This is a genomic window from Syntrophotaleaceae bacterium (genome assembly GCA_041390365.1).
In the GTDB taxonomy this organism is placed as follows: Bacteria; Desulfobacterota; Desulfuromonadia; order Desulfuromonadales; family Syntrophotaleaceae; genus JAWKQB01.
In genome coordinates this window covers 345,602-402,602 of the sequence record JAWKQB010000002.1, presented here as the reverse complement: position 1 = coordinate 402,602, position 57,001 = coordinate 345,602, and the positions used below count along the sequence as shown (strand labels likewise).

Annotated in this window: 55 protein-coding genes (2 of these 55 cut by a window edge); 27 read left to right on the top strand and 28 right to left on the bottom strand. The window is 57.5% G+C overall.

Features of this window, described 5'->3' with window-relative positions; translation table 11 throughout:
- Window positions 1-1,346 carry the 3' portion of an endopeptidase La gene (gene lon / locus R2940_09175; protein MEZ4599949.1) on the top strand. It extends 1,099 nt beyond the left edge of the window, so only the last 1,346 of its 2,445 coding nucleotides appear in the window; its start codon lies off the left edge, out of view; the stop codon is at window positions 1,344-1,346.
- Window positions 1,347-1,379: 33 nt separating this feature from the next.
- Window positions 1,380-1,625: a hypothetical protein gene (locus tag R2940_09170; protein ID MEZ4599948.1), complete on the top strand. Its 246-nt coding sequence runs from the start codon at window positions 1,380-1,382 to the stop codon at window positions 1,623-1,625.
- Between the two features lie 7 nt (window positions 1,626-1,632).
- Here R2940_09170 and R2940_09165 read toward each other — a convergent pair whose 3' ends face one another.
- The gene (locus R2940_09165; GenBank protein MEZ4599947.1) at window positions 1,633-1,899 is read right to left on the bottom strand and encodes a hypothetical protein; all 267 of its coding nucleotides are present in this window, start codon (window positions 1,897-1,899) and stop codon (window positions 1,633-1,635) included.
- Between R2940_09165 and trpS the strand changes: the two genes are divergently transcribed.
- Complete coding sequence (trpS, locus tag R2940_09160; protein MEZ4599946.1) at window positions 1,880-2,845, top strand: tryptophan--tRNA ligase; 966 nt, start codon at window positions 1,880-1,882, stop codon at window positions 2,843-2,845. The two genes, R2940_09165 and trpS, sit on opposite strands and share 20 nt — an antisense overlap.
- Before the next feature lie 90 nt (window positions 2,846-2,935).
- A complete protein-coding gene (locus R2940_09155) occupies window positions 2,936-3,112 on the top strand; it encodes a hypothetical protein (GenBank protein MEZ4599945.1) in 177 nt (58 codons plus the stop codon).
- On the opposite strand, the gene R2940_09150 is transcribed toward R2940_09155, so the two are convergent.
- On the bottom strand, window positions 3,113-3,295 hold the full coding sequence (locus R2940_09150) for a DUF4177 domain-containing protein (protein ID MEZ4599944.1): 183 nt from the start codon (window positions 3,293-3,295) through the stop codon (window positions 3,113-3,115). It abuts the gene before it with no gap.
- Between the two features lie 90 nt (window positions 3,296-3,385).
- Window positions 3,386-4,792 (bottom strand): asparagine--tRNA ligase, encoded by a 1,407-nt coding sequence (gene asnS, locus R2940_09145; GenBank protein ID MEZ4599943.1) that lies wholly within the window; start codon window positions 4,790-4,792, stop codon window positions 3,386-3,388.
- A gap of 200 nt (window positions 4,793-4,992) precedes the next feature.
- Here asnS and R2940_09140 point away from each other — a divergent pair, with 200 nt between their 5' ends.
- Complete coding sequence (locus R2940_09140; protein ID MEZ4599942.1) at window positions 4,993-5,382, top strand: helix-turn-helix transcriptional regulator; 390 nt, start codon at window positions 4,993-4,995, stop codon at window positions 5,380-5,382.
- Window positions 5,383-5,457: 75 nt separating this feature from the next.
- Here the strand turns inward: R2940_09140 and R2940_09135 are convergent, their stop codons facing one another.
- The 4 genes from R2940_09135 to R2940_09120 form a co-directional block, all read right to left on the bottom strand.
- Window positions 5,458-7,044, bottom strand: a complete 1,587-nt coding sequence (locus R2940_09135; GenBank protein MEZ4599941.1) for a peptide chain release factor 3 — start codon at window positions 7,042-7,044, stop codon at window positions 5,458-5,460.
- Between the two features lie 251 nt (window positions 7,045-7,295).
- The gene (locus R2940_09130; GenBank protein ID MEZ4599940.1) at window positions 7,296-7,679 is read right to left on the bottom strand and encodes a hypothetical protein; all 384 of its coding nucleotides are present in this window, start codon (window positions 7,677-7,679) and stop codon (window positions 7,296-7,298) included.
- Window positions 7,676-8,995, bottom strand: coding sequence for a diguanylate cyclase (locus tag R2940_09125; protein MEZ4599939.1), 1,320 nt, complete (start codon window positions 8,993-8,995; stop codon window positions 7,676-7,678). Before R2940_09125 ends, R2940_09130 begins: the two co-directional genes overlap by 4 nt.
- 249 nt (window positions 8,996-9,244) lie before the next feature.
- Window positions 9,245-10,447, bottom strand: coding sequence for a glycoside hydrolase 100 family protein (locus R2940_09120; GenBank protein MEZ4599938.1), 1,203 nt, complete (start codon window positions 10,445-10,447; stop codon window positions 9,245-9,247).
- A gap of 232 nt (window positions 10,448-10,679) precedes the next feature.
- Here R2940_09120 and R2940_09115 point away from each other — a divergent pair, with 232 nt between their 5' ends.
- The 6 genes from R2940_09115 (at window position 10,680) to R2940_09090 (ending at window position 18,443) form a co-directional block, all read left to right on the top strand.
- Window positions 10,680-11,096, top strand: a complete 417-nt coding sequence (locus tag R2940_09115; GenBank protein ID MEZ4599937.1) for a DUF4019 domain-containing protein — start codon at window positions 10,680-10,682, stop codon at window positions 11,094-11,096.
- Between the two features lie 38 nt (window positions 11,097-11,134).
- Window positions 11,135-11,518, top strand: a complete 384-nt coding sequence (locus tag R2940_09110; protein ID MEZ4599936.1) for a cytochrome c — start codon at window positions 11,135-11,137, stop codon at window positions 11,516-11,518.
- 125 nt (window positions 11,519-11,643) lie between these two features.
- The gene (locus tag R2940_09105) at window positions 11,644-13,143 is read left to right on the top strand and encodes a NapC/NirT family cytochrome c (protein ID MEZ4599935.1); all 1,500 of its coding nucleotides are present in this window, start codon (window positions 11,644-11,646) and stop codon (window positions 13,141-13,143) included.
- A gap of 84 nt (window positions 13,144-13,227) precedes the next feature.
- On the top strand, window positions 13,228-14,010 hold the full coding sequence (locus R2940_09100; GenBank protein ID MEZ4599934.1) for a cytochrome c3 family protein: 783 nt from the start codon (window positions 13,228-13,230) through the stop codon (window positions 14,008-14,010).
- Between the two features lie 14 nt (window positions 14,011-14,024).
- Complete coding sequence (locus R2940_09095) at window positions 14,025-16,025, top strand: hypothetical protein (protein ID MEZ4599933.1); 2,001 nt, start codon at window positions 14,025-14,027, stop codon at window positions 16,023-16,025.
- 174 nt (window positions 16,026-16,199) lie between these two features.
- Window positions 16,200-18,443, top strand: coding sequence for a hypothetical protein (locus R2940_09090; protein MEZ4599932.1), 2,244 nt, complete (start codon window positions 16,200-16,202; stop codon window positions 18,441-18,443).
- A 32-nt stretch (window positions 18,444-18,475) separates the two neighbouring features.
- On the opposite strand, the gene R2940_09085 is transcribed toward R2940_09090, so the two are convergent.
- Window positions 18,476-19,057, bottom strand: coding sequence for a DUF2179 domain-containing protein (locus R2940_09085; GenBank protein ID MEZ4599931.1), 582 nt, complete (start codon window positions 19,055-19,057; stop codon window positions 18,476-18,478).
- 249 nt (window positions 19,058-19,306) lie between these two features.
- Here R2940_09085 and R2940_09080 point away from each other — a divergent pair, with 249 nt between their 5' ends.
- Entirely contained in the window at window positions 19,307-20,707 is a 1,401-nt protein-coding gene (locus R2940_09080; GenBank protein MEZ4599930.1) for a selenium-binding protein SBP56-related protein, read from the top strand.
- Window positions 20,673-21,329 (top strand): hypothetical protein, encoded by a 657-nt coding sequence (locus R2940_09075; GenBank protein ID MEZ4599929.1) that lies wholly within the window; start codon window positions 20,673-20,675, stop codon window positions 21,327-21,329. The genes R2940_09080 and R2940_09075 overlap by 35 nt, the downstream gene beginning before the upstream one ends.
- A 5-nt stretch (window positions 21,330-21,334) precedes the next feature.
- Here the strand turns inward: R2940_09075 and glgX are convergent, their stop codons facing one another.
- The 4 genes from glgX to R2940_09055 are packed head-to-tail and all read right to left on the bottom strand — an operon-like array spanning window position 21,335 to window position 24,210.
- Window positions 21,335-23,473 (bottom strand): glycogen debranching protein GlgX, encoded by a 2,139-nt coding sequence (gene glgX, locus R2940_09070; GenBank protein MEZ4599928.1) that lies wholly within the window; start codon window positions 23,471-23,473, stop codon window positions 21,335-21,337.
- Window positions 23,470-23,853 carry a DUF488 family protein gene (locus R2940_09065; GenBank protein ID MEZ4599927.1) on the bottom strand — a complete coding sequence of 128 codons (384 nt, stop codon included), beginning with the start codon at window positions 23,851-23,853 and terminating at the stop codon, window positions 23,470-23,472. The genes glgX and R2940_09065 overlap by 4 nt, the downstream gene beginning before the upstream one ends.
- Window positions 23,854-23,880: 27 nt before the next feature.
- On the bottom strand, window positions 23,881-24,009 hold the full coding sequence (locus tag R2940_09060; protein ID MEZ4599926.1) for a DUF3096 domain-containing protein: 129 nt from the start codon (window positions 24,007-24,009) through the stop codon (window positions 23,881-23,883).
- 30 nt (window positions 24,010-24,039) lie between these two features.
- Complete coding sequence (locus tag R2940_09055) at window positions 24,040-24,210, bottom strand: hypothetical protein (protein ID MEZ4599925.1); 171 nt, start codon at window positions 24,208-24,210, stop codon at window positions 24,040-24,042.
- 140 nt (window positions 24,211-24,350) lie between these two features.
- On the opposite strand from R2940_09055, the gene R2940_09050 reads away from it, so the two are divergent.
- On the top strand, window positions 24,351-24,641 hold the full coding sequence (locus R2940_09050) for a hypothetical protein (protein ID MEZ4599924.1): 291 nt from the start codon (window positions 24,351-24,353) through the stop codon (window positions 24,639-24,641).
- Between the two features lie 291 nt (window positions 24,642-24,932).
- Window positions 24,933-25,787 (top strand): mechanosensitive ion channel family protein, encoded by an 855-nt coding sequence (locus R2940_09045; GenBank protein ID MEZ4599923.1) that lies wholly within the window; start codon window positions 24,933-24,935, stop codon window positions 25,785-25,787.
- 74 nt (window positions 25,788-25,861) lie between these two features.
- Here the strand turns inward: R2940_09045 and R2940_09040 are convergent, their stop codons facing one another.
- Window positions 25,862-26,788 (bottom strand): mechanosensitive ion channel family protein, encoded by a 927-nt coding sequence (locus R2940_09040; protein MEZ4599922.1) that lies wholly within the window; start codon window positions 26,786-26,788, stop codon window positions 25,862-25,864.
- 259 nt (window positions 26,789-27,047) lie between these two features.
- Here R2940_09040 and R2940_09035 point away from each other — a divergent pair, with 259 nt between their 5' ends.
- The 4 genes from R2940_09035 (at window position 27,048) to R2940_09020 (ending at window position 30,308) form a co-directional block, all read left to right on the top strand.
- Window positions 27,048-27,776, top strand: coding sequence for an ABC transporter substrate-binding protein (locus R2940_09035; GenBank protein ID MEZ4599921.1), 729 nt, complete (start codon window positions 27,048-27,050; stop codon window positions 27,774-27,776).
- Between the two features lie 165 nt (window positions 27,777-27,941).
- Window positions 27,942-28,985: a hypothetical protein gene (locus tag R2940_09030; protein ID MEZ4599920.1), complete on the top strand. Its 1,044-nt coding sequence runs from the start codon at window positions 27,942-27,944 to the stop codon at window positions 28,983-28,985.
- Entirely contained in the window at window positions 28,975-29,652 is a 678-nt protein-coding gene (locus R2940_09025; GenBank protein ID MEZ4599919.1) for a methyltransferase domain-containing protein, read from the top strand. The genes R2940_09030 and R2940_09025 overlap by 11 nt, the downstream gene beginning before the upstream one ends.
- Window positions 29,653-29,678: 26 nt before the next feature.
- A complete protein-coding gene (locus tag R2940_09020; GenBank protein MEZ4599918.1) occupies window positions 29,679-30,308 on the top strand; it encodes a hypothetical protein in 630 nt (209 codons plus the stop codon).
- A 63-nt stretch (window positions 30,309-30,371) separates the two neighbouring features.
- Here the strand turns inward: R2940_09020 and R2940_09015 are convergent, their stop codons facing one another.
- Complete coding sequence (locus tag R2940_09015) at window positions 30,372-31,427, bottom strand: DUF2235 domain-containing protein (protein ID MEZ4599917.1); 1,056 nt, start codon at window positions 31,425-31,427, stop codon at window positions 30,372-30,374.
- Between the two features lie 288 nt (window positions 31,428-31,715).
- Between R2940_09015 and R2940_09010 the strand changes: the two genes are divergently transcribed.
- The gene (locus R2940_09010; GenBank protein MEZ4599916.1) at window positions 31,716-32,213 is read left to right on the top strand and encodes a DUF1847 domain-containing protein; all 498 of its coding nucleotides are present in this window, start codon (window positions 31,716-31,718) and stop codon (window positions 32,211-32,213) included.
- A 52-nt stretch (window positions 32,214-32,265) separates the two neighbouring features.
- Entirely contained in the window at window positions 32,266-32,667 is a 402-nt protein-coding gene (locus R2940_09005) for a hypothetical protein (GenBank protein MEZ4599915.1), read from the top strand.
- Window positions 32,668-32,769: 102 nt separating this feature from the next.
- On the opposite strand, the gene R2940_09000 is transcribed toward R2940_09005, so the two are convergent.
- Window positions 32,770-33,564 (bottom strand): AsmA family protein, encoded by a 795-nt coding sequence (locus tag R2940_09000; GenBank protein MEZ4599914.1) that lies wholly within the window; start codon window positions 33,562-33,564, stop codon window positions 32,770-32,772.
- 181 nt (window positions 33,565-33,745) lie between these two features.
- Between R2940_09000 and R2940_08995 the strand changes: the two genes are divergently transcribed.
- From R2940_08995 to malQ, 5 genes are all read left to right on the top strand, one after another.
- Window positions 33,746-33,859, top strand: coding sequence for a desulfoferrodoxin FeS4 iron-binding domain-containing protein (locus tag R2940_08995; GenBank protein ID MEZ4599913.1), 114 nt, complete (start codon window positions 33,746-33,748; stop codon window positions 33,857-33,859).
- A 220-nt stretch (window positions 33,860-34,079) separates the two neighbouring features.
- Window positions 34,080-34,727 carry an HAD family phosphatase gene (locus R2940_08990; protein ID MEZ4599912.1) on the top strand — a complete coding sequence of 216 codons (648 nt, stop codon included), beginning with the start codon at window positions 34,080-34,082 and terminating at the stop codon, window positions 34,725-34,727.
- A 105-nt stretch (window positions 34,728-34,832) separates the two neighbouring features.
- Complete coding sequence (locus R2940_08985) at window positions 34,833-35,837, top strand: GGDEF domain-containing protein (GenBank protein MEZ4599911.1); 1,005 nt, start codon at window positions 34,833-34,835, stop codon at window positions 35,835-35,837.
- Window positions 35,838-35,895: 58 nt separating this feature from the next.
- Window positions 35,896-37,473 (top strand): NAD(P)H-hydrate dehydratase, encoded by a 1,578-nt coding sequence (locus R2940_08980; GenBank protein ID MEZ4599910.1) that lies wholly within the window; start codon window positions 35,896-35,898, stop codon window positions 37,471-37,473.
- Between the two features lie 203 nt (window positions 37,474-37,676).
- The gene (malQ, locus tag R2940_08975; GenBank protein MEZ4599909.1) at window positions 37,677-39,173 is read left to right on the top strand and encodes a 4-alpha-glucanotransferase; all 1,497 of its coding nucleotides are present in this window, start codon (window positions 37,677-37,679) and stop codon (window positions 39,171-39,173) included.
- Between the two features lie 12 nt (window positions 39,174-39,185).
- On the opposite strand, the gene uvrC is transcribed toward malQ, so the two are convergent.
- The 5 genes from uvrC to R2940_08950 all read right to left on the bottom strand — a co-directional run bounded on the left by uvrC (window position 39,186) and on the right by R2940_08950 (window position 46,514).
- Complete coding sequence (uvrC, locus tag R2940_08970) at window positions 39,186-41,024, bottom strand: excinuclease ABC subunit UvrC (protein ID MEZ4599908.1); 1,839 nt, start codon at window positions 41,022-41,024, stop codon at window positions 39,186-39,188.
- Between the two features lie 147 nt (window positions 41,025-41,171).
- Complete coding sequence (locus tag R2940_08965) at window positions 41,172-41,798, bottom strand: hypothetical protein (protein ID MEZ4599907.1); 627 nt, start codon at window positions 41,796-41,798, stop codon at window positions 41,172-41,174.
- 133 nt (window positions 41,799-41,931) lie between these two features.
- On the bottom strand, window positions 41,932-43,878 hold the full coding sequence (locus R2940_08960) for a cation acetate symporter (GenBank protein MEZ4599906.1): 1,947 nt from the start codon (window positions 43,876-43,878) through the stop codon (window positions 41,932-41,934).
- 13 nt (window positions 43,879-43,891) lie between these two features.
- Window positions 43,892-44,158 (bottom strand): DUF485 domain-containing protein, encoded by a 267-nt coding sequence (locus tag R2940_08955; GenBank protein MEZ4599905.1) that lies wholly within the window; start codon window positions 44,156-44,158, stop codon window positions 43,892-43,894.
- A gap of 442 nt (window positions 44,159-44,600) precedes the next feature.
- Window positions 44,601-46,514, bottom strand: coding sequence for a putative nucleotidyltransferase substrate binding domain-containing protein (locus R2940_08950; protein ID MEZ4599904.1), 1,914 nt, complete (start codon window positions 46,512-46,514; stop codon window positions 44,601-44,603).
- A gap of 291 nt (window positions 46,515-46,805) precedes the next feature.
- On the opposite strand from R2940_08950, the gene R2940_08945 reads away from it, so the two are divergent.
- Window positions 46,806-48,917: an exonuclease domain-containing protein gene (locus tag R2940_08945; protein ID MEZ4599903.1), complete on the top strand. Its 2,112-nt coding sequence runs from the start codon at window positions 46,806-46,808 to the stop codon at window positions 48,915-48,917.
- Window positions 48,918-49,091: 174 nt separating this feature from the next.
- On the opposite strand, the gene R2940_08940 is transcribed toward R2940_08945, so the two are convergent.
- From R2940_08940 to R2940_08905, 8 genes are all read right to left on the bottom strand, one after another.
- Window positions 49,092-49,895 (bottom strand): cache domain-containing protein, encoded by an 804-nt coding sequence (locus R2940_08940; GenBank protein ID MEZ4599902.1) that lies wholly within the window; start codon window positions 49,893-49,895, stop codon window positions 49,092-49,094.
- 203 nt (window positions 49,896-50,098) lie between these two features.
- Window positions 50,099-50,392 carry a helix-turn-helix domain-containing protein gene (locus tag R2940_08935; protein ID MEZ4599901.1) on the bottom strand — a complete coding sequence of 98 codons (294 nt, stop codon included), beginning with the start codon at window positions 50,390-50,392 and terminating at the stop codon, window positions 50,099-50,101.
- A 61-nt stretch (window positions 50,393-50,453) separates the two neighbouring features.
- Window positions 50,454-51,398 (bottom strand): acetate uptake transporter, encoded by a 945-nt coding sequence (locus tag R2940_08930; protein ID MEZ4599900.1) that lies wholly within the window; start codon window positions 51,396-51,398, stop codon window positions 50,454-50,456.
- Between the two features lie 467 nt (window positions 51,399-51,865).
- Entirely contained in the window at window positions 51,866-52,456 is a 591-nt protein-coding gene (locus tag R2940_08925; protein MEZ4599899.1) for an acetate uptake transporter, read from the bottom strand.
- A 425-nt stretch (window positions 52,457-52,881) separates the two neighbouring features.
- Window positions 52,882-53,217 carry a hypothetical protein gene (locus R2940_08920; protein MEZ4599898.1) on the bottom strand — a complete coding sequence of 112 codons (336 nt, stop codon included), beginning with the start codon at window positions 53,215-53,217 and terminating at the stop codon, window positions 52,882-52,884.
- A 118-nt stretch (window positions 53,218-53,335) separates the two neighbouring features.
- On the bottom strand, window positions 53,336-53,920 hold the full coding sequence (locus R2940_08915) for an acetate uptake transporter (GenBank protein MEZ4599897.1): 585 nt from the start codon (window positions 53,918-53,920) through the stop codon (window positions 53,336-53,338).
- 86 nt (window positions 53,921-54,006) lie between these two features.
- On the bottom strand, window positions 54,007-55,281 hold the full coding sequence (locus tag R2940_08910; protein ID MEZ4599896.1) for an OFA family MFS transporter: 1,275 nt from the start codon (window positions 55,279-55,281) through the stop codon (window positions 54,007-54,009).
- A gap of 481 nt (window positions 55,282-55,762) precedes the next feature.
- Window positions 55,763-57,001, bottom strand: the 3' portion of a protein-coding gene (locus R2940_08905) for a sigma-54 dependent transcriptional regulator (GenBank protein ID MEZ4599895.1). It continues 165 nt past the right edge of the window; the window shows 1,239 of its 1,404 coding nt (coding positions 166-1,404); the start codon falls outside the window, past its right edge; it ends in the stop codon at window positions 55,763-55,765.

The window sequence follows — 57,001 nt, the reverse complement described above, 5'->3', positions numbered from 1 at the left end:
TCAAGGACGTCAAGGACCGGATTCTGGAATTCATCGCCGTCGGCAAGATGAAGGGGGACATCTCCGGCTCCATCATCTGCCTGGTCGGCCCTCCGGGAGTGGGCAAGACCTCCGTCGGCAAGAGCATCGCCGGCGCCCTCAACCGCACCTTCTACCGCTTCTCCCTGGGCGGCATGCGGGACGAGGCGGAGATCAAGGGGCATCGCCGCACCTACATCGGCGCCATGCCGGGCCGCTTCATCCAGGCCATGAAGAGCGCCGGCACCGCCAATCCGGTGCTGATGCTGGATGAAATCGACAAGATCGGCGCATCCTTCCAGGGCGATCCGGCTTCGGCCCTGCTCGAGGTCCTCGACCCGGAGCAGAACAGCACCTTCCGCGATCACTACCTGGACGTGCCCTTCGACCTGTCCAACGTGCTGTTCGTGGCCACCGCCAACACCCTCGACACTATCCCCGCTCCCCTGCTGGACCGGATGGAGGTCATCCGTCTGGCCGGCTACATCCTCGAGGAAAAACTGGAGATCGCCCGCCGCTACCTGGTGCCGAAGGCGCTGGAAAACCACGGGCTGGACAAATCCCAGGTGACTCTCCGCAAGGATGCCCTGGAGGCGATCATCGACGGCTACGCCCGGGAGGCCGGGGTGCGCGGTCTGGAGAACCTGATCAAGAAGATCATGCGCAAGGCGGCCATGGAGTTTGCCGGCGGGCGGACGGATCGCATCACCATCCACAAGAAGGACGTGGAGAGCTACCTGGGTAAACCGCTCTTCGACGAGGAGGAGCTCTTCGAGGACGTGCCCGGAGTGGTGACCGGACTGGCCTGGACCCGCATGGGCGGCGCCACCCTGCAGATCGAGGCGACCGCCATGCCGAGCAAAGGCAAGGGCTTCAAGCAGACCGGCCAGCTCGGCAACGTCATGGTGGAGAGCAGCGAGATCGCCTACTCCTACGTCATGGCCCACCTCGAGGAATACGGTGCCGACAAGGAGTTTTTCGACAAACATTTCGTCCACCTGCACGTACCGGCCGGTGCCACCCCCAAGGATGGCCCTTCAGCGGGCATCACCATGACCACCGCCCTGCTCTCGATGATCCTCGGCAAGCCGGTGGTCAAGAAGCTCGGCATGACCGGGGAGCTGACCCTGAGCGGCCGGGTTCTGCCGATCGGCGGGGTCAAGGAGAAAACCATCGCCGTACGGCGGGCGGGACTGAAAAAGGTCATTTTCCCCGTCGGCAACAAGAAAAATTTCGACGAACTGCCCGACTATCTCAAAGAAGGGCTGGAGGTGCATTTCGCCTCGGATTTCAAGGATGTCTACCGCATCGCCTTCGGCGAGGGCTGAAGAACATATTCATAGAAAGGATTATCCCCGCTTATGACTCTGCAGGACATCACAGCGGCCGTCACGGCCCTCGATCCCGAAAGCAAAAAGGCCTTCCTGCTGCAGGCCCTGCCGGAACTGGCCAAAGAGGCGATGCAGGACCAGATGTTTCTCATGCAACTGTTCCCCGTCTTTCTGAACATCCTCCAGGAGAGCGGCATCGACCTGCAGCAGTTGCTGAAACTGGCGGTCATGTTCGGCCCTGCTGGAGAAAACACCGGACCGGGCTTCAGCGCCTGAAACAAATTCAGGCGTTGACGGCCCCAGCCGGAACTGCTAACGTAAATGCCATCATGAAAAACACGACGACCCACATCATCAATCCCTTCAGCCACTGGTGGCGCCGGACCTCTCCTGTCAGCGGTCCGGGCGTCTTACCGTGAAGAATCGACGCCGCGGACCCCGGGTCCGCGGAAAACAGCACGAAAAAAGCCGCGGTTCCGACCGCGGCTTTTTTATTGAACTGATTGAATTTCATCCCAAGAGGTAACAGCATGCGCGTGCTATCCGGCATTCAGCCCTCCGGCTCCCTGCATCTGGGCAACTATTTCGGCATGATGAAAAAGATGGTCGACTACCAGGAGCATCACGAACTGTTCTGCTTCATCGCCAACTATCATGCCATGACCACCGTGACCGACGGCAAGACCCTGGCCCGCGGCACCCTGGAAGCCGCGGCCAATTTCCTGGCCCTCGGCCTCGACCCCGAAAAGAGCGTGTTCTGGGTGCAGTCCGACGTGCCCGAGGTACAGGAACTCACCTGGGTGCTGTCCAACTTCACCCCTATGGGTCTGCTCGAACGCTGCCACAGCTACAAGGACAAGGTGGCCCGCGGCATCGCCCCGAATCACGGGCTGTTCGCCTATCCGGTGCTGATGGCAGCCGACATCCTGCTCTTCGGGGGGGAACTGGTTCCGGTGGGCAAGGACCAGAAACAGCACCTGGAAGTGGCCCGCGACATCGCCATCAAGTTCAACAACGAGTACGGCGAGATTCTGACTGTCCCGGAACCGGACATCGACGACCAGGTGGCCACCATCCCCGGCCTCGACGGGCAGAAGATGAGCAAGAGCTACAAGAACACCATCGACCTGTTCCTGGACGAGAAGGCCCTGCGCAAACAGGTGATGCGCATCGTCACGGATCCCACGCCGGTGGAGGATCCGAAGGACCCGGAACGCTGCAATGTTTTCGCCATTTACCGGCTGTTTCTCGACAGGGAGCAGGAAGCCGAACTGCGTCGCCGCTACCAAGCCGGAGGCCTTGGCTACGGCGAGGTGAAACAGGAGCTGTTCGAAACCGTTCGTGACTTTTTCGCCCCCTTCACTGAACGGCGCAACGAGCTGCTCGCCGACCAGGACGGCCTGCGGCGTACACTGGCCATGGGCGCCGAAAAAGCCCGGCAGGCGGGTTCAAAAATCCTGCGCAAGGTCCGCAAGAAGACAGGCATCGCCTATTGATGCCAGAGTTTTTCTGGTATAGGCTTGAGTTGAGAGCAAGCTTATCGGCTGAAAAAGCCAGAACGAGCAGACCACTCGGGAGGAGGAGAGATGGAAACCTATCGCAGATGGTATTGCACCTGTTCCGGAAAACCGATCGAACTGGAAACCCGGGAATTCGTGGAAGACGAGCCCCTGGAGCCGACCTGCCGACGGTGCGGGGCAACCCCTTCTTCCGACCCCAAGAAAACAATCGTTTCCCGCGAATTCGCAACCTGGGAAGACTGATTATTCACTTGCAGCGGCCGGCCGGGTAAACAGCACGAAAGCCATGGCCGGCCGCTTGCTCGCCTCCCGCATGGCGAACTGAATCCCCTCGAAATGCCAGCCGGCCGCCGTCCACTCATTGAGGATCTCCTCCAAAGCCTGGTCTGTGACCAGGCTGGTTTCCACGACTTTGTATTGAAGCATTGCTGCGCCTTTCAGAGGTCTTTTTGATCAGGCTATTGGTCCTATAGGTCTTATAGGTCCTATAGGACCCATGGGACACATGGTAACCGCTCAAAACCGCGCGTTCCCCGGAGTCCTGGGGAAGGGGATGACGTCCCGGATGTTTTCCATGCCGGTCACGTACATCAGCAGGCGTTCGAAGCCGAGGCCGAAGCCGGCGTGGGGACAGCTGCCCCAGCGGCGGCTGTCGAGATACCACTGGAGGCTTTCGGGGTCGATGCCGATGGCCCGCATCTTTTCCTGCAACACGTTGAGCCGCTCCTCCCGCTGGCTGCCTCCGATGATTTCGCCGACCCTCGGCACCAGCAGGTCCATGGCGGCCACGGTTTTGCCGTCATCGTTGCGGCGCATGTAGAAGGCCTTGAGCCCCTCCGGATAATCGGTCACGAAAAGCGGACCGCCGATCACCTGCTCGGTCAGATACCGTTCGTGTTCCGACTGCAGATCGATTCCCCAGGCCACCGGAAACTCGAAATCCCGTCCCGACTTCTCCAACTGCCGCACCGCCTCGGTGTAGGTCATCACCTGGAATTCGGCTTTGGCCAGGGCCTCGAGTCGGGTGATCAGGCCTGGTTCGATCCGCTCGTCGAAGAAGGCCAGGTCCTCGCCGCACTCCTGCAGGGCACAGGTCACCAGGTAGCGCAGGAAGTCCTCGGCCAGAGCGCAATCGTCCGCCAGGTCGGCAAAGGCCATTTCGGGCTCGATCATCCAGAACTCGGCCGCATGGCGACTGGTATTGGAATTTTCGGCACGGAAGGTCGGACCGAAGGTGTAGATATCGGAAAAGGCCTGGGCGAACAGTTCGCCCTGCAACTGGCCGCTCACGGTCAGGCCGGTCTTATCGGCAAAGAAATCCTGACGCCAATCGATGCGGCCGTCGATTTTGGGAGGATCGGCCGGATCGAGGGTCGTCACCCGAAACATCTCCCCTGCACCCTCGCAGTCGTTGGCGGTAATGATCGGCGTCTGTACATAGAGGAAGCCCCGTTCCTGAAAAAAGCGGTGGACGGCGAACGCCAGGGTGTTGCGCACCCGAAAAACGGCCCCGAAGGCGTTCGTGCGCGGCCGCAGATGAGCGATGGTGCGCAGAAACTCGAAGGAGTGCCTTTTTTTCTGCAGGGGGAAATCCCCGTCGCTGGCCCCGAGAATTCTGGCCTGCCGCGCATGGATCTCCCATTGCTGTCCCGAAGCCGGAGAGTGTGCCAGTTGCCCCACCACTTCCAGACAGGCTCCGGTTCCGCAGCGGACCGCTTCCTCGAAATTCTCCAGGTCGGAAGTCAGCACGATCTGCAGAGACGCAAAACAGGAGCCGTCGTTGAGGGCGACGAAAGCCACCTCCCGGCTGCGCCTCACTGTTCGCGCCCAGCCGCGAACGAGAATCTCCCCGCCGGCCTTTTCCATGCCGAGTATGTCCCTGATGCGGATGCGCCCCTGGCGCAGGCCATGATATGCAGTCATTCGGTTGCTCCTCTAATCGATCGTTGCAAAGATGACGGTACCGGCGAAGGCTTCTCCCGACATCCGGCTTTCCGGTTGCATTCCCCTACTGTTTTACTATAATCTGGCTGTCAATTTCAGCTGGTAACTTCAACTGCTCTGCAGTGTATTTTGATCGGGACCGACCCCGTCCCCGAAGATCTCGCAAGAGGACACATTATATGCCCTACGGCCCCCGTCGCCACGGTTGGGGACGAGGCCCCCAGGGAGGCGGCTTCGGCAACATTCCCCGCTTTATCGAACCGGTCTTGCTCTACCTGCTGAAGAAGCTCGGCCGGGCTCACGGCTACCAGTTGGCCGCCGAGCTTCCTGAACACAGTCTGACCGGCGCTCTGGTCGATCGCGGCGCCCTGTACCGGACCTTGCGGCAACTGGAGGAAAACGGGCATGTGACCTCCGATTGGGACGTTTCCGGACAGGGGCCAGCCAAAAGGCTTTACCGGCTGACGCCTGCCGGCGACACCTTTCTGCGCCAATGGACGGCGCTGATTGAACAGATGGTCGGGGCCATGGGAGATTTCGTGGAAAAGGTCCGGGAACTGGAAAAATAGTTTTTGTTCCCGATGAACGACAAAAGGACGGCTCCCAGCCGTCCTTTTGCTTTTTCCATTGCTCTTCGATGCCTTTTACGCATGTTCCCGGGTCTTGTGGAAGACCACGTCCGGCCACTGTTCGGCGGTATGCCCCAGGCGCCATTCACTGGAGGCGAGATAAGCCAGTCCCCCTTCGGAATCCATAGCCAGATTGGCCTGGTTCTTCTTTTCGAATTCGGCGAATGTTTTGCGGTCCTCGCATTCCACCCAGCGGGCGGTGGCATAATCGACCCCTTCATAGATGGCATCCACGCCGTATTCGTTCTTCAGCCGCGACATGATGACATCGAACTGAAGCACACCGACCGCTCCCAGAATGTAATCGGTGTTGATCAGCGGGCGGAACAGCTGCACGGCTCCCTCTTCGGCCAACTGCACCAGGCCCTTTTCCAGCTGTTTGGTCTTAAGGGGATTCTTCAGCCGGACCCTGCGGAAATGCTCCGGGGCGAAACTGGGAATACCGGTGAACTTGAGGGATTCCTTTTCGGTGAAGGTGTCGCCGATCTTGATGGTGCCGTGGTTGTGGATGCCGATAATGTCACCGGGGAAAGCCTCTTCGACATTGGTCCGGTCCTGAGCCATGAAAATGGTGGCGTTGGCGATGGCCACTTCCTTGCCGATGCGATGGTGCCGGACCTTCATGCCGCGGCGGAAAGTGCCGGAACAGACTCGCAGAAAAGCGATGCGGTCCCGATGGGCCGGATCCATATTCGCCTGAATCTTGAATACAAAGCCGGAAAAAGGCTCCTCGTAGGGAGACACTTCGCGGCTGGTGGTGGCCGCGGGCCGCGGTGCCGGAGCCTGATCGACGAATGCGTCGAGAAGCTCCTGCACCCCGAAATTGTTGATGGCGCTGCCGAAAAAGACCGGGGTCTGGTTGCCTTTCAAATATTCCGCCGGCTCGAAGGGGTTGGCCGCCCCCTCCAGCAGTTCCACATCCTCGCGCAGTTCATCGGCCTGGCCGCCAAGAAGTTCGTCGAGTCGGGGATCGGCAAGATCATCGATCACCACGGCATCGCGGTGCCGGGTTTCCTGTCCGGGAGTGAACAGGGTCAGGCTTTTACGGTACAGATTGTAGGTGCCCCTGAACCGTTTGCCCATGCCGATCGGCCAGGTCAGAGGGGCGCACTCGATCTGCAGGGTCTCCTCGATATCGGTCAGCAGGTCGAGAGGAGCCAGCCCTTCACGGTCCAGTTTGTTGATGAAGGTCATGATCGGGGTATTGCGCATCCGGCAGACCTCCATCAGTTTGCGGGTCTGGGTTTCGACCCCCTTGGCGCTGTCGATGACCATGAGAGCGCTGTCCACGGCGGTCAACACCCGATAGGTATCTTCGGAAAAATCCTGATGGCCGGGGGTGTCGAGCAGATTGACTTCATAATCCCTGTAATTGAACTTCATCACTGAAGAAGTCACGGAAATGCCGCGCTCCTGCTCCATGGCCATCCAGTCGCTGGTCGCATGCCGCGACGCTTTGCGCGCCTTGACCGCACCCGCCATCTGAATGGCTCCGCCGAACAGCAGAAGTTTTTCGGTCAGGGTGGTTTTGCCGGCATCCGGATGGCTGATGATGCCGAAGGTGCGCCGGCGGTCGACTTCTTTACGGTGGTTCCTGCTCACGTTAATCCTCTGAAAATTGTCCCGCAGAACAAGTTGGTTGAATCAAAAAAAACAGGGCCCTATGGCCCGATTGGGGTGAATCATAGCCTGAACGGCTGTAAAGGTCAATCCCGGCCTGTCTCCGAAGGGAATCGACCCCGCCCGCGCCTTGGATCTGTCGGCGCCGGGGAGAACGCGACGTTCGTTTCTACAGAACTCAAAAAGCCGATGTCGATGCCGATTTTGATTTCGACCGGGAAAAAAACCTCCGGTCAGCGTCTTTCCAGATCGATCAGCAGCTTTTTCAGCTTTTTCTGATCGTTTTCCAGTGAATTTTTCTGTTGCTGGAGAAGCTTGTTCTCCTGCCGACACGAGGTTATTTCCCGATTCAGGCGGTCGAGGGCGGACTTCTGTTGCGCGCTCAGGGTGCTGAGATTGTTGATGGATTGAATTTTTTCCGTCCAGATACTGTCGGGATAGGTGTTCTGCAGCGTTTTGAAGGCATCGGGAGTCTCCTCCCCGAGCCGCCATTCCTCCATCCCCTGAAGGAAAAGCTGCTCATCGGGAGGACGGGAAGGAATAACAGCAGGCCATGTGGCGGCACAGCCCGAAAGAACGATCAACAGCAGGATGCAGAGCAAAAGTCGCATACTCATCGCCTCTCCCGACGGTCAAGAAGGTAATTGCTGCCCGGAAGTTTCTTCAAATGCTCCTTGATCTTGGCGCATTCCCTGCCGATGGCTTCGGCGGTGGGTTTTCGCAGGTTATCGGTACAGACGATGGCGATGGACATGGACAGCAGAGGGAATCGGCGCTCTTCACCATAGCGGTCCTTTTCGATAAAGAACCCGGCGTTGCGATCCTCTTCATTATAGAATTCGGGAACGATCAGGTCAAACCGGCGGATCAGTTCCGCAGCGATAGCTTCCGCCTTATTCGGGGTGCTCAGAACGACATAGTCGTCTCCACCGACATGGCCGATCAGATCCCCCTCGTTGCCGAGCCCCCTGACGATCTCCTGGATCATTGCGCCGACGCGGGAGATGATGCTGCTGCCTGAATGGTAGCCGTAACGGTCGTTGTAGGCCTTGAAATAATCCAGATCGATGTAGATGTGGGCAAAGGGTCTTCCGCTGGTGATCCGATCGTTCAGCTCCCGCTCGATGGTCAAATTGCCGGGCAGACGCGTCAGCGGATTGGCATCCAGATGTATCTTCTGCAGGTCCCTGAGTTTTTGGCCCATTTCGGCAAATTCCCGAGCCAGTCGGCTGAACTCATCCTTCCCGTCGATATCCAGGGGGTAGTCGAAACATCCAGTGGCGATAGCTTTCGTCGCTCCGGTGAGACGGGCGACGGACCGGTGAATTTTCAGTATGATCCCCGTCGCCACCAGTCCGGCAAAAGCGACTCCTGCAAAAGCCAGGGCAAAGGTCAGACGGTAGGTGTCCTTGATGCCCATCGGAAGGGATTGCAGGATTTCGTTCATGCTGTTTTCCTGGCTCTGGCGCAGAACTTCCATGATTCGGATCAGGCCTTCCCGCCGGGGAGCGATAACCTCCAGGGAACGCTGTTCCGCCTCCTGCCATCTGCCATCTTCCAGCAGAACCTCGATATCGCCCTGAGCCTTGCGAAAAGCGGCGTAGGTATTCGCAACCCCATTCATACTGCCCGAACGGGGAATCTGCTGCAGCCGCTTCCAGATCTCGTCGCTTTCCAGGTTCCGTCTGGTCAGCAGAGGGATCATGGATGCGTCCCGCAGGATCAGAACCTGTCTTTCCAGGCGCTCCTGATCCTGCAGACTTCTGGCCAGGTCCTGCATCAGACCGAGAGCCTTGAATTCGACAGCCACCAGCTGCTCCGATTGACTTGTCAACCGGCTGAGGGCGGTCAAGGCATAGATGAGGGCGGCCAGCGAAAAGAAAGCGATCAGCAGATAGCCGGCAGCAATTTTCTGGGAGACGGTGAAGCGCATCAAAACCGTTCAGTCCTTAGGGGGTGTTTTTTCATACCTGGTTTACCTGCCGTGCTTTAATCAAGAAGTGAGCCAAAAAATTGAAGAGACCGGACGGGAAATTTTTCGCTCAGAATCTGAAGTCATTCAGACTATTTACGCGCCTGACGGCCTCCTGTCTCCTGGAGGCACCCGCCGTTGACGAGGCCAACTTGAAAAAGGGACAGAAAACCGTCCAATATTTTGACACTCGATCGCAGACCCGGATGACTAAATGATGAAATCCAGCTTGCCATTGAGGGACTGACAGGCCAGGATGAACAGAGCGGCATTCCAGGACTGGCCGACCATGCCCAGGGGCACACCGCTCTCCCCGTGGAACCATTCGTTGAACTGCCAATCCTCGCAACGGTTGGCGAGGGCCAGCTGCTCGAGCTCCTCCCAGGCGTCCTTGTCCCTCCCCAGCTTCTGCAGCAGAAGAACCCAGAATCCCCCGACAAAAGGCCAGCTGCCGCCGTTGTGGTATTGAAAGGGAAAATTCTGACCGTGGCGCTGCATATACGGCCGCCACAAAGAGTGGTTTTCTCCGATGGGACGGGCCACCACCCGCAGCGGCCAGGGTCGGTGGACGCCCAGATCCACCAGGGACGAGGCGATTCGATCGCTGCGGGACCGGTCGGCCAATCCGGTCAGAGCGCTCAGAACATTGCCGAAGGTATCGATCTCATCGCCCCAGAAGGAGAGATTGACGAAACTCAGGTAGAAATCATCCTGTTGGCAGGCATTGCGTACATACTCCCCAAGCAGGCGAACCCGGCGGTGTTCCGAGGCGGCCGGATGGAAGGGGTAAAAAATGGAATTGGCGAAATCACGGGTGGCTCTTGCCGTTGGCTGTTCATACAGAGACTTGGCCCAATACCAGAGGGCGTTGGTGTAAAGGACAAAACCCGACCGAGGCATGATATCGGCCCAATCGCTCGCCTCGTTCTGCTGGAGCAGGTACCAGCCCTGGTGTTCCTGGCAGAGCAGCCAGTGCCAGGCACGCTGCACGTTCATCTGCAATTCAGCTTCAAGACAGGTTTCGGGGAAAAAGCGGTCATGCAGACGCAGAGCAATCAGCCACCAGAGGGTGGCATCGATACACCCCGTATACCAGAAATCCGCCTCTCCCCGATGAGGGTTCACGAACTTCGGAATCTGCCCGTTGGTTCCCTGGTATTGCGCCAGCGTTCGCAAACCATTGCGGGCGACGGTCACCAGATCCGGCTCCCGGGAGGCAAACATCCCCAAGGCGCAGATGGCGGCATCACGCCCGAAAATACAGTCATAGTTGCGTTCTTTAGCTCTTGGGCCGGGAGAACAGGCCAGCACTCCTTCCGCAACCGAATTGTGCCGCAAAAGCTCGATCGAACGGAAATAGGCCTCACCAATCAGCGCTTCGCAACCCGCTTTTCTGTCAACTGCCAGACCCATCCCTCTAAAACCCCGCTCTATTGAAAACCGAAAGCTAAACTGTCAAAAAAATAGTTATCGAACCGGAAAATTAATGCAGATTTCAAGCCAACCATCCCCGGGAAATCCAATGAATAATTTATCAGATTCTTGAGGTCTGCTTAGTTTGCGCTAAGATTTAAGCGCTCGTGGGTGTCGACACACAAAACCAAAACCGGGAACAAACACGTACCTGCAGAAAAGGAGAATTTCCATGATTCCTCGCATCGCCTGCCTGCTGACAGCTTTGTCGACCATCCTGCTGCTTGTCTCCCTGGCCGCCGCCCAGAACAATCAGGCAGCGCGGGATGCAGCCATGCAATGGGTCAAACTGATTGACGAAGGGAATTATGCCGAAAGCTGGGAGAAAGCCGCGCCCGCGTTCAAGGAATCGATCAGCAAGGAGGAATGGGTAAAATCCCTGGAAGCGGTGCGCAAACCCCTTGGCCAGGTCCAAAGCAGGAACTTGCGCAGCAGCGCTGAAACCACCTCCCTGCCCGACGCCCCGGAAGGGGAATACCTGGTGATGGAATTCGATACCTCCTACCAGAACAACCCTTCCGCCATCGAAACCATTACAGCGACCCAAATCGACGGAAACTGGAGGATAGCAGGCTACTATATCCGGTGAAGCCCTGAAGGCGAACTTCGAAAAGAGAGGAGAAGTCCATGAAATTCCTGGCCCTGCTCTTGACTGTTGGACTGACCGTTGCTGCCCTCCCCGTTGCCGGCCTGACAGCAGAGGGTACTCCCGAAGCGGGCAACACTGCGCAGGCGGGTGATTCCGGCATGACGCCGGAAACCAGAGCCAAGCTGGTGCAACTTGGCGACGCCCTCGCCCAGAGGGACCGCTGTGTGGTCTGTCACAGAGATCGCGGCATGGCTCAACCGCTGGCCGGAATCGCCGAAGGGAAAACCGACGAATACCTGAGGCAGTCGATTGTCGATCCCAAGGAGGTCCTCGGCCCCACAACCCGAATGCCGGCCTATGACTATACCCTCGAGGAGGCCCAGGCGATGGTCGAATACCTCCGCTCATTGTCAAAACCCTAGCGACTGTTGAAAAACCGTTTGCGAAGTGCAGCAAGGGGAAAAATTTTCTTGGCTTGCCAAGAAAAAACTTCTGTGGAGGGCCTCTGTCGACGCCGGAAAAAAACGACATCAGTCAAGGGTAGGGAATGGCGGAAAAATCCCCACGAGCCTCAAAGGGTCTGCTGTCCTATGTCAGCAGAAGCTGGATCGGGCTGGCAGGCGCGGCTCTGGCGGCCTTTGCGCTCCTTATCCTGCTCGTCCTGATCGCCTACGATCTTTTGCGGGGTTTCGACCAGCCCTACCTGGGGGTGGTGGTTTACCTCATCCTGCCCGCCGCGGTTTTTGCCGGCTTGATCCTGATGGGGCTGGGGGCCTGGCATCAGCGCAGGCTGGAAACAAGGCTGGGGGTGACCCAGGGTCTGCCGCGCCTCGACCTCAATGATCCCCGCCATCGCCGCAACCTGCTTCTGACCGTTATCGTCGTCTCGGTTTTTCTGGTCTTTTCGGCGTACGGCAGTTATCGCGCCTACGAGGTGACCGAGTCGGTCGCCTTTTGCGGCCAGCTCTGTCACCAGGTCATGGAACCGGTCTACACCACCTACCAGAACTCGCCCCACGCCCGGGTGGCCTGTGTCGAATGCCATATCGGCGAAGGGGCCGAATGGTACGTGCGGGCCAAAATTTCCGGCTTGCGTCAGGTCTATGCGGTTCTGGCCGATTCCTACCCCCGTCCCATCCCCGTACCGGTCCACAATCTGAGGCCTGCACCGGAAACCTGCGAACAGTGCCACTGGCCGGAGAAGTTCATCGGCGCCCTCGAGGTTCACCGTCACTACTACCTTCCGGATGCGGACAATACCCTGTACCGGATGGTCATGATGCTGAAGGTCGGCGGAGCCAGCCCCCTGCACGGACCGGTGAGCGGAATTCACTGGCATATGTCGGTGGCCAACGACATCCGATACATTTCCGCCGACGAAACCCGGACCGTGATCCCCTGGGTCGAAATCACCAACCGGGAAACAGGAAAAACCACCGTTTATCGAACCCGGGACACCCCTCCCGGTCAGGAACTGCAGGCGAGACCGGTCCGCCGCATGGACTGCGTGGACTGCCACAACCGACCCACCCACATCTTCCGGTCGCCGAACGCCGCCCTGAACATCTCCCTGTGGCTCGACCGCATCGACAAGTCGATCCCCGGCATCAAACTCAGTGCCTCCCGGGCCCTGGTCACGGCCGCCGATGCCGTCTCAAAACAACAGGGGCTGGATCAGATCGGGCAGCTGATCGCCGAAGAGTATGCAGAATACCGGGACCCTGAGAAAATCCGCCAGGCGGTCAGGGAAACCCGGAGAATTTACACCAACAACTTTTTCCCGGAAATGAAGACCAACTGGCAGGTTCGTCCGGATCACAGCGGCCATTTCATCTGGCCGGGCTGTTTTCGCTGTCATGACGGGGAGCATGTCAGTCCGCAGGGAGAGGTCATTTCCAAAGACTGCAACGCCTGCCATGTCATCATTTCCCAGGGCCTGGGGCAGGAGCCTCCTGTGACCGATCTGGGAGGAGTGCCTTTCGCCCATCCGGGAGGAGAAATCCCCGGCGGCCTGTCCTGCAATCTCTGCCATACAGGCGCGCACTGACACACAAACCACTGGAACGGCTTGACGCCCGGCGAGGAATCATTGAACCGGTTTCTATTTCATTAAAGGAGACGTGCCGTGAAAATGCCTGGAATTTTTACAAAGAGGGCGGGTTGCCCGGTCCTTCTGGGTGCTCTTTTTCTGCTCCTTCTGGCCTGTGCAGCCATGCAGGGAGGAGGCTCGATCCAGCCACCCGCCGTCATCCCCGGGGCCGAATTCGTCGGCATGGAAACCTGCGCCGCGTGCCATGCCGAAACCGTCAGGGATTTCAGGTTTGCCAGACATGCCAAGCTGATGATCCCTCTGCCGGACGGGCAAAATATTCTGGGATGCGAATCCTGCCACGGCGCCGGCAGCCTGCATGTCGAAGCCGGCGGCGGCCGGGGAGCGGCCATCATCAATCCAGGGCAGAATCCCTCCGCCTGCTACCAGTGCCACCCGGAAGTGCAGGCCTTTTTCAACCTCCAGTACCACCACCCCACCCATGAACAGGGGCTGTCCTGCAACAGCTGTCACAGTCCCCATGGCGAAGACATCCTGCTGCCCGAAGGCCGGGTGGTCGGCCGCCACAACGCCCCCTGCAATGAATGCCATCAGGATCAGAGCCGCCCCTTTGTTTTCGAGCATGAAGCCCTGAGGGAAGGCTGCACCGTCTGCCACAACCACCACGGTTCCATCAACGACAAAATGCTGGTGGCCAACGACAACAATCTCTGCCTGCGGTGTCATGCCCAGATTTCAGCGCCGGGCGACATCGAACTCGGCGGCCAGGATCACAGCACGCGGCTGGCCCAGGGCACCTGCTGGAGCGGCGGCTGCCACACCGCGGTGCACGGTTCCAACATGAACTCCCACCTTCGCTATTGATAAGGAGGACAGCGATGAAAGCCACACTGCCCTGCCTGCTGCTGGTACTGGTTTCCACCCTAACTTTTTCCCCCGGGGAGCTTCTGGCTGAAAACGGCGACACGTCGACGGGCGAAATCGAAATCACTCCCTTTCTGGGCGCGGCCTTCGTCGATGGGGACGACAACAAGTTTCGGGAGGACTGGGGGGAGCAGGAGGGGTTGAAAGGAGGGGTGGACCAGTTCCATCTGCAGCGGGACCTGCCGAAAAACAGGCGACTTACGGTGAAGGGGCGGGCGGTTGTCCCTGAACAGGAGTATCTGTTCGATCTCCTGATCGAGAGGCCGGAGGACGGCTACATTCACGCCGGATACTCGGAATATCGCAAGTATTTCGATGATACGGGCCATGTCTTCGAACCGTTCAGCATCTCCTCCTTCGATCTGAACAGGGACCTCGAACTCGATATCGGCCGGGCTTTCATCGAAGTCGGCGTGACCATTCCAGATCTTCCCCAAATCGAAGTGGGCTACGAGCATCGGTTCAAGGACGGCGAGAAATCGCTGCTGCAATGGGGCAGCGTCACCGAGGGTGGTGTGACGCGAAAAATTTTCCCGTCCTACAAGAATGTCGACGAAGAGCTGAATATCATCCGGATGAATGTCAGCCACGAAATCGCCGGGGTGCGCCTCGGCGACGAGTTCCGCTATGAGCACTACCGGCTGGACAACACGATCCACGAACAGGAGCGGAATCTGGATACCGATGCCGATGAAACGGTGACGGTCGACGAAGACTATGAACACGACGCCTTTTTCAACACCTTTCATGCCGACACCCACCTCAACGACACCACCTACCTGTCTTTGGGATACCTGTTCACCACGCTCGACGGGGACGCCTCCTTCAACATGGCGACCGTGCCTTTCGGCCCCGAACCTTTCGACAAAAACTGGTTTTCGCGGAGTATCGACCTGGAGCAGGATGTTCATATCGTCAATGCCAATGCCGTTCTGGGCCCCTATCGGGACCTGACCATCTATCTCGGACTGGAGGGAGAAAGCCTGGACCGGGAGGGGGATACGGATGCCGTCCTCACGGAAATCGCCTTCGGCGGTGCCTTCGCGGAACCGGAAGCGGTCATCGACAGCGACGAGGACAAATGGGGCCTGGAGGAAACGGTCGGCATCCGCTATACCGGCCTGCCCCGTACCACCCTGTATGCGGAGGGGCGCTGGACTCAGCAGGACATCGACCTCCAGGAAACGGAGGTGGAGGACGGACTCCTCATCCTGAACCGGGAGACCGATACCCGGGTGCGGCGTCAGCGCTACAGCATCGGCTTCCATACCTCCCCCTTCGATCGGACCACGGTGGCCGCACGCTACCGGCGGAGCTATCGATCGAACGACTACGACCATGAGGTCGATATCGAAGAGGGGTATTCAGCCTTCATCACCGACCAGGACCTGAAAACCGATGAAGTGATGGTCAAGGCGTCCTTCCGGCCGCTGAACAATCTGCGCACCACCCTGCAATATCAGTTGGTGTCGACGGACATCGATACCGACGAGGACACCGATCCGCCCTCGTCTATTCATTCGGGCAATTACGATGCCCACATCTATACCGCCAGCCTGACCTCCACCCCCGTCGCCAGCTTCTTCCTGACGGGACTGGTCAGCTACCAGGATGTGCGATTGAAAACCATCGGGACCGGTCCGGTCGAGACCTATGAAGGAGATGTTCTTTCCGTTTCGGCCAATGCCGGGTGGGCGGTCAACGCCAGCACCCGGCTGGACGCCCGATATATCTACACCCTGGCCGAGAATTTCGATGACTTTTTCGACGAAGGACTGCCGCTGGGCACGGATAACCAGCGCCATGCAGCCATCGCCGATCTCAGTCACCAGCTCACGGATGCCCTGGCGGTCCGGTTGCGCTACGGGTTCTACAGCTATGATGACGATGCCGGCGACGGATCGGACGACTATACCGCCAACCTGGTGGCAGCAGCATTGACGATGCGTTTCTAGCGGACTTTGGAGATGGCAAAAAGGGGTCGATTTTCACCAGAAAAATCGGCCCAAGAACTCCCTGTTCCAGGACGTTCTCAATAGACAAAGCGGTTGTGTTTTCCCCGCAGCTCCTCTAGGATTATCCGATCTAACCCGTTTCTCCTTCTTTCAGTCTTCGTTTCCGGCGTTTGCATGATCCCTCACCTGTCCAGCATCTGGTCCGACATCATCAGGGGCCGTCGAACCCCGCAACCGGCTCCGTCCGGAAAACTCGGCACCTTTCTGGGCGTCTATACCCCCACGATCCTGACCATCCTGGGGGTCATCATGTACCTCCGTTTTGGCTGGGTGGTCGGCCACATCGGTCTATGGAAGGCACTGCTCGTCGTCCTGCTGGCCAACGCCGTCACCCTGGTGACCGCCCTCTCCTTTTCAGCGGTGGCGACCAACAGCCGGGTCGGAGTGGGGGGAGCCTACTTCATCGTCTCCCGCAGCCTGGGTCTGGAAATCGGCGGGGCGATCGGCATTCCCCTGTTTTTGTCCCAAACCCTTTCGGTGACCCTGTACGCCTACGGTCTGGCGGAATCGCTGCGCATCGTCTGGCCGGGCATCCCGGTGCCGGCCGCCGCCTTCCTTGTCATCCTGCTGGTGGGCGCGCTGGCCTCTCGCGGCGCAAACTTCGCCCTGCGCATGCAGGTGCCGATCATGATCCTGATCGCCCTGTCCCTGGCGGCGCTGGCGACCGGTTCCCTGCTGCAGGGGCAACCGGAACGACTGGTGACCCTGGCACCCTCCGGAGAATTCGATTTCTGGATTGTGTTTGCCGTGTTTTTCCCCGCCGTGACCGGCATTATGGCCGGCCTCAGTCTTTCCGGCGACCTGGAGGACCCCCGCCGCTCCATTCCCAAAGGAACGGTGCTGGCCACTCTCACCGGCCTCGCCGTCTATCTGCTGGTGCCCGTGCTTTTGTGCCTGGGGGAAGATCCTGCCGGCCTGCGCAGCGACCCCCTGGTCTGGACCCGCATTTCACTGCTCGGTCCCTGGCTGGTGCTGCCGGGACTGTGGGGCGCTATTTTTTCCTCGGCGGTCGGGTCGATCCTGGGCGCTCCCCGCACCCTGCAGGCTCTGGCCATGGACCGGCTCGCCCCCCGCTGGCTGGCCGACACAGCCCCCGGGAAAGAACCGGTGGTGGGGATGCGGATCACCCTGGTCATCGCCCTGGGAGCGGTCTTCCTCGGCGATCTCAACACCGTGGCGGAAGTCGTCACCATGTTCTTCCTGACTGTCTACGGCACGGTCAACCTGGTCGCCGCCCTGGAAAATCTGAGCGGGAATCCCGCCTGGCGGCCGACCATCCAGGTCCCCTGGAGCCTGAGCCTGATCGGGGCCGTCGGCTGCTTCGGCGCCATGGTGCTGATCAACCTCCCCTCCAGCCTGGTGGCCATGACCGTGGTCCTGGCGCTCTGGCTGCTGCTGAAAAGGCATGAGCGGCGGGAGGACTGGGGTGACGTGAGGCGGGACATCTATGAGGCGATCATCCGCTGGGCCCTGATCCGCCTGTCCGAGCGCCCGATGACCGCACGCAACTGGCGTCCGCACATCCTGGTGTTCGTCAGCAACGTGGACCGGCGTCTGCCGCTGGTGCGCTACGGCGCCTGGTTCAGTCAGAACCGGGGGGTGGTGACGGTCTGCGAACTTGTGGTGGGCGACCTGCTGAATCTCGATCTGCAGATCGGCGAGCGGGAGCGACAGATCGACGCCGTTCTGCGTCAGGCCGGGATCGTCGCCTTTGGTGAGGTGGGGGTGGTGGCGAATATCGAGCAGGGCATCATGGACGTGGCCCAGGCCAATGGCATGGCCGGCATCGAGAGCAACACCGTCATTCTCGGCTGGCCGGACGACCTGGAACGCCTGTCCCATTTCCTGAGGGTCATCCGCCCCCTGAGCCGGCTGAACCAGTCCCTTCTCATCGGCCGGGCCGAGCCGCTTGCTCCTCTCCGCGAAGGCCGGCGCCGCACGATTCACATCTGGTGGGGCGGCCTGCAGCGCAACGGTGACCTGATGCTGCTGCTCGCGTATCTTATTTCCCGCAACGCCGAGTGGCGCAACGCCCGCATCCGCATCCTCAGCATCGCCTCCAACCCTATGGCCAGGGAGCAGACCGAACGGTTCCTTGCCCGGCTGATCCCGGAAATCCGCATCGATGCGGAGATCGACGTAAAGCTCAAAAGCGAGGGGGTCAGCGTGCGGGACATGATTCATTCCGAGAGCATCGGGGTCGATCTGGTCATTCTCGGTCTGGCCGTCCCCGAAGAGGGGCAGGAAAAGGTGTATGCAAAACGCCTTGCCGAACTGGCCGAAGGGCTCCCCTCCTTCTTTTTCGTCCACAACGGCAGCCTGTTCATCGGCGAACTGGTGACCGCCGGTTCCGACTGACTTCGGCAGCCCGCCTGAAACGGAATCAACCGCTATTTTCGCATTCGCAGCCCCAAACGACGCAAAAAGTGGCGGTGCCGCACACCGGCGGGCACGTTCTCCTGCACGAAGCGCACATCCTCAATGGTATAGAACGCCTTGGGATTGAACTGCCGAATCATGCCCAGGGCATCCTTCAGATCACGCCGGCGGCAGACGGTAAAAATCAGCTGCACCGGACCGGTCTCCCCCCGGGCCTCGAGGCTGGTCACCCCGTAACCGGCCTCCCAGAGACGACTCACCAGCTCCGTCGCCTCCTTTCGGGTAATGATCCGGATGATCAGATTTCCGAGAGCGATTCTCTCCTCGATCAGCACACCACAGTAATTTCCCGCGGCGAAACCCAGAGCGAAAGCGATGTAAGTCAGAAAATTGGTCAGATTCTGCATCACCTGGCTGATGGCCAGGATCCAGATCAGGGATTCGAAAAAGCCGAGGGTTGCCGCCAGACCCTTCAGGGATCGGGCTACGAAGATGATGCGCAGGGTGCCGATGCTGACGTCGATAATACGGGCCAAAAACACCAGCAGAGGCAAAAGGACGAGACTGTAGGTTCCGGGGTCGAGAAAGGACATGAAAACTCCTCTAATATTTCTGCAACTGCAAATCAAATTTTCTCAGATTCGCATCGGCCCACGGCCGGGTTCAATTCCAGACGTTCTGCCCGTCCGCCCCAGCCGCGCGTCGAACCGGGGAAAAATCTTCAGCAATCAGAGGCCATGAAAGGATGTTGTTGAAACAAAACCGATTATAATTCAACTAAATCGATACGCTAAGCACCGCGTCCCCCACTCTGATTGAAACCGGATGAGGAGGTAAACGACATGGTACAATGGCGACCGGATCCTTCGTTCTACCCTTCCCCTCGGATGGCCATGGAGGCTCCAGCGGAGCGCCATGGCTATGTGGCCACTCTCAACTATGGCAATGGCAGGCCCGACGCCCTCGCAGTGGTCGACCTGGACCCGACATCGAGCACCTACAGCCGGCTCCTTCACAACCTCGAATTGCCGCATGTGCGGGACGAGCTCCATCATTTCGGCTGGAACGCCTGCAGCTCGGCCCTCTGTCCCTACGCGCCCCATCCCCACCTGGAACGCCGCTACCTGGTGGTGCCGGGCATGCGCAGCTCGCGAATCTACATTATCGATACCAAACCCGATCCAACCCGGCCCTTGATCATCAAAACGATCGAACCGGAAGAGATTCTGGCCAAATCGGGCTACAGTCGCCCCCATACCATCCACTGCGGCCCCGATGCCATCTATGTGAGCGCCCTCGGCTCCGGCCCTGATGGAAAAGGTCCCGGCGGCATCTTCCTGCTGGATCACTTCAATTTCAATGTCATAGGCCCTTGGGAACTGCAGCGCGGCGACCAGCAGCTGGCTTACGATTTCTGGTGGCATCTGGCGGACGACGTCATGATCACCAGTGAATGGGGCAAACCAAGTCAATTTGAAAACGGCCTGGTTGCCGAAGATCTGCTGGCGAACCGCTATGGTCACCGGCTGCACTTCTGGGATCTTCGCAAACGGAAAAACCTTCAGCCTGTCGACCTGGGCGCCGAGCACCAGATGGTGCTGGAACTTCGACCGGCTCATGACCCGGCCAAAACCTACGGTTTTGCCGGAGTGGTGGTGAGCACGGCCGATCTTTCCACCTCTGTCTGGACCTGGTACAAAACCGATGACGGCCGCTGGAACGCCAAAAAGACGATCACCATCCCCGCCGTACCGGCCGCTGAGAAAGACCTGCCGCCGGCCCTGAAACCCTTCAAGGCCGTCCCTCCCCTGGTCACCGATATCGACCTTTCCCTCGATGACAGGTTCCTCTACGTTTCCTGCTGGGGAACCGGGGCACTGCGCCAATATGACGTGTCCGACCCCTTCGCTCCCCGGCTGACGGGTCAGATCGAAATCGGCGGCATTGTCGATCCCAAAGGCCACCCCCGCTGGCAGGGACCGGTCACGGGCGGACCGCAGATGGTCGAACTGAGCCGCGACGGCCGGCGGATCTACTTCACCAATTCGCTCTACAGCACATGGGACGATCAGTTCTATCCGGAGCAGAAGATACGGGGGTGGATGGTCAAAGTCAATGCCGAGCCGGACGGCGGCATGCAGATCGATCCTGATTTCTTCGTCCATTTTGGCGAGGCCCGTTCCCATCAGATCCGGCTCGAAGGCGGCGATGCTTCCACCGACACCTTCTGCTATCCCTCCTGATCTCCTCTGGCCCTGGCTGGTAGTGATCGGGTTCGGCGCTTTTCACGGCATCAACCCGGGGATGGGGTGGCTGTTCGCCCTGTCCCTGGGTCTGCAGAAAAAAAGCGCGCGCGCCGTCTGGCTGTCCCTGCTGCCGATCGCTGCCGGGCACGCGCTGTCCGTGGGTCTGGTGGCCCTGCTGATCCTGGCCGGGATTCAACTGGTTTCCACCACTGTGCTGCAACTCGTTACCGCCGATCTGCTGCTGGTCTTCGGCCTCTACAAACTGGTCAACTACTATCGCCATCCCCGCTGGGTCGGCATGAAGGTCAACCTCCGCGACCTTTTCTGGTGGTCCTTTCTCATGGCCACGGCGCACGGAGCCGGCCTGATGGTCGCACCCGCCTTCATGGAGTTCGGCCACCGCAGCCCTCATGCCCATCACATGCAACCAGGAATCGGCCTGTTTCTCGCCGTTGTGGCCCATACCCTGGCCATGCTGCTGGTGATGGGGTCGGTGGCCTGGATCGTCTACAGGCGTTTTTCCCTCGCCATTCTGCGCCGCAACTGGATCAACTTCGATCTGATCTGGGCCGCAGCCCTGCTGATTGTGGGCGTCATCGCCCTGATCACAGCCTTTTGAAAACATCATCGCCAGGGCTGTTTCAGAACGATAATCGACCGGGATTTGACCTTGAGAAGACTTCCCTCCTTCAAGACCCGACCGGGCAGAAGACCACCCCTGCCCCGCCCCCGCCGGCCTTCGTCGAGCCAGCCGACACTGGTGTCGAGAATCGGCATCCAGTTGTCGCCGATCAGCTGCTTAGGCAGGTGAAAGGTCAGAGGTTCATGATGGGCATTCAGGACCAGATAGAAACTGTCGTCGAAAATCGGCTCACCCAGGGGATTGGGATTGGGAATCGCCTTGCCGTTGAGGTAGACACCGAGGGACTTGGCATAGCCGTGAACCCAGCTCTCCTGCGACATGGGGCTCCCTTTCGGAGTAAACCAGGCGATGTCCACGATTTCAGAGCCGTAGATGGCCCGTCCCTGAAACCAGCGGCGACGGCAGAAGACAGGGTGCTCGTGACGAAAACGGATCAGGCGGCGGCAGAATTCGAGCAGCACCTCGTCCGTATTCTCCCAGTCGTACCAGGCAATTTCATTGTCCTGGCAGTAGGCATTGTTGTTGCCGCGCTGGGTCCTGCCGATCTCGTCCCCGCCGAGCAGCATGGGCACCCCCTGGGACAGGAACAGGGTGGTGAGAAAGTTGCGGACCTGACGGTCGCGCAGGGCGATGATCTCAGGATTCTCCGTCGGTCCTTCCTCGCCGCAGTTCCAGGATCGGTTGTCGTCGGTTCCGTCCCGGTTCTCTTCCCCGTTCTCCAGATTGTGCTTCTGGTTGTAGCTCACCAGATCCCGCAGGGTAAAACCGTCATGGGCGGTGATGAAATTGATGCTGGCGAAAGGCAGGCGGGAGGTGTTTTCGTAAAGGTCCGAACTGCCGGTGAGCCGGTAACCCAGCTCCCCCAGCGTCTCGTCCCGGCCCCGCCAGAAATCCCGCACGCAGTCGCGGTACTTGCCGTTCCATTCCGACCAGACGGGAGGAAAATTGCCGACCTGGTAGCCGCCTTCGCCGACATCCCAGGGTTCGGCGATCAGCTTGACCTGGCTGATGGTCGGGTCCTGCTGGATAATGTCGAAGAAGGCCGACAGCCGGTCGACGTCGTGCAGCTCGCGGGCGAGTGCCGCCGCCAGATCGAAGCGGAAACCGTCGACATGCATCTCCTCGATCCAGTAGCGAAGGGAATCCATGATCATCTGCAGGACATGGGGATGGCGCATGTGCAGACTGTTGCCCGTGCCCGTATAGTCCAGATAATAGGCGGGATCCTTTTCCAGACGATAGTAGTAGGCGTTGTCGATGCCCCGGAAGGAGAGCATCGGGCCCAGATGGTTGCCCTCGGCGGTGTGGTTGTAAACCACGTCGAGGATCACCTCGATCCCGGCCTGGTGCAGGGTTTTGACCATCTGCTTGAACTCCGCCACCTGCCCGCCGATGCGCCCGTCGGCGGCATATTCGTTATGGGGGGCGAAAAAGCCGATGGAGTTGTAGCCCCAGTAGTTGCGAAGGTTCATGTCATGCAGGCGCTTGTCGTGGATGAACTGATGAACGGGCATCAGCTCCACGGCGGTGACCCCCAGAGATTTTAAATACTTTATCGTCACCGGGTGGGCCAGCCCGGTGTAGGTGCCGCGCAGGTTTTCGGGAATATCGGACTGAAGGGCGGTAAACCCCTTCACATGGGTTTCATAGATGACGGTTTCGTGCCAGGGGCGCCTCAGGCTGCGGTCTCCACCCCAGTCGAAATGGGGCTGGTGAACCAGACAGCGGGGCATATAGGGCGAGCTGTCCCGCAGATCGGGCATGTTGAAATCCTTGCCGAACTGATAGGGGAACACGGCCTCGTTCCATTTCACCTGGCCGTCGATCGCTTTGGCGTAGGGATCCAGAAGGAGTTTGGCCGGATTGCAACGATGTCCGCGAGCGGGATCCCACGGTCCCGTCACCCGGTAGCCGTAACGCTGCCCCGGCCTGACCTCCGGCAGGTAGGCATGCCAGCAGTAGCCGGTCACCTCGGTCAGCTCGATCCGGGTCTCCTTGCCTTCCCGTCCGTAAAGGCACAGCTCCACCTGCTCGGCCACTTCCGAAAACAGGGAAAAATTGGTCCCGTACCCGTCATAGGTAGCCCCGAGAGGATAGGGGTTGCCGGGCCAGATTTTCATCGATCCCCCTCTTGTCCAACGGCGGCGTGATCCTCCAGCAGTTCCTTGAGTGCCGCGGCATTGTTGTACCGGATTTCACGGGAGCCGAAGACCAGGGTCACCCTCCCCTGGCGCCCCTTCTGCTTCAGTTCCTGAAATGCATTGCCGGCTTCCGGGCGACTGGCCAGTTCGGCCACATAGCGGCGCTTGAATTCCAACCATTTTTCCGGATCGTGCTGAAACCAGCGGCGCAGCTCGGCGCTCGGCGCAACGTCCTTGAGCCATTCATCCAACTCCAGGTCTTCCCTGCGGACCCCTCGGGGCCAGAGACGGTCGACCAGCACCCTGAACCCGTCATCCCGGGACGGCTCTTCATTCGCCCTGCGCAACCGGATATCCATGATCCAACCTCGCCGTTTCCACCTGTTTCAATACAAAAGGCCGACGATGCCGATCAGTATCAGGTAAAAAGCCACGATGTAATTCAGCAATCGGGGCACCACGAGAATCAGGATCCCCGCCAGAATGGCGATAATGGGCTGCAGTTCCCAGTTCATGGGCCTCCTTACTCAGCTTGCGGGTTCCAATTACCTCTCAATCTCTTCCTGGGCTTCCTCGACGGCCTCTTGGGTTTCTTCGACGCCCTCATCCACCTCTTCCCCCACCCTTTCTCCGACCCCTTCGTTTTCACAGGCTCCCAGGTTGATCATCATCAAGCCGAAAAAAAGACCGATCAAAATTCTCTTAAACATTTTCATCTCGACCTCCCCGGTTTCTGGATAGGAAACGGATCTGTCCGCACTGCCGACTTCGAGTGCTTACCTTCACTTATAGCGGGTTCCACCCGGCATTCAAGTCGCGGAGAGCCGGGGGCATTTGAATCGGGAGGTTGGTCAGGATGAGCTACCTTAACCTCGATGACCGGTACCCTGCTCAGAAAGGAGATTTCATCCTTCAAGGCCTCGGCGAGGATATCGGTGCCCGGCGCCTTGCCCAGTCCCATGTCCCCCGTCGACATGGCCAGCACGACAAGATCCGGCTGCGCCTGCGCCATGATCGTCTCGAGGGTCAGAGGGGTCAGGACTTCGTGGATGTCGACTTTTTCGATGATCCCCTGCTCCACCACGTAATGCTGGGGCCGGGGATCGGCAACAATGATCGTGACCGCCGGATTTTTTCAGTTGTCTGAGAACCTTGGCTCCCGTGCGACCGGCGCCGTGAGCAAAAGCCCGAGTTCCTTCATTTGGATGAACTTTTGGACCTGTGCCGAAACATTAACCGGCTCGTTGAAAATTAAAGAAAAGCACCCTGTCATTGATCCAACCGCTCGGGATCAGGCGGTGAGGCTATCGTGCCCCGTGGACGGTTGGGAAACAGGGACTTGGACGATAGGATTTTCCATAATGAAGGGTCATGCTTTAGAATTCAGAAGGAGACTTTTGCGGAAATGACCGATTGCAGACATGGGAGGCAGACCGACATGAAAGAGATCTGGCAAAACCTGATGGAAGGATTTGGACCGCAGACCATCGCCCGATTTTTGCGGGACATCCTTCCCGATATCGCCACCGCCCTGATTATTTTCACAGTTTTTCTGACCCTTTGGATGATTCTGGAACGGGCCCTGAAAACAGTGTTCCATCGGGTCAGACTCGATCCCACACTGGCCAGTTTCATCCGCGCGATGACGAAAACGATCATCCTCACCATCGGGCTTCTGACCGCCGTCAAAGAGCTCGGTTTCGATATTACCTCGATCCTGGCCAGCCTGGGAGTGGCCGGTCTTACCGTCGGCTTCGCTGCCCGGGATGCCCTGTCCAACATCATTTCCGGCCTGTTCATCTTCTGGGACAGGCCTTTCGTGCTGGGGGACCTGATCGAGCTGGATGAATTTTACGGCCGGGTGGAAGACATTACCCTCCGTTCCACCCGGATCGTCACCCCGGACGGCAAGATGCTGGCCATTCCCAACACCAAGGTCATCAACAGCACCGTCTCCTCCTACACCAACTTTCCCTTTTTGCGCCTGGAAATCGATATCAGCGTCGGCGTCGGGGAGGATTTCGCCCGTCTTCGGAGGATCTTTCAGCAGGTGATCGCCGGCGACGACCGTTATTTGCAGCAACCCGCCCCGGAAATGGTGATCGAGATATTGGGCAACTTCAACGTCACCGTCCGCTTCCTGGTCTGGATCGGCGACGAAAAGATGCATATCCCCATGCGGTATGAATTGAGAGAAAAACTGTTCGAGGGGCTGCGATCGGCCGGTGTGGAGATGCCTTTCGAAACCTTCAGCCTGACGCCCCTGGAGGTGGTGGCCGAAAAAGCCTCCTGAGTTCTGTCCGACCTTTTCGGACAAAAAAAGCCGCGGGTGGGCACCCGCGGCTTTTTTCCTTATCTGACCTGTTTCTAAGCGTCTTTTGACGCGTCCTTTTCCTGCTGCTTTTCCAGCAGGCGCAGATCGAAGGGTTTGCTGGCCTCGCCGAAATAGACCGTCTGGTGGGGAAACGGGATTTCGATCCCCTCTTCATCGAAGGCCATTTTCAGCCGCCGCAGAAACTCCCGCCCGACCATCCACTGGCGGATCGGCAGGGTCTTGATCCGCCCCCTGATCACCACCGCCGAATCGGCAAACTGGTCCACACCCATGATTTCCGGTGTCTCCAGGATCAGCGGACCGTAGGTCTCGTCTGCCTGCATTTTTTCGAGTACGGCCTTCATCACCTCAACCACCCGGTCGGTGTTTTCCTTGTAAGCTACCCCGATATCGAAGACGTAAGCGGACCATTCCTGGGTCATGTTGCTCAAAGTGGTGATGGTGCCGTTGGGAAAAACGTGCACCACACCCCTCTGGTCTCTAAGCACCAGGGTGCGGAAATTGACCTGCTCCACCAACCCTCCGGTGCCGTTGATGATGGCCACATCGCCGACCCGCACCTGGTTTTCGAGAATCATGAAAAAACCGGAGATGACGTCCCGTACCAGGTTCTGGGCGCCAAAGCCGACCGCCAGGCCGACGATCCCGGCGCCGGCCAGGATCGGTCCGATCTCAACCCCGACCTCCTTCAACACCACCAGCAGAACAACCGCCCAGATGACCAGATATACGGCCTGGCGGATCAGTCGAACCAGGGTTTCAGCCCGCTTGACCGACTCGCTCGGAGGCTCCCCTTCCGCCTGTCCTTTTCGGATCCAGCGCTGCTCGAGTTTCCGCAGCACCCGCTCCAGCACCATTCCGCCAATCCAGCCGAGGGCCACAATGATCAGAATGCGGACGGTTGTAAAGATCAGAGTTTGCCAACTGATGGTCACCAGAAACTGGTTCAACAATTCCATGCTCTTCTTCCTCCTTGTACCCCCCAAACGGGAACTGCGAAAAAATTTCGACGAGCGTGCAGTTTGCCAATTGACGGCGTAATCGTCAAGCCTCCCTTCGGTCCCTGTCGACCCGATGCCAAAAGGCACTTTTGCCGTTATAGTGTAAAAAGTGCGAAACGGCCTCAACGGCCCCCTGGTCGTACCACTCATCGACAGAAGCGATCAGCGATCCTGTTGTCCGACCCGGAAAGCCGGGCAACGTCCAGGGAGGAAACATATGTTCCGTAATCCTGTCCACCAGGCAGTCATGGTGCTGACCGGTGCCATACTCGCCGCCGCATTCGTGGCCGGCAGTCTCATGCATCAAGAAACCCCGCCAAGCGCTGGCGCCGCCCCCAATCCCATCCGGATGGCTTTCGAGAACCAGATCGACGACGCCCTTTTCATCATCGCCATGGAAAAGAACTTTTTCCAGGCGGCCGGGGTTCCAGTTGCCGCAGTCAATCCCCAAAACGGGTCTTCAGCCGAAGCCCTATTTTCCGGCAAGGCCGATATGGCCGCCGTGGATGAATCCACGGCGCTCATCGCCCTGTCCCGGGAACTGCCCCTGAAGATCATCGCCAGCCATGCCGTCAGCCGGCCCGGAGGCCGGGAAGAGTCTTCTCCCCTGCTCATCCTGGCCAGCGACAATCTGTTGCGGCAGCGTCCGGACATGGTGCGAAACCTGCTGGCTACCTTGGGCAGGGCCGAGGATTTCATGCGGGGTAATTCGGAGGAATCCGCGACGATCCTGGGCGAAGCCACCGGCCTGGAACCAGTTCCCCTGCAGAATTCGATGAAACGGCACGAGTTCCGCCTGCGCCTGGACGCTGCGGTGCTGGCCGGCCTGGAAGCCAGGGCAAAGGACCTCAGCAGGCAGGGAATCATCGATCGGCCGCCCGACTTGAGTCGCAGCGCAGACGCCGGCTACCTGCCCGTGAAAGATGACGGCTCGCCGAAATCCTGAACAGGGGCAGTTCAACTCACCTTCATTCCCTTGCATCCGCTAATCCTGCCACCCTTCGGCTCAGGAATGTCCGGAATTCCCCCTTTACAATTTATTACTTTTTTTGTAATATTTATCCAGGAGGTCGGGTTTAATGAGATTCGAGACCGGCCGGAAAGTATATTTATGGTGATTCCTGCCAGGAAAACCGTCAAAAACTGGGTTGAACTCTGGGAGACCGGCCGCATCCTTAAGAGCTCCTTCGATGAGCAGAAAATTTGCATCAGGGACGTTTATCAGCTTCTTGACCAGATCCTGCAAACCCCCGAATATACTCCAGTGGAATACCGGGTTTCCCTGGCGGATATTCCCAACCATTTTTTCAGCGTCCGGAAAAATGTCTTTTCAACCCTTTTTCATGCCAGCTACCTGCTTCTCGACATCCCTTTGCAGCGGCGTCTCCTCTACGGAAAACTGAATCATCTGTTCCGCATCTGGGTCACCAGCGCCGACAATCTTCTCGACAAGGAAGACAAGGTGGTGGTTCCCCTGGAAATGGCCGGACAGTCCACCATCATGCGGCAGGTCATAGCGATTATGGCCGCCGACCGGGTCATGAAGCATCTGCTTGACGATGCGGTCGCTGCCGGCACAATCGATTCCGTTCAGTCCCGCCTGCTTTCAGACCGATCCTTGCAGGTTCTGCTTCCCAGCGCCGCACAGGAGGCATCGGAAGAAGGAGGTATCGTCGAGCGTCCTGATCCCGAATATGTCCTCTCGACCATCCACGTTCTGAAAACCGGTATTCTATTCAACATTCCCTTTCTCGGTCCCGATCTCATCGAAGATCAACTGGATCAGGATCGCGTGGCCGGTCTGAAAAAGGCCTTGCTCGATTTCGGCCTCGGCTGTCAGCTGCTCGACGATCTGCGGGATCTGGCCAAGGATTATCTGGAAAAAAGACACAATTATGTGCTGTCCATCCTGGCTCGGGAAAAAAACCCTGTATTGATTCAGTGGCAGGAGAGGCTTTTGCAGCCGAATGACCGGCTTTACCACGAGGTTCCCCAGGCCGCCTGCCCTACACTGAGACTGGCCCTGCAACTCCTGAGAGGGAGCCTGAAGTCCCTTGAGGATCTGGGGTTGGGAATCCGCAAATTGTCCAAAAATGACATGGCTGCCTCGATGCTGACTCTTCTCGACCTGGAAGATCTGCAATATGCCTGCTGAAACGGAACACCCTCATGACGATCCCGCTGCCCGGACAACGGGCAGAACTCTTGACCACGCGGCTCCGGTCTATGACCTGCTGGCTCCCCTCATGACCTTCGGCCTCGAACGGGGCTATCGGAAACGGGCCATCGATCTGCTTAGCCTCAACGGTACGGAAAAGGTTCTGGACATCGGCTGCGGCACCGGCACCCTGAGCAGGGAGATTGCCTCAGCACTGAATGACAAGGAACATTCCAGGGTCATCGGAGTGGATGCCGCTACGGAAATGATCAGGGTTGCGCGCCGCAAGGGGGCCGCTCTCCCCAATCTGAACTTCGAAGCCGCCCTGGCTGAAGAGTTGCCGTTTGAAAACGAAACCTTCGATTGTGCGGTCTCGACCTTTTTTTTTCACCATGTCGAATTTGCCCTGAAACAAAAAACATTGACGGAGATGTATCGCGTTCTCAAACAGGATGGCAGCGCCGTAATTGTCGATGTCGACACCCCCGACAACTGGTTCGGAAGAATCTGTGCCTGGTCCGGATACCTGCTGTTTCGCCAGGAAGAAATCCGTGAGAATATCGACGGTCTGCTGCGCCAGGCTCTGGAAGAGGGCCCTTTTCCCTTTGTTCGCCTGGTGTCCCGTCACAGTGGATACATTTCCATCTTCGAACTCAAAAAATGAGTCTCATTGCAAAAGGAGGATCAGCCGTGAAAAAATTTGGTGGATTGCTATTGGTTCTGGCGTTTTTCGGCCTCCTGGTCGCCACTCCCGCCAAGGCAGCTCCCGAGGAAGCCCAGCTTGCGGCAGCCGTGCAATCCTATTTTGCCGGCATGTTCGAAAAACTTGAAACAGCGGCCGCGCAAAACCCCACAACTGAAAGCTTTCGCTCGGTCATGAAACCTCTGGTCGAGGATATCGAAGGGTTCTATGGCAGCACTCTGATCGACAATGATTTCGTCATCCGCCAGGTTTATAAAAAACGCAATTTTCTGGCCGTGGGCTATGACCTGAAAAAGGTCGAACAACTGGACTATTTCTGGGATCAGATGCGGAAAAAACCGGCACCCCAACTGAGCGAGCCGGGCCATGGCACCATTTTACAGCCGCGGCTGATCGCCATGCGCCATCCGATCCTCCAGCAGGGACGGCTGACAGGAGTCGTCTCCCTCATGGTGAGAACCGAAGCTTTTCTGGCAGCCACCGGACTGGACCAGGCCCAGGCCTACCGCATTGTCTGTCGGGGTGAGGAGGCCGAAACCGAGGGGGATCTCGGTAAATCGTTCCGAGAAGTCAGACTGATGCTGCCCTCCACCGAATGGCTGATCCAGTACCGTTGACCCGACCCTGGACTCGCTAATTGACATTCCCTATGGGGTTCGTATCGGGATTTCAACATTTCTTCACCCCCGTATCCTGCCAACCGGCTGGTCGGACCCGACCAGGTTGTTCAGAACATGGTTCTTGGGACGGTAGTTGGGATCGAGCCGGGCACGTCGGATGACCGTCTCGTCGACCTGCTCCTGGCCGTAGGGTGTGGCGCCCAGGGTGCGGTAGAATCTCGGTTCGAACTTGCAGTAGGCGCCGCCGAGGAATTGGCGGTAGGAATCGGTCACTGGCGGCAATTCGGCCGGGACCGGGGAAATTTTGGTTTCATCCAGGGCGAGGCCGCACTTGCGGGCTTTCCCCGCCATCCACGCCAGAGAAATGTCGGAGAGTCTGTTGTCGGCGTATCCGCCGCCAACATTGGCATGGGCCCCCGAAAACCAGATCTGCTCTACGGTCTGATTCGGTTTTTCCCGGGGATCCCACAGAGTGCACTCATAGCTCTTTCGATGCTCGTCGACGGCAACGGCATGATAGGCGTTCTTCACGATACCGCTGAGCACCGTGTCGTGGAACTGATAGTAGGCCTTGTTGAACCAGTCGAAGGATTCCACCGGAATGCCGAGAGCCCCCACGGTATCCCAGACCCCCAGAAAATGGATATTGACCTCCCGCGAAAAGCTCCTGCGAAAAAACTGCGCATTTTCCGAATCCGCACCCTCGTCCCGGGTGCGATAGAGGGAGTAGGCTGCGGCAACCCGTCGAATATGTTCCTTCCTCAGCAGCCCGGCATTGCGAATCAGGCCGACCAGGCTCCGTGCCGAGTAGGCGCCCCGGCTGAAACCGAAGATGTAGATCTGGTCTCCTTCCTCGTAAGTTCTTGCCAAATGCTTGTAACCCAGCTGAATCTTTTCGGAAAGACCGACCCCGAAGGCTCCTCCGCGGATTTTGTTGTACCACTTCGTTCCGACCCCCTCTTCATACCATTTTCGCTGCTCAATGCCGGCATCATCGACAGGATGAACGGCATCATGAAGTTTCCAAACGTTGGTGCTGCTGTCGCCGTCGACGTCCTTGCCCGTATCCGGAGTGTTCCAGGTCCCATCGAAGGAGATGACGATTTTCTTTGGCATGACCAACCTCCTGACATTGAATAGGTGAGCGCAAAAAACTTGGAAAATTTCCCCTTAAACGCCATAAATCTAGTCAACTTATTAGAATCGGTCAAGAGGGTCGGCTTTGATCTCACCCGGGCCCAATGCAGGTTGGACTTGACATCTTCCTGAAAAAATTGGCAATCTTGACGGCGCGCAAAAAATCACAACTGCTTGGGTGCATGGCGCTTTTTGATTTGCCATGCACTCTTTGCTTTCTGTATCGGGTCTGCCGCCTTTGCCACACCGGAGAAAGCAGGAACAAAAATGGATTTAGTCACGGAAGCCCTCAACCGCACGGATGACAACCCGGCCGATTGCATTGAGTTTTACAACGAAGACGACCGACGGCTCATGCGGCTTGCCGAGGCGGCCAAAAAAAGGGGAGCCGACCGGGTTGAGGAACTGATGCGCTTCGCGCGCGCCGCCGGCATATGCCGGATCGGCATCGCCCATTGCGTTGCCCTGACCGGGGCTGCCCTAACCCTCGAGCAGAGACTGCAAGGGGAGTTCGAAATCAAGCGGGTCGATTGCAAACTGTGCCGGATTCCAGCCGAAGCATTGATCGAAGGCGCCCGTGGAACTGCCTGTAATCCGGTGGGCCAGGCCAGGGTGCTGGCTGCGGCAGGCACCGAACTGAACATCGCTCTGGGGCTCTGTGTGGGCCACGATCTGCTTTTCTCCAAACATAGCGCCGCCCCTTGCACCACTCTCGTGGTGAAGGACCGGGTTCACCAGCACAATCCCCTGGCGGCCCTGCAATGAGAATCTATGAGGGGCTTGAACCTGAAAGAAGCCTCGAGGGGGGAGTATTGACATGAAGAAAACAGCCATCGCGTTCGTTTTGCTGCTCCTGTCCGGGTCGGTCATGGTTCTGCCTGCCGGTGCCCAGAACGAGGGCTCCCGATTATTCGGCTGCATCGAGTTGCAGTGGCGCATCACCGGTGAAGGAACGGCCATCCGGATCGAATTTCTGAAGAAAGGGGAATCCTTCGGCAGCCTCTTTCTCAATGATCGGGAAAATTTTCGACAGTTCAGTTTTGCCGCCGAGTCAGTTTTCATCGAGGGGCGAATCCGGGCAAAGTACGATCCGGAGAACCAACGAGGTATCCTTCGGGCAGATTCGATCACCTACCGCTGCTATTCTCCCAGGGACCAATGGTTTTCGGGAGAAATCACACAGTTCGAGCTGCCGGAAAATTCCGGCTCTGAACGATGACCACATTCCCTCATTACGATAACACAACGAGGTTGTGTACCCTGTTCATTGAGAGAAACCCGAAAAAAATACTGACCTTATGAGCAGGGCGTTCGGGGAGACCTACTGCCCGAAAAGTCCTTTCAGTTTTTCACTCGCCCCCTCGACCCCTTCTCCCATTTTTTCCCGGGCCGATCTTTCCAGGTCTTGTGCCGCCCGATCCTTCAACTTCAGGGCTTCCCCACCCAGATTCTGCAACTGTTGATCAAGTTCCTGACGCACCGGGGCGGAAAGAACTTTTTCGTACAGAGCGGCAACGATCTGTCTTGCGGCTTCCGCCGGGACCACCCCCTGTTGTTCGCCGCCGATATTCACCAGCCGAATTTCGGGCAGGCCCGCCGTGATTTTTTCATTGAGACCGGGCACGGCCAGATTAACCTGCCCCCCTTGCACGACAAACTCTCGGATCAGCAGCTTTTTCCCGGACTTCTCTTCGGCCGCAGGTTCGGCCCCTCCTTTTCCGACAGTCTTTTTCACATGCTTGAGAATGGCTTGAAAATTATCGCTTTTAGCTTTTTTTTCGTAAAATATCTCAGGCTTTTGCACCGCGATCAAGTCGATCACCACCGTCTCTTCCGTAACCGTCTTTTCATCTAGATCGACTTTGATCGATTCGACGGTCATGGCATACGGAGCAGCGAACCCTTGAGGATTGCCGAGGAGAAAATTCTGCAATTCCAGCTGCCCGCTAAAAAAAGCGATGTCCACATCGCCGAGCTTGAGCTCAGTACCGGTTATCTGCGGCCCTCGGGTATTCACCGCCTGCTTGATGATCGGTCCTATCTTTGAAACGCCGAAAATGAGAATACCCACCAAAAGAATGACCATCACGCCGATAGCAATAAAAAGCTTTTTCATCCTCCACTCCTTTCAAAAAGCGTCGATTGGCTGTTTCAGTCTTCATTATAAGGGATATGAAAATTATTCTCATCCCCCGGCTTCCCTCCCATAGGCATCCTCCTTGAAGAAGATCGTCTTTATGTTACCGTATTAAAGCCCTATATCGAGGGCCTTGCATCCAAAACGAAAGGAGAAATTTATGGGCCAAAAAGGAGAAGTTTACCGCTGTGACATCTGTGGCCAGGTCGTTGAAGTCAAACAGGGCGGGGCGGGCGAACTGGTCTGCTGCGGCGAACCCATGAAGAAGGAATAAGCCGAAACGACCATGAACCCATGCGGTTTTCCGGATGGCTGCGAGATCATGCTCCAGTGTAGGTCCTACCCACAACCGTGGGGGAGCCCGTGCCGGCTCCCCCAGATTCATGAAGAATGGCATTCCGCCCTTTTTTCCAGCCTTCCGTTATGGCATACTTGAGGACAGTTTCTATCATCTCTGCCTGTCCACCCTTTGCCCGTTCCTTGACAAAAGGCCTATGCTCAAAGCGATTTTCTGGGATAACGACGGAATTCTGGTCGATACGGAACACCTCTATTATCAAGCCAGCCGGGAGGCCTTGGAACAGGTCGGTATCCCGCTCTCCCTGGACGATTTTGCCCATTTGACCCTGGATCAGGGGCTGAGTCCGCTGATGCTTGCCGAACGAAACGGTCACCCCAGAGAAAAGATCGAGGAACTGCGTCTGCTCAAAAACCGCAGATATTCGGAGTTGCTGCAAAACGGCGCCGAACCGATCGCAGGGGTGACGGAGACTCTCGCCTCCCTGCACGGCCGCGTCAGCATGGGTATCGTGACCAGTTCGAGAAAAGACCATTTCGACCTCATTCATCAGAACAACGGGTTGCTTTCCTACTTCGATTTCATTCTGACCCGTGAGGACTATGTCTGCAGCAAGCCCAGTCCGGAACCTTATCTGAAGGCTCTGGCCCTGAGCGGCCTGCTTCCGGAGGAGTGCCTGGTGATCGAGGACACCCGAAGGGGTCTGCAGGCAGCTCTGGAGGCAGGACTGCGCTGTATCGTCATCCCCAGCCGGCTAGCTCCCGGCGACAAATTTACCGGCGCCTACCGGGTTTTTCCAGATCTCAGCCAGGTCAGAGATTTCCTTCTGCAGGAGGACTTATGAGGTGGAGGAAAAAAAATTCGATTTCGATTTTACAATAAGGCCCTGACCGGTTAATGTTTTATGATGATCTGAATCTATTGATAAAACTTTAAAACGATTGAACAAATGAACAAGCAGCCCGGCGCGAAAAAAAGTTTTATGAGTCTGTACCTGCTTCACAGCCTTCTCATGGCTGTACTTCTGCTTGCTCTGGCGATTCCCCTATACCTGATTTTCACCAAACCGGTTACCGAGTCGATCCGGGGAATCGGTTTTCTTCTGATGGGGCTGCTGCCGATAGCAATCGCTGCAGTTCTATACCATATGTATGGTCTTTTCATCCGCCCGGTGCGGCAGCTGCTGCAGAACATCCTGACTTTCGGTCGCGGCAAGACCCCTCCCAGGGATTACCGTATCCCCGCCCTTTGGACCCCCTGGTTCGAATCCCTTGAAAACAGCTTTCAGAGCCTGAGTCAGAAGACCGAGGAAATCGTTCTGCAGAATCAGAACCTTGAAAGACTTCTGCGGGAACGAACCGCGGAACTGGAGTTGATCAACTCCACCCTGGGTGAGGAAATGGAGGTGCGCAGCATCACCGAAAACGCCCTGCAGGCCGTCAACATGAAGCTGCAGGAAACCTCGACAGTGGATGGATTGACCGGAATCGCCAACCGTCGCAAGTTCGAGGAATACCTCTCCCAAACCTGGGGGCAGCAGGTCCGGGACCGGGCTCCGCTATCCCTGATTCTTTGCGAAATCGATCGGTTCAGTCAGTTGCAGGATACCTACGGGTACCAGGCATCCGACTACTGTCTGCGGGAGCTCGCCGGAGTCGTTAAAAACGTTCTGCATCGCCCGGGAGACCTGCCTGCGCGTTGCGAGGGGGGGAAATTTTACATCCTTCTACCCAAAACCGACTCCCAGGGAGCCATCCAGGTCGCCGAGAAATTACAGCAGGCTATTGCCGATCAGCAAAATCAGGCAGCCTCGATCACTTCCCGCATCGGCTTCACGATCGGTCTCGCCTCCATCCTGCCAGATCGGGGCAGCTCGGCCAAAAAACTGATGGAAATGGCTGAACAGGCCCTGCATCGGGCTCGCGCCCAGGAACAGCGCTGCGTCGCCATCTGAACCTGCCTGAAAGAGACTCCCGCCGAGGATTCAAATGTCCGTTCTTCCAAGGAACCCCATGAAAGTCAGTACAGTCGGCCAGATGCGGGCGATGGATCGGGCAGCCATGGAAAAGTATGGTATACCCGGGGAACTGCTGATGGAAAATGCAGGCCACGCTGCTTTTTCCGTCCTGTCCTGCATGGTCCTTGTTGACGGTAACCTCTTTGTCGTGGTCTGCGGACTGGGAAACAATGGCGGTGACGGTTTCGTCGTCGCCCGGAAGATCGTCTCCCATGGCGGCAGGGCGGTGGTGTTCATTATCGGCGATCCGAAAAAAATTTCCGGAGCAGGTGCGCTGCACCTCAACCTTCTGCGACGGCTGCCGGTTGACATACGGTTGACCGATGATCTTGGCGCACTTGAATCGATACTGGCCGGGTGCACCCTCGTCGTGGACGCCCTCCTCGGCACCGGGCTGTCCCGCGAGGTGACCGGCCTGCATCGCCAGGTGATCGAGGTCTTGAACCGAAGCGGAAAACCGGTGCTGAGCATCGATATTCCCTCCGGGGTTTCAGGAGACACGGGTAATATTCAGGGCTGTGCCGTGCGGGCAGACCATACGGTGACTTTCGGCCTGCCCAAAATCGGCAATCTCCTTTACCCGGGTTTTGAAATGTGCGGCACTCTGCATGTCAGCCACATATCGTTCCCTGTCGACCTTTACCGCTCGCACGAGTTGCTGATAGCCATCAACGACCCTCCGCCTCTGCCGCCACGACCCACGACCGGCCATAAGGGGACTTTCGGACAAGCCCTGTTTATTGCCGGAGCGGCAGGATATTTGGGAGCTCCCTGTTTCGCCGCGCTGTCCTTTCTCAAAGCCGGCGGCGGGTACAGCCGTCTGGCCGCACCCGCCGGAATAACCCCCTTTATCGCCATGAAGGGGAGCGAAATCGTTTTTCTTCCCCAACAGGAAACGGCCGACGGGAGCATAGCCCTGGCCAATTTCGACTGTCTGGCGGATACGGCCGCCGGGCAGGATATGGTCATCCTCGGCCCGGGTCTGTCCTTGAACGGTGAAAGCCAGAAGCTGGCCCGCCGCCTGGCCGCTACCATTGAAAAACCGCTGCTGATCGACGGCGACGGCCTGACCGCCCTTTGTGCCGACCTCGGTATTCTGCGGCAACGGCAGGCATCGACCGTGCTCACTCCGCATACCGGGGAGATGTCCCGTCTGACCGGCCTGGCTGTCGACGACATTGAAAACGACCGCATCGGGATCCTGCAGCAGACCTGCAGGGACCTGAACTGTCATATCGTTCTCAAGGGTGCGCACACCCTGATCGGCTTCCCCGACGGCCGGGTATTCATCAACCTTTCCGGCAACAGCGGCATGGCTTCGGCCGGGTCGGGAGATGTTCTGACGGGCGCCATCGCCGCCGCCTTCTGCCTGGGACTGCCCTTCCCCGAGGCAATCTGCAAGGGCGTGTTTCTGCACGGTCTGGCCGGCGATCTCGCTGCTGAGGCATTCGGCAAGGACGGCATGACGGCGCAGGACCTGCTCGATCATCTCCCCCTGGCCCTCAGGCTGGACAGGGAGGGGCTGCCGGCGGATCTAGCGAAGCGTTATGCAGGTCCGCGGCTGGTCATCTGATGGCAGGCTGCCCATGCCCTTTTCTCCAGTGAATCCTGGGTCGCTTTCGGCTCGGAATCCGATTTGAAAACCTTTTTTCCATACCGACCCAATCCGATGAAGCTCCTTCGTTTTTCACCGCCACTTGAGTCAGGTGCATAATCAGATAAGGTAATGGGAAGAAAACCTTTCGCAACCAACCGTAGGGCCTTCAGGAGCCAGTCATCATGAATCATCAACGCTCAAGCGGCATTCTGCTCCACCCCACCGCCCTCCCCGGCCCCCATGGCATCGGCAGCCTCGGCCGCGAAGCCTATAAATTCGTCGATTTCCTGGCTGCGGCCGGACAAGCAATTTGGCAGATTCTGCCCCTCGGTCCGACCGGCTACGGCGATTCCCCCTACAGCGCTTTTTCCGCTTTTGCCGGCAACCCTCTGCTGATCTGTTTGCAAAAACTGGAGGAGACGGGTGACCTTGAGCCTGAGGATTTTGACGAGACCTCCTTCCCCGGCGACCGCATCGATTTTCCCTCGGTGCGCAAGTTCAAGGAACCGTTGCTGTTCAAGGCGGCCGGCCGCTTCCGCCAAACGGCCGATCCCGACCGCCAGCAGGCCTTTGTCACCTTCTGTGCCGATCAGGCCGAATGGCTGGACGACTATACTCTCTTCAAAGCTTTGCGGCAGCAGCATTTCGAGCAGCCGTGGAATCTCTGGCCCGAGGACATCAGACAGCGTCGTCCCGAAACTCTGACTTTCTGGCGCCAGGAACTGGCGGAAACAATTTTCTGCCTCCGTTATTGCCAGTTCATCTTCTATGAACAGTGGATGGCGCTCAAGCGGTATGCAAACGGGAAGGGAATCCGGATTCTGGGAGACCTGCCGATCTTCGTCGCCCTCGATTCCGCAGATGTCTGGAGCGACCCGGAGGATTTCCACCTGGATGAGGAACGCCGGCCGACCCTGGTCGCCGGGGTTCCCCCGGACTATTTCAGCAAGACCGGTCAGCGGTGGGGAAACCCACTGTATCGCTGGGATCGCCTGCGGGACAGGGACTTCGCCTGGTGGCGCAAAAGACTGGGCTGGGCCCTGACGCAGACCGACCTGCTGCGCATCGATCATTTTCGGGGATTCGACGCCTGCTGGGCGATTCCTGCCGAGGAAAAAACAGCCGTCAATGGGTCATGGATGTCGGTACCGGGCGAGGAGCTGTTTCGGGCATTGATTTCGGAAATGGGAGATCTGCCTCTGATTGCCGAAGACCTCGGGGTCATCACCCCTGAAGTGGAAGCGTTGCGGGACCAATTCAACCTTCCCGGCATGAAGGTTCTGCAGTTTGCCTTCGACTCCGGTCCGGACAACCCCTACCTGCCCCACAATCTGCAACGCAACTGCGTCATCTATACCGGTACTCATGACAACGACACGACTCTTGGCTGGTGGGAGTCGCTGACGGAAGATCAGCAGAAGTCCGTCAAAGCCTACCTGGGCCAGGATCATCCACAGATACCCTGGGCACTCATCCATCTGGCCATGATCAGCGTCGCCGATCTCTGCATAACCCCCCTGCAGGATGTCCTCGAACTCGGCTGCGAGGCCCGCATGAATCGCCCCGGGAACCCGGAAGAAAACTGGAGCTGGCGGTTTTCACCGGGCTCGCTGACGGATGGGCTGGCACAAAGGCTTGAAGAGTTGACCAGAATCAGCGGCCGGGCACCTATCTGATTGGGCAAGCTGTCAGCCGCCCTTGTCTCCCTGAAAGGTTTCAAAAATCCGTCGGGCCAGCGCCCGGGGTAGCCCGGGCATGCCTTCAAGCTCCTCCAGTGAGGCTTGGCGGATTTTCTTCAGACTGCCGAAATGGCCAAGCAAAGCCTTGCGTCGCTGTTCGCCGATTCCCGGAATCTCCTCCAGAACCGAATGCAGGGTGACACGGTTGCGCAGCTTGCGATGGTGAGTGATGGCGAAACGATGGGCCTCGTCCCGCAGCCTTTCCAGCATGAACAGTGCAGGAGAACCCTGCCGCAGAAGGACAGGATTCTTGCGTCCCGGCAGGAAGAAGCGTTCCTCGCTCCGTTCCACGCCATGGCCGCGCACATTGGCGCGGACCCGGCTCTTGGCGATTCCGACGGCGTCGATTCGCCCTCTCAGATCCATCTCCCCAAGGACCGCGGTCAGGACCGAAAGCTGTCCCTTGCCGCCGTCGATGAGGATCAGGTCGGGCAGCAGCTCTTCCTCGATGCCCCTTTTCAGCCGGCGCTTGAGCACCTCGTAGAGGGAGGCGAAATCATCGGCCCCTTCCACGGTCCGAACACGGAAATGCCGATAGGCTCCCTTGTCCGGCTCCCCATCGCTGAGAACCGCCATGCTGCCGACGCTGAAGCGCCCCTGGACGTTGGAAATATCGAAACATTCGATGCGCTGGGGAAAGCGGTTCAGGTGCAGCCGTCCGGCGATATCGCGCAGCACCTCCTGCCGGGCCTCCCGTCGGCTGCCCCGCTCCCGGAAGGACTCCTGGGCGTTTCTGCACGCCAGATCCACAAGTTGCCGTCCGGCACCCCGTTCCGACACCAGAACGCGAACCTTTCTCCCTTTTCGATCAGTCAGCCACTCGGAAATGGTGTCGGCGTCATCGATGGGAAGCGGAAGCAGCAGCCTTTCGGGAATGACCACCTCCCGCCCGTAAAACTCCTGCAGAAAAGACGAGAGCAGCTCTTCTTCAGCCAACCGCCATTCCAGGTTGTAGTTGCGCCGTCCGATCACCTTACCCTCCCGAACGAAAAGGATTGCCAACTCCACCTCTCCACCTTCCCGGTGCAGACCCACCACGTCCTGATCGCCGCCGTCCGCCGCGACCACTTTCTGCCGCTCGACGGTTTCCTCGATGGCTCTGATCTGGTCCCGCAACCGGGCCGCATCTTCGAAATCGAGGTTCTCCGCGGCCCGGCTCATTCTCTGCCGCAGGTCCTCAAGAACCTCCCGCTCTTTGCCCGTCAGCAGGGCAACGGCGCCATCGACCAAACTCTGATACTCTCCGGCGTCGATCAAACCCTGGCAGGGGGCGCTGCACTGCCCGATCTGATAATAGAGGCAGGGTCGGTTGCGCCGTCGGCAGGTCTCAAAAGGGTGGTGACGGAGGGGGAAAATGCGATAGATGAACTTTAGCGTCTCCCGAACGGCTGCTGCCGAGGAAAAGGGTCCGAAATAGCGGGCCCCGTCCTTGCGAACCTTTCTTACAATCTGAAAGGTGGGAAATTTTTCCCGGGGATCGAGACGCAGGGAGACATAGGTTTTGTCGTCCCGCAGATTGATGTTGTAGCGGGGGCGGTACTTCTTGATCAGGGTATTTTCGAGGATCAGGGCTTCCTTTTCCGTATCGGTGACGATGGTGTCGATACTGCTGACCCGGTTCATCAGAAAACGGATATGGTTCCGTCCGTCCCCTGCAGCCGAGAAATAGCCGCGCAGTCGGTTGCGCAGTTGCTTCGCCTTGCCGACATAGAGGATCTCACCCTGGGCATCCTTCATCAGGTAGACGCCGGGGGTGACGGGAAATTTTTTCAGATCGATGTCCGCCATCGGCTACCATCCCATACGAGGGGAAAAGGCATTCAGGGGCCTTCGGATGAGGATGTTACCAGAAAAAAAAAGCCAGGGGAATGACCCTGGCGGCAGACGGCTCTGGAATCGATAACCGGAAAAAACGATAAAAGCCTTCTCGACCTTTCAAGGGAGAGGTTTCAGGCCCCCACCAGACTTTTTTCTCCAGTTGAGAGCCAATTTGCCCAGACCGAGCAGACCGATGCCGACAAAGAAAAATCCCCGCAGCTTGGCAGGGGTTTTCCCCTCGGTAAACAAAAGAACGTTCTCGGGGACATCTATGCCGTAATCCCGGGACAGCTTCGCGAGACGGTTCCGGTTGTTTTTGCCAATCAAACCGCTCATGACCATTCCGGTCACTTCGCGGGAGCCGAAAAAGAATTGTCTGTTCTTCTCCAGGAATTCCTGTCTTTCCCGGTCCGACTCGAGTTTGAAATAATAGGTCTTCAAGGTCTCGACTATCTGAGGATTGCGCGTTTCGACCAGGACTCGATAATCCTCGGCCTCGGGGGCGGTTTTCAATGGAACGAGAAAGGCGTTGACTTCAACGGATCCGGATGTGGAAATGGCTTCGAGGAGGTTCTGGTGCCCGCCCTTGATCGTCAGCCATTCCTGCTGCGGTTCCCCCTGCTCCAGTTCGGCAATTTGCACCGGCATCGGCTTGGGGTTGCGGAACAGCAGGTTGAGATCGGTGTAACCGAGAAAAAGCAGAACAAGACAAACGACCAGCAGGGTAATGCGATAGCGTTTCATATCCGTCCCAACTATCGAGAAACCTCCGCAGAGGAAGCTTCTCGAACTGTTTTTTTTCTAAAACCTGTGAAAAATCGGGGCCGCCTTTAGGGCGGCCCCGAGAGTCATTCCATCCTGCAGGAAAAAATTTACATCAGGCTTCCATGGCTTCGGCTTCGGTATCGGCAACCCCGGTCTTCTGGGTCATCAGGGAAACCACCACCAGGGCGATGAAGCTCAGGGGGATGGAAACCAGCGCCGGGCTGTTGAAGGAGACCGGAGCGTTTTCCGGCAGCTTGCCGTACAGCACCCACATGTCGGGGGAGAGCAGAATCAGACCGAGGGACGAAACCAGGCCGACCAGCACCGAGGCGGTAATGCCCTGAGCCGTCGTCTTCTTCCAGAACAGCAGCATCAGAATCGGCGGCAGGTTGGCCGAGGCGGCCACCGCAAAGGCCCAGCCGACCAGGAAGGAGACGTTCATCCCCTCGAAAACGATGCCGAGGTAGATGGCGATGCAGCCCACCACAACCGCGGCGATCTTGCCGGCCATGACCTTGGAGGTGTCGGTCATCTTCATGCCGAGGAAGTTATCCATCAAGTCGTGAGCCACTGCACCCGAAGCCGCCACGATCAGACCGGAGACCGTCCCCAGCACCGTGGCGAAGGCCAGCGAGGAGATGATGGAGAACAGCACCACCCCGAAGGACAGGGCCAGAAGCGGAGCCGACATGTTGTTGTCGGTGAGGTTGATGACGCCGTTGGTCATGGCGCCGATGCCCATGAACAGGGTCAGGATGTAGAAGAAGCCGATACTGGCGATGGCGACGATGGTCGATTTACGCGCGGCGGCCTGGCTCGGCACCGTGTAATAGCGGATCAGGATGTGCGGCAGGGCCGCGGTGCCGCAGAACAGGGCCAGCATCAGGGAGATGAAGTTGAACTTCTCGGTGCCGGTGGCATTGTCGACTTTGAACTTCAGACCGGGGCGCAGGATCCGGGAGCCGGCAGTCGGCTTCGGATAGTAGATGGTGGTGAGGGCGCCATCATCCTTGACATAGGCCTTGCCCCAGAGCATGACGGTGGAATTCTTGACGGCCTTGAGATAGGCGAAGGGGCCAAGAGCACCGGTCTGGGCCACTTCTTCGCCATCGATGCGCAATTCCTTGATGGCTCCGACGGGGAAGAAACGCCCTGCTTCCTTGGGTGCCCCGTTGTACAGCTTGGTACCGTCAGCCAGTTCCTGGGTATACAGGGTTTCCTTCAGCTCGTAACCGGTTTCAGCTTCCTCGACCTTCCAAACCGAGGGTTCCCCGTCCTTGGTCAGCTTAACAAAGCCGTGCTCGCCATAGGGGCTGGTCTCCCAGTCCTGGGGTACGCTGTAGGAGGAATCGGAGAGTTGCAGGGAGCCGTCGGCCCCCTTGGTCGCGGTCATGGTCTGGAAATTGTGATAGTCCTTCCGCCCGCCTTGATCGGGCGAGGTGCTCAGGCCGCGGCCGAAGACGCCGATGACCAGAATGGTCGAACAGACCAGCAGCATGCCCCCCTTGAAGAACTGGACATAGGTGGTGGAGGCCATGCCGGCGGTGGCGACGATCAGGGTGACGACCACGCCGACGATCAGCACGCCGACATAGTGGGGCATGCCGAGCAGGGGCTGCACCAGCACGCCGGCGCCGACCATCTGCGGAATCAGGTAGAAGACCGAGACCAGCAGGGTCGAGATGGCGGCGGCCAGCTGGATGCCCTTGGAGTTGAATTTGGAATCGAGGGCGTCGGTGAAGGTGTACTTGCCCAAACGCTTCATCGGCTCGGCCACCAGGAACAGGGCCACCATCCAGCCGGCCAGGTAGCCGATGGAGTAGAGGAAGCCGTCGTAGCCGGCGGTCGCGATCATGCCGCAGATACCGAGGAAAGAGGCAGCCGAGAGGTAGTCGCCGGCGAAGGCGATGCCGTTGACGAACCAGTGGATATTGCCGCCGGCGGCATAGTAGCCTGCCGACGAGGTAGCCCGGCGGGCCAGGTAGAAGGACAGGCCGAGCACGAAAAGAACGAAACCGAGAAAGAGGGCGATAGCCAACGGAGACTGAGTATAGACCATGGTTGACTCCCCCTTACTTGTTCAATCTTGCTTCTGCGCTATTGCAGAAGTAGTTGTAAATGATCGCCATGATAAAGGCGATGATGATCAATCCGAAGCCGAACACCACCGCCAGGGTCTGACCCATGATGGTGACTTCCATCAGGGCAGGATTGACGGAGTTGATGCCGACAAAAATGGCATAGATCAGTGTGTAAAACAGAAACATCCAGATTCCGAGCTTGGTTTTGTAGCCCGAAGCATTGTCTTTACCCAGCTTTACCGCGGGTCCGTGTCCCATAATCGCTACTCCTTTTTTGGCTTTTCTTTTTTATAGCCGCTTGTCCGGTGGGGAAAACCGAACAACGGCGGGTCGCTTTTGGCGGCGTCGGTTGCCGTTCAATCTAAAATACCGGCCCTTACACCTCCTTTCTTTGGTTTCGGGGCCCGAGGGAAGGCCACCATATTGCGGGCAACGACACCAGGCGAATAAGCAAAAATCACAACAGTTGAGAATTAAATTCATGCCATCTTCACCGCCTGAAACCGTGAAGATGCCATCGGGTGTAAACAACCCGAGTATCATACGTAGTTCCATTTAGATGTCAACAGTTATCTTCCTGTCTCGATCTAAGGAGCTACAAGGTTCCTGGAAATCCGTAAAATCCAAAGGAGGGAAAAAAGCGGAGGGTTGTTGACACTGGGAGGAAACAAGGGGCTGAAAAGCGCCTGAAGCCCCCACCTTACAACACTGTGCGGCCGAAATGACGCTTGGTCGCCTCCTGCAATTCACGAACCGCCTGAAAGGAAGCTCTAAGTAGGCTCTGTTCGTTTTTGGAGAGGGCCTGGGGATCGATGAAATGGTTTGGGCTCTTGCCGGCATCAACCTGGGCGATTTCGTTGCGCAGGCGCAGAAAGACCAAAGCTTCGAAGGCTGCTTCGATATGCTCGGCGGTTTCCGTGGCGAATACGCTGCGGGCAACCAGGGCCTTGAGTCGCTTCAGGGTTTCCAGTTCCTGCAGCTCCTGTTCCAGACAGAACATCCGGATGCAGTCGACGAGGTAGATGCTGCCCGCCAGCTTCAGGGACAGCTTTCCCGCCTGGGGTCCGCTCTTTTCCACCAGAAAACGACCGAGAAGACCGAGGGGAACCCGGTACTGCAGATCCAGGGTCATCATGTGGTAGAGGAATCCGGGATAATCGTGCATCTCCTGATAAACGATGCTGCGCAGATCGTGGACAAGGCCGGCATCTCCAACCAGGGCGGTGAAATCGAAAAAGATGGACGATGTGCGAACGTTCTGCGGTTCGGGCTCGCTGACCCAACCCCGGACGCGGGCCTGCCAGTCGCAGAGCCGGCCACGCCAGGCCGGATTGTTGGCCATCACCTTCCCTTCACACAGGGGATAGCCGACCTCCGCCAGCGCCGTCACCAGTTTTTCCGAAAAGGGCATGAAATACCCCTCGACCTCGGTCAGCCGGTCGTCATCCAGATTCTCATAGACGAAACCGTTGTCCTGATCGGGATTGAGCAGCATTTCCCTGCGCCCCCCGCTTCCCATGATCAGGAAACAGTGGCGGATCGCGGGTTTCACAAATCCTGCCGCGATCATCTCCCTTTCACAAAGCTCGTAGACCCGCCTGATGATTTCGTAGTGAATATAGGACAGTATTTCCATCACCTCGGGCAGGGTGCGGATTTCCGAAAGCAGCGCCCGAGCTACCTCGACGATCTCCTGACGGATCAGAGCAAGCCCTGCCAGGGAGTTTTCCTCACGGATGCTACCAAGCAGCAGCATGGCCTTCTGACTCCGGTACCGCATCAGGTCGCTGAGGGTGACCATGCCGACGGTTTCGCCTCCATCGACGACCGGCAGATGCTTGAGCCGATGGCCAAGCATGTAGGACATGGCTTCATACATGTAGGCGTCAGGCGACATGGAAAACGGGCAGGCAGCCATGATCTGCCCGGCGGACAAGTTCCGGTTTTCCAGCTGACCGGGGGCAATCACCTTGGTTACCAGATCCCGCTCTGTCACCAGGCCGGCCGGCCGGCCGCTGTCGTCGACCACCACCACGGAACTTATTTTTTTTTCGACCATCCGCCGGGCAACTTCCTGAACCGACTCCTCGGCCCCGCAGGTGGCCACCGGAGAGGACATGATCTCGGAAAGCCGTTTTTGAAAGGGGTAGGCCTCCAGGTGAGCGAGAGCGCTGCGGGTATGATCGGCAACGATTTCCGCATACAGCTGCTGCACCCTGAACAGGACGGCACCGGTGAAGTATTCGCGCAGTTGGGGGTGTCTTTGCTCAGCCTGACGGAGTTGCTCGGAGGGAATCAGGTAACATTCGGTTTCCCGGGCGGCGCGGGCGCCTCCGGAGTAGGATTCGTCGGAAAAAACCGGCATCTCCCCAAAAAACTCCCCTTCCCGGCGATACTCGACCACCAGATCGATACCTCCGGGAGTCAGAGCGGTGATTTCCACGAGGCCCTTTTTTACGATGTAGAGAAACCCGGTAGCGGGATCGTCCTGTTCGAAAATGACATCACCAGCGGAAAAACTCCTGACCCGGGCCGCGGCAAGAATCTCCCGGACAATGGTCTCGGGAAGCCGGTCGAAGGGCGCCATGGAGCGCAGTTGCTTCGAGGGAGTCATGCATCCTTCCTTCAGTTCACGGGACTATCGGCCGGGGCCACGCCATATTTCAGGGAGGGGCCGGGGAGTCTTTCCAGGAAAACGGCAACATCCTAGCGACTAATCCTGAGGTTGGCAAGAGCAATCCTGAATCCTGTTGCAACGGATCGTTGTCTTCGTCTTCCTTCCCGTGTATCATCCAGAGAAAAGTATTAGTCCGGATTATCCATGGAAACTTCTACTGCAGAACATGGTGAACAACAGGGCCAGAGGCCTTCAAACGACTTCCATGATCTCTCGCCGAGACTGTTCATGCGCCCGAACCTGAAATTCTGGATTATCCTCACCGCCGTCGAACTGGCCGTGTTCAGCATCATCATTGGCAGCTGTGCCCTTGCCTGGGTGCAGCTTTCTCCGCGGGAACAGGATTTTTTCTCCCGGGTCGCGGTGCGTGTGGTGCCTTATCCGCTGCTCGGTGCCCTCATCCTGTTTCTGATCATCGCCCTGCTGGTCCACTTCCTGTTCCGCCACTACGTCATCCCGATCCTCAAAATAGGCGAAGAAACGAAACTGATTTCGGCCGTCAATCCCGGGTACCGCATCGAACCAAAAGGACCTTTGGAACTGATCCATCTGGCGGACACCATCAACGAATCAGCCGATGCCTTCCAGGCCCTGCAGCAGGAGATAAAGGGGAAGATAGACAAGGCCAGGGCGGACCTGCGCGCGGAACGCAACCGCTTGGCGGCCCTGATGTCGAAACTCCCCACAGGAGTGCTGGTCTGCAACACCAGCGGCCAGGTCATGCTCTACAATCCCCAGGCCCAGCGCCTGCTGCAGCAACCGGGAAAACGCATCGGACTGGGAAGATCCATTTTCGGTATTCTCGACCGCGAGGCCATCGTTCACGCCCTCGATCTGCTGCATCAGGCGGACCTGCAGGGGGAAAAGGCCCCGGCCGTCAACTTCATCACGACGGCTCAGGAAAACCTCTGCCTGAGAATCAACATGGTCCCTGTGTACCAGGAGGATTCCCGCCCGCGGGAGATCAGCGGATTTTTCCTGGCCATCGAGAATATTACCGATCAGATGGAGGCGGAACTGCAGCGTGACCAGATCTTCCAGATCTTCACTGAGGACATGCGGCATTTCTCCGACCGCATTCATGGGATAACTTCTAAAAAAGATAAAACTTCAGGCAATCAGGAGGCATGGAAGGGGATTGATGACCTTTGCCGAGCCATGAAGCTGCGGGTCAGAAATGCAAGGGAGGAATATGCGCGGCATCTTTTTTCCACGGGCGGCATCGAAACCGTGCTGGGAGATTACCTGGTGGAAATCATCAGACGCCAGCTTGGCCGGCAGGCGGGAATCCCGGTCGAACGGCAGGTCGCTCCGGAAATCTGGCTGCAGATCGACAGCTATGCCATGGTCCAGGGTCTGGCTCACCTCGGTGCCCCCCTGCGGGGCTGCTCCGACCTCGACCGGCTGATGCTTCGCCTTCAGGGAACAAACGACCGGCAGGCCGTTCTTGAAATCGAATGGAAGGGGTGTGCACTGTCCAGGGAGGAACTGGACAGCTGGCGACATCAGCCTCTGATTCGGAATGGGCGGAGTAAACTGATTTCCTTTTCCGACCTGATCGACAAAGTCCAGGGGAACATCACCTTTTTGCCGCCGGACCGCGAAACCTGCCAGGGAGTCAGGCTGACCCTGCCCCTTTCCCGCTCTGGAGAACACTTCAAGGAAAAGGTCCCGGCCGAAGACCGCCCCGTCTACTACGAGTTCAACCTGCTGACCCAAGTCTGCGTCGAGGACCTCTGCAAGCAGCCCCTCAATCAACTGACCTTTGCCGTTTTCGACACCGAAACCACCGGACTGCAACCCTCTCAAGGGGACGAAATCATTCAGGTCGGCGCTGTGCGCATCGTGAACGGTCGCATCCTCTATGACGAAACCATGGATCAACTGGTCAACCCCATGCGAACCGTTCCCGAGGAATCGATCCGGATCCATGGCATCACTCCCGAACTGCTGCAGGACCAGCCGACCATCGAAACCGTCCTGCCCGAGCTGCATCATTTTGCCGAAGGCTCGGTACTGGTCGCGCACAATGCGGCCTTCGACATGAAATTTTTGAAACTGAAGGAAAGGGAAACGGGGATTCGTTTCGAACAGCCTGTCCTCGACACCCTGCTGCTCTCCTCCATCGTCCATCCCCATCTCGAAGGCCATGGTCTGGAGCAGATTGCACAGCGCCTCAATGTCGCCGTCATCGGACGCCACACCGCCCTGGGCGACGCGCTGGTCACGGCGGAGATCCTGTGCAAACTGATTCCCCTGCTGGCGGACAAGGGGATCTACACCCTCAATCAGGCTCTTGAAGCCTGCGCTCTTTCCCCCTACGCCCGGCTGAGGTTCTAGCCTTCGAAGAAAGGCAAATATCCGATTTCGATCCCGATTTCGATTTCGACCAGGAAACTTGAAGGCTTATAGGCGCGTTTCTTCGAGGTGGGGGCGGTATCGGGGTCGGGATCGAAAAGGTTCAGTTCAACCCGCTACCGATAGCGACCCCGATCAGAATCAGCAGGGTGGGTTCTACATACTGCGGATGGCGACGAAGATCTTGCGCAAACTGGCGACGCAGGCATCGATTGCGTTGGCCATGCGCCCGATTTCGTCCTTGCGGTTCATGCCGAGATGGACGTTGAAATTGCCGCTGCCCAGCTTTTCCATGGCTTCCACCGCCTGCTGCAGAGGGATGGATATCTGGCGGGAAACGATCAGCGTCACCACCACCGCCGAGACCAGGAGCGCTGCGAGAATGCCGAATGTGGTGTAAAAAATCTTGGCCAGCGCCTCATCGATATCATCGGTATAGACTCCCGCACCGATAATCCATCCCCATTCGGGCAGTTCCTTGACGAAAGAAACTTTTGCCGCCGGCTGCTGACTCCCAGGCTTGTGCCAGACGTACTCGATAAACCCTTCCCCCTGTTTGCGCACAAGGGAGGCCATTTCCACGAAGAGTTCCTTGCCGTTGGGATCCCGATAGTTTACCAGGCTTTCTCCGACCAGTTCTTCATCGATCGGATGCATGATCATGCGCGGCTCAAAGTCGTTGATCCAGAAATAGTTGTCTTCCCCAAACCGCAGTTGCCGTACCGTCTCCAGAGCAAGCTGCCGCCCCTCTTCCCGGGAAAGCCGGCCCTGATCCACCATTTGCACGTAACGGTCCAGAACCCCCCAGGCGGTTTCGACCACATGCTGGATGTCCTGACGCCGTGCTTTGATGTAATTCTGTTTGGCCTCCAGGTAGAGCCAGGATACCACCAGGCAGAAGACGAGAAGCATGCTGCCGATCAACAGAAAGATCTTGTGGGAGATTTTCAGATTTTTCAAAGCAGTCTCCTTCCGCAAATCGGCTGAAGCAGATCGGGATCGCGACAGCTCATTCGGGATTCGAGCTGCGTTATTTATTTTAGGGAAGGGAATGCGCCAGTGCAATGGGTTTCACTGCCTGGGGTTGCAAAAGGCACTGAAAAGAGAGGGGACAGAAACCTCTTCCCCCTGCGCATGCAGGGGGAAGAAAGGATAAAAAGAAGCTATACGGTCAGAGCTCGCAGGCCCTGCATCGGCCGGCCCCGTTTTTCACCCAGGTTCCGCTCGACCTTGGCCAGTCGCTTCAGGCCGTATTTCAGGGTGCGGTAACGGGCATTGATGCTGCTTCTCGGCAAAAATTCCTGTTTTCTGGCCCTGGCCAGGACCTTGTAGATGGTCGGCCGGGAGACGCGGAAGATTTCAGCCAGTTCTGTAACGTTGTATTCATCGGACTTGTACAACTGCCAGATCTGCTGCCTGTCATGGGGGGTGAGTCGAATACTTTTGTGCATGTTCATGGCCTGAAAAACCTCACTTCTATTTTCTGCCGCCAATGGAGTCGGCGCTTTTTGTGAACACTCAATTCTGCCGGACGGCCACGCCATCGTTTCGATAAACTTCCCTGACCACCTGCACCAGCCCGGCATAAATTGCGAGGATCCCGGTAAAAATCCCCTGATAACCAGCGGCAAGACGAATCATATCGTTGTTTGTGGCCGTGGCAACCGCAAGCATCACGAACAGCAATGTCAGGAAACCGAAAAAAATTCTCAGATTCAGAGCCATTTTCAGGCTTCCGAGGAACAGGGCCGCCGTAAAAATACCCCACATCGAGAGATAGGCAACCAGTGCGGCTCCTGATGGGGGCGGTCCCAAACCAAAACGGGGCATCAGCACCAGAGCCACCAGGGTCAGCCAGAAAAGGCCGTAGGAGATGAAGGCGGTGGCTCCGAAGGTATTGTCCCTGCGAAATTCCATGATTCCGGTAATGATCTGGGCAAGACCTCCATAAAATATGCCTATAGCCAGCATCAGGGCGCTCAGGTTCAGAAAACCTGCATTGTGCAGGTTGACCAGAACAGTGGCCATCCCGAAGCCGAGCAGACCAAGGGGCGCCGGATGGGTGATCGCGGGGGCTTGCATCGCCTTCTTTGGCGGAACTTCAGGTATCAAAACGCTGCCGGCAGAGGGGCGATGGTCCCTGAAACTACGGGAGGACACATGACGGCCGAGAAAAGGCAGGGGCCACTTGACCTTGAAGGGTTTGACCAGGGGACGGCCGGATACCGGCTGCCGGCGATCACGGATACCGGCAACCTGATTCCCCATCTCTGCCTGCCGCATATCCCTGACGGCTTCTGCCGGACAACGATCGATCAGTTCCTGATATTTGCTGCAGGCCCGGTAGTTGGAGCTGCAATATTTGATGATGGTTGCGACATCCGATGGGCTGATGTAACCACAACCGACGTCACAGGAATTTTCGTCCTTGCCGTAATAGGAGCACCGGATGCCATCATTCATGTTCCGCTCCTTCCCTGTGGGGTGAAAAGCCGGCATGGCAGAGGGATCGTAACCGTCCCTCAACGGCTTCGCTCCCTCTCCATGCCAATAGAGTAGCTGAGCTCTAATAGAGCAAAGGACGTACCAAGATGAAGTGCCAGAGAAAAATATTTTTTCTCTTTATTTTCAATAAGTTATGATTGTCTTGAGGCCAGGTTCGATTTTCGGGCCGAAGACTTTTTGCAAAATTGCAAAAAAGAGGAAAATCAAAAAAGTGCCTTGGTTGCGAGCTGGTCTCACCTCGGACGGTTTTTGGCACATTAACGTCTAAATTACAGGTAGTTACCTATCGGCAACATGGACAAGGCGGCTTTGCAGCAATGCAAACTAGGGGATCACGAGGTTTTGCATCTTTGCGAATCGGGCATTTGGCAAAAAAAAAGCGAAGCCCTAGGCTCCGCTTTTTTCTAAATAATGATTCCCGGAATTTAGCGGGCGATGACGCCAAGAGGCATGATCTGACGCCCGTTCACTTCGTTGAGAACCTGGGCCAGACCGGTGTAAATGGCGCTGAAACCGCAGAAGATTCCTTCGTAGCCGGCGATCATGGTCAAGGTTTCATTGCCGGTTGCATCTCCCGCGGCCAGCAGGAAGAAGAGCACTGTCAGGGAGCCGAAAACGACCTGCAGAGCACGGCTCAGTCGGAAGGTCCCCAGGAACATGATGGCGGTAAACAGACCCCACATGGTGAGGTAAGCGGCCATGGCAGTGTCCTTGGCAGGAGCGGCAATGCCTATGTCGGCTTTCGGCATGAGGATCAGGGCCACCAGTGAAAACCAGAACAGGCCGTAGCTGCAGAAAGCGGTGGTAGCGAAAGTGTTGCCTTTACGCCACTCCATCCAGCCGGCAAAAATCTGGGCCACTCCACCGTAGAAGATGCCCATCGCGAGGATCATGGTATCCAGGGGATAGAAGCCTGCATTATGCAGGTTGAGCAGCACGGTGGTCATGCCGAAGCCGAGCAAACCAAGAGGGGCGGGGTTGGCGGTGGTGTCGACGAGCGCACGTTGATTTTCCATTTTCTGTCTCCTTTTCCGTCTGTTTGAGTGTTTCGAGCCTGGTAAAGCCTCTCTGGACCTTGAAGCTGAGATGAGTAAAAGGATTCTGAGGCCGATGAAAAGATTCCCCTTAAATCCAATGGGGAATTTAGCAAAGAGCATACCAAGCACCGACGGGACTCAAGACCATCAATTTCTTTTTATTTTTCAGACACTTAGGAAATTCGAGGGGGAAAGATCCGATTTCTTTTCGCAATTGCGCAAAACCTGAACGTTAAAAGAAAGGGAAATTTCCGGGCAGCATGAAGGGCATCTTTCAAGGGAGGTAGCTTTTCTCTTATTATCCGGGCACTTGCAGTATCAGGAAAGGGCGGACAGTCGTATTTGCAAAAATGCAAAAGGACAGGAAGATTTCGCAGGATTGCAAACCGGAACTGCGTAGACGCTTACTTGAAGCCAAACATTTCGAAAAAGGAGACGCCGACGGGTTTCACAACCCAGAGACCGAGTGTGCAGAAAATGAGAATGGCCATGACCCAATTTAGAATCTGGGTCCGCAGACCCCAATTCGGCTCCTTACGGGGCGCCTCATCATCAGCGGGGCGTTCCTTGACAAGGTGCCGGCCGCCACCCCGTAGCAGTCTGCCTGAGGAAATGAAAATAACGGCGGAAACAAGGAACGGAGGCAACACCTCGATGCCGACAGCTCCCGAGGATAACAGGATCGCGCAATAGCCCAGGGCGATCAACCCCAGAACCGATATCTGATGACCGAGCCTCATTCCTCCCACCGCCTTGCTGTTGCCGATTTCGGCATGCCCCGGTGCGGCAACCGATTACCGGCGAAAAAACGAAGCCATCAGGTGAACACTAGCCGAGTAAGAAATCTTTGACAAGCTGTTAATTTCCGATCTCTTCAATCACATATTCGGAGGATCGCTGCAGGCGCTGAATGAATGCCTGGGCAAGAGCGATATACACCGCGCTCAAAGAGGAAAGAATTCCGAAAAAGCAGCCGAGTATTAGGAAGACCTGATGGTCTCGCAACTGGTACATCGATAACGACAGCAGCGAAGCCATCAGCGCCCCGAAAAAAACCTGCACAATTGTATTGCTGCGGAAACTGCTCAGAAACAGAATCGCAGCGAATATCCCCCAGAGGCTCATGAAGGAAAACATGGTGACGGCGCCGGGGTGACGTCCGATGCCAAGCCCCGGGAAAACCTGATACCCGACAAGCGATAGCCAGAAGATTCCAAAAGGGAGCAGGATCGCGGCATTTCTTTTATGCCCGTTCTGCCGGCTGTGAATGCCGTAGATCAATTGAACAACAGCTCCGCTGATGAGAACAATTCCTGTCAGCAATAACGGAGGACGCAGGAAATCGAGCTGACTCAAAATATAGGAGAGCAGAGAAACGGCGAACCCCAAAAGTGCCGGAAACGGCATTTCCAGATATGACACGGAGGGTGAGTTTGCAGTCATGATTCATCCATCTCCTATCAAAGGCGCTGTCAGCTCGCCCGCAAGGGAGCTGACAGCGCCGGATTAGGACAGCGACTCAGGGGAAATCAATCCCGAACCTTCTCCAGAACCAGGTCCTCTTCCTCGACAAAAATCGGTTCGACGGCAGGAGCAACGGCTTTTTTCGGCCGCATGGCCATGGCCATCATGGCGCCGACCAGCAGCATGACGCCGGCTACCATAAAGGAGGTCTGCATGCCGCCGTATTTGGCATTGAGCAGGGAGGAAACCTTCACCAGGACGAAGGCACCCACGCCCCAGGCAGAAAACAGGATGCCGAAGTTGATGCCGTAGTTCTTGGCGCCCCAATAATCCTTGGAAAAGGAGGGGAACAGGGACAGGTTGGTGCCGTAGTTGAATCCGATCATGGTGGCCAGCAGGGTGGTGAGGACTGCGCCGGAGCCCGGGCCGGAAACGACCGGAATGGCGGCAAACATCAACAAGGCCTGGAAAACCAGCATAATGGTCAGGGTTGTGGCACGCCCGATTTTGTCGGAAAGGATACCGGCGAGAATACGTCCGGAGGCATTCCCCACCGCCATGACCGCAACGGCGATGAAGGCCATTTCTCCCATGCTCTGCTTGGCGATGCCGGCAATGCTGCCGATGACCATCAAGCCGGCTCCGGCGCCGATGAAAAAGGTGAGCCACAGGCTGTAGAAGCGCCCGTCCTTGAGCATCTGCATCGGTCCGACATCGTTTGTCGATGCCTTTTTATATGCGGCGCCCCCCTTCACTGCAGGGGAAAATTCAGCAGGCGGGTTGGTCAGCAGCAGAGCCATGCCGCAAACGATGGCAATAAAGGCGAGACCCAGAATCATCATGGTTGTATGCAGACCGTACTGCCCCAACAGGTACTTGCACAAAGGAGCGAGATAAACCGGGGCAATACCGAAACCGGAAACGACAATCCCTGCGATCAGACCGGTTTTCGCGGGGGAAAACCATTTCAGGGCCGGAGGGGTCGCTGCGGCATAACTGAATCCGATTCCGATGCCGGCCAGCACACCGAACCCAAGGATCCACTCCCAGTAGCCCGATGTCTGGGAGCAGATCAGGAAGCCGGCACCGACCAGGAGGCCGCCCATGAGAGCGGTCAGTTTCGGCCCGATCTTATCCTGCATCTTGCCACCCGCAGTCATGGCCAGGGCGAACACGAGACAGGCTGTCGCATAGGGATCGCCGGCGCCGGGAAACAGGTTGGCAATTTCACCCTTGAGCATACTGTAAGCGTAAAGAATGCCTAGGGCCAGATTGATTCCAAGGCCGGCAACGACAACCTGAGCACCTCGGCTTTTTACGGTCTGCTTTTCAGGTTCCATGATGATTTCTCTCCTCTTTGTAGTGATGTTTCTACCGGGGCTGTGCGCTTTGCTGAGAAATAGACTCAAGGCTCGCGAAGCTCACTTGGTTCGTGATGAATATCGGGCTTTTCTTTGGGCAGCCCATTACCAGAGATTTCGAGTCGGGAATGGTTAGAGCAAGTGACATACCAAGACTGTCAAAATTCTGTATCGAAGTTTTTTTCTCTTTATTTTCAATAGCTTTGGCAATTCAGAAAGGCCGGGTCAGTGATGCGCACAAGAGGTGTTTTTTTGCAGAAATGCAAGAAACAGGGGTAGCAGGGGAAGGGGAAAATTCAGAAGGTCGGATGGTGCCTTGATACAGGATATGGATTTTGGCAGTGATTTCGTTGGTTTTTTTCGGATAGAAGATTCAGGAGAGGCAGGTTTGCAGGAATGCGAATGTCGACTCAAATCGATTCGCAGATTTGCAAATCCGGTTTCCCAGGAATCCGGCAGGTTAGAAATCTGCTTTGTCTACCCCATATTTTTTCATTTTACGATAAATGGTCGCCATGTTCATTCCAGAAGCCTTTGCCGCAGCTTCGACATTACCCTGTGAATCTTTTAAAAGGCGCTTGAGGTAGTCCCTTTCGAAACGGGCGAGAGAATTCGAGTAGTCATAGTCCATGATATCGGAGCCGAACCCTGCATGCAGCTGCGGCTCAGCGTCATTCCTGTCCCCATCCAGATCGATAAACTGGCTCAGGACAGGAAGGGTCAGGTAAACGCCCGACTCCATGGCCATGCAGGCCTCTATGACGTTTTTCAACTGCCGGATGTTGCCAGGCCAGAAATACTCATGAATGGCCTTCGAGGCTTCCGGCGTGAACCCTTTGACCTGAGTGCCGAACTGCTGGTTCTGCTCCCTTATGAAATGCGCCGCCAGCAGCAAGATATCGTCGCGGCGTTCTCTCAGGGGGGGCATATGGATATTGACCACATTCAGACGATAAAACAGATCCTCGCGGAACTCACCGGTCTTGCATCCTTTCTCCAGGTCGGCATTGGTTGCCGAGATGATACGGACGTTAACCTTGATCGACGCGTTGTCGCCGATGCGCCGGAATTCCTGTTCCTGCAGAAATCGCAGCAGGGTTTTCTGAACATTCAGGGGCAGATTGCCCACTTCATCGAGAAAGAGGGTTCCCCCGTCAGCCTCTTCCAGCAGCCCCTTGCGGTTTTCGTTGGCACCGGTAAAAGCCCCCTTTTTGTAGCCGAACAGCTCGCTTTCCAGCACCGATTCCGGCAAAGCGCCGCAGTTGATGGCCAGGTATTTCCTGTCCCGCCTTTGCGAGTTGTAGTGAATCGCCTGGGCGACCAATTCCTTGCCGGTCCCGGACTCTCCTGTGATCAGAACCGAAGTGTCCCTTATGGCAAGCTTCTTGACCATTTCCAGCACCTTCTGCAGCTGGGGGGACGATCCGACGATCCTGCCGAAATCGAACCGGCCCTGCAACTCCTCCCGCAACTCGGTGTTCTCCTTGATCAGTTGATTGTGCTTGAGAGCGTTTTTGACCCGGTAAATCAGTTCCTCGGGCTCGAAAGGCTTGGTCACCATATCGTGAGCACCGCGCCGCAGGGCCTGAATCGCGGTTTCAACAGTGGCATAGGCAGAAATGATGATCACGGGCAGTTGCGGGTCTTTTTCCTTGAGCCGCTGCAAGACTTCCAGCCCGTCCATGCCGGGCATCTTGAT

Bases quoted from the DNA above. Each gene is read 5' to 3' on its own strand.
- R2940_09170 (MEZ4599948.1), top strand. From the start codon at position 1,380: ATGACTCTGCAGGACATCACAGCGGCCGTCACGGCCCTCGATCCCGAA.
- trpS (MEZ4599946.1), top strand. From the start codon at position 1,880: ATGCGCGTGCTATCCGGCATTCAGCCCTCCGGCTCCCTGCATCTGGGC.
- R2940_09165 (MEZ4599947.1), bottom strand. From the start codon at position 1,899: ATGCCGGATAGCACGCGCATGCTGTTACCTCTTGGGATGAAATTCAAT.
- R2940_09155 (MEZ4599945.1), top strand. From the start codon at position 2,936: ATGGAAACCTATCGCAGATGGTATTGCACCTGTTCCGGAAAACCGATC.
- R2940_09150 (MEZ4599944.1), bottom strand. From the start codon at position 3,295: ATGCTTCAATACAAAGTCGTGGAAACCAGCCTGGTCACAGACCAGGCT.
- asnS (MEZ4599943.1), bottom strand. From the start codon at position 4,792: ATGACTGCATATCATGGCCTGCGCCAGGGGCGCATCCGCATCAGGGAC.
- R2940_09140 (MEZ4599942.1), top strand. From the start codon at position 4,993: ATGCCCTACGGCCCCCGTCGCCACGGTTGGGGACGAGGCCCCCAGGGA.
- R2940_09130 (MEZ4599940.1), bottom strand. From the start codon at position 7,679: ATGAGTATGCGACTTTTGCTCTGCATCCTGCTGTTGATCGTTCTTTCG.
- R2940_09125 (MEZ4599939.1), bottom strand. From the start codon at position 8,995: ATGCGCTTCACCGTCTCCCAGAAAATTGCTGCCGGCTATCTGCTGATC.
- R2940_09120 (MEZ4599938.1), bottom strand. From the start codon at position 10,447: ATGGGTCTGGCAGTTGACAGAAAAGCGGGTTGCGAAGCGCTGATTGGT.
- R2940_09115 (MEZ4599937.1), top strand. From the start codon at position 10,680: ATGATTCCTCGCATCGCCTGCCTGCTGACAGCTTTGTCGACCATCCTG.
- R2940_09110 (MEZ4599936.1), top strand. From the start codon at position 11,135: ATGAAATTCCTGGCCCTGCTCTTGACTGTTGGACTGACCGTTGCTGCC.
- R2940_09105 (MEZ4599935.1), top strand. From the start codon at position 11,644: ATGGCGGAAAAATCCCCACGAGCCTCAAAGGGTCTGCTGTCCTATGTC.
- R2940_09100 (MEZ4599934.1), top strand. From the start codon at position 13,228: ATGCCTGGAATTTTTACAAAGAGGGCGGGTTGCCCGGTCCTTCTGGGT.
- R2940_09095 (MEZ4599933.1), top strand. From the start codon at position 14,025: ATGAAAGCCACACTGCCCTGCCTGCTGCTGGTACTGGTTTCCACCCTA.
- R2940_09090 (MEZ4599932.1), top strand. From the start codon at position 16,200: ATGATCCCTCACCTGTCCAGCATCTGGTCCGACATCATCAGGGGCCGT.
- R2940_09085 (MEZ4599931.1), bottom strand. From the start codon at position 19,057: ATGTCCTTTCTCGACCCCGGAACCTACAGTCTCGTCCTTTTGCCTCTG.
- R2940_09080 (MEZ4599930.1), top strand. From the start codon at position 19,307: ATGGTACAATGGCGACCGGATCCTTCGTTCTACCCTTCCCCTCGGATG.
- R2940_09075 (MEZ4599929.1), top strand. From the start codon at position 20,673: ATGCTTCCACCGACACCTTCTGCTATCCCTCCTGATCTCCTCTGGCCC.
- glgX (MEZ4599928.1), bottom strand. From the start codon at position 23,473: ATGAAAATCTGGCCCGGCAACCCCTATCCTCTCGGGGCTACCTATGAC.
- R2940_09065 (MEZ4599927.1), bottom strand. From the start codon at position 23,853: ATGGATATCCGGTTGCGCAGGGCGAATGAAGAGCCGTCCCGGGATGAC.
- R2940_09060 (MEZ4599926.1), bottom strand. From the start codon at position 24,009: ATGAACTGGGAACTGCAGCCCATTATCGCCATTCTGGCGGGGATCCTG.
- R2940_09055 (MEZ4599925.1), bottom strand. From the start codon at position 24,210: ATGAAAATGTTTAAGAGAATTTTGATCGGTCTTTTTTTCGGCTTGATG.
- R2940_09050 (MEZ4599924.1), top strand. From the start codon at position 24,351: ATGAGCTACCTTAACCTCGATGACCGGTACCCTGCTCAGAAAGGAGAT.
- R2940_09045 (MEZ4599923.1), top strand. From the start codon at position 24,933: ATGAAAGAGATCTGGCAAAACCTGATGGAAGGATTTGGACCGCAGACC.
- R2940_09040 (MEZ4599922.1), bottom strand. From the start codon at position 26,788: ATGGAATTGTTGAACCAGTTTCTGGTGACCATCAGTTGGCAAACTCTG.
- R2940_09035 (MEZ4599921.1), top strand. From the start codon at position 27,048: ATGTTCCGTAATCCTGTCCACCAGGCAGTCATGGTGCTGACCGGTGCC.
- R2940_09030 (MEZ4599920.1), top strand. From the start codon at position 27,942: ATGGTGATTCCTGCCAGGAAAACCGTCAAAAACTGGGTTGAACTCTGG.
- R2940_09025 (MEZ4599919.1), top strand. From the start codon at position 28,975: ATGCCTGCTGAAACGGAACACCCTCATGACGATCCCGCTGCCCGGACA.
- R2940_09015 (MEZ4599917.1), bottom strand. From the start codon at position 31,427: ATGCCAAAGAAAATCGTCATCTCCTTCGATGGGACCTGGAACACTCCG.
- R2940_09010 (MEZ4599916.1), top strand. From the start codon at position 31,716: ATGGATTTAGTCACGGAAGCCCTCAACCGCACGGATGACAACCCGGCC.
- R2940_09005 (MEZ4599915.1), top strand. From the start codon at position 32,266: ATGAAGAAAACAGCCATCGCGTTCGTTTTGCTGCTCCTGTCCGGGTCG.
- R2940_09000 (MEZ4599914.1), bottom strand. From the start codon at position 33,564: ATGAAAAAGCTTTTTATTGCTATCGGCGTGATGGTCATTCTTTTGGTG.
- R2940_08995 (MEZ4599913.1), top strand. From the start codon at position 33,746: ATGGGCCAAAAAGGAGAAGTTTACCGCTGTGACATCTGTGGCCAGGTC.
- R2940_08990 (MEZ4599912.1), top strand. From the start codon at position 34,080: ATGCTCAAAGCGATTTTCTGGGATAACGACGGAATTCTGGTCGATACG.
- R2940_08985 (MEZ4599911.1), top strand. From the start codon at position 34,833: ATGAACAAGCAGCCCGGCGCGAAAAAAAGTTTTATGAGTCTGTACCTG.
- R2940_08980 (MEZ4599910.1), top strand. From the start codon at position 35,896: ATGAAAGTCAGTACAGTCGGCCAGATGCGGGCGATGGATCGGGCAGCC.
- uvrC (MEZ4599908.1), bottom strand. From the start codon at position 41,024: ATGGCGGACATCGATCTGAAAAAATTTCCCGTCACCCCCGGCGTCTAC.
- R2940_08965 (MEZ4599907.1), bottom strand. From the start codon at position 41,798: ATGAAACGCTATCGCATTACCCTGCTGGTCGTTTGTCTTGTTCTGCTT.
- R2940_08960 (MEZ4599906.1), bottom strand. From the start codon at position 43,878: ATGGTCTATACTCAGTCTCCGTTGGCTATCGCCCTCTTTCTCGGTTTC.
- R2940_08955 (MEZ4599905.1), bottom strand. From the start codon at position 44,158: ATGGGACACGGACCCGCGGTAAAGCTGGGTAAAGACAATGCTTCGGGC.
- R2940_08950 (MEZ4599904.1), bottom strand. From the start codon at position 46,514: ATGACTCCCTCGAAGCAACTGCGCTCCATGGCGCCCTTCGACCGGCTT.
- R2940_08945 (MEZ4599903.1), top strand. From the start codon at position 46,806: ATGCGCCCGAACCTGAAATTCTGGATTATCCTCACCGCCGTCGAACTG.
- R2940_08935 (MEZ4599901.1), bottom strand. From the start codon at position 50,392: ATGAACATGCACAAAAGTATTCGACTCACCCCCCATGACAGGCAGCAG.
- R2940_08930 (MEZ4599900.1), bottom strand. From the start codon at position 51,398: ATGAATGATGGCATCCGGTGCTCCTATTACGGCAAGGACGAAAATTCC.
- R2940_08925 (MEZ4599899.1), bottom strand. From the start codon at position 52,456: ATGGAAAATCAACGTGCGCTCGTCGACACCACCGCCAACCCCGCCCCT.
- R2940_08920 (MEZ4599898.1), bottom strand. From the start codon at position 53,217: ATGAGGCTCGGTCATCAGATATCGGTTCTGGGGTTGATCGCCCTGGGC.
- R2940_08915 (MEZ4599897.1), bottom strand. From the start codon at position 53,920: ATGACTGCAAACTCACCCTCCGTGTCATATCTGGAAATGCCGTTTCCG.
- R2940_08910 (MEZ4599896.1), bottom strand. From the start codon at position 55,281: ATGGAACCTGAAAAGCAGACCGTAAAAAGCCGAGGTGCTCAGGTTGTC.